Here is a 57,671-nt window from a genome sequence, read left to right as displayed (position 1 = left end):
TAATCGAATCGGCCATCTTGATCAGCTGCTGATGCTCTTGAGGCAGGTTATCTTCCACCAGGTAACGGGAGAAATCCTCCTTCAACTCCTCGGGCAGCATCGCCACCAGCTCCTTCTCGGCGGTACGCTCGATCTCTTTGAACGCTTCGCGAATCTGGCGCGAGTGATACTTCACCGGGGTAATCACGTCCGAGCAGACCGCCTCGACCGAATCGTGATAGATCGCCGCCACCACCACAGCATTGACGTCGACATTGCCGCCGAACACCCGGTTTCGGATCACCGCCAACGCATGGGCGATGGTGGCCACATCCCAGGAGTGCTCCTTGACGTTCTCCGGCACCGTGTTGCGCTTCAACCCCCAGCGGATCACCCAGCGGAGCTTATCGATATAGGCAAAAAAATGGCTGGTCACTGCAAATCTCCTGAACAATAGCCTGCCCCAGGCAGGTCGTTTTCCGTACGGCCTTATGTTCGGCGTGCGTTGAGGTTATCGGCGAACCTGGCTACAGCATAAGCTATTCCGCTTGAGATCTCCGCGCCGGCACGACAAACTGAGCAGCACACACCCAAGGATTCACCATGTTTACCAAGCTGTTTTCTTCAGAATCGTTCGGACTGTTCAGCCCCAAGCCCCTGCTGGAACAGGATTCGGCACTCTGGCTCTGCCAACAGTTTGCCTGGTTGATGCAGCAGTTTGGCACTGATCACCCGCTGCACCAGGCCGAGCTGGTACTGCCCAACAACGACTACTTTCCAGGCAAGGCTGACAGTCATCGGGGAATGGCCCAGTTACTGCTGGAAAGGATCAAGCAATACAGCGGTCTGCAGCACTGGCCAACCGAACTGGTCAATCTGCGTGCCCCGACAGCCAACGCGGTGAGCGATCAGAGCCCGACGGCAGCTCAGCCTTCAGAGTCCGTACCAGCGAGTGCACTACCCGTCGCTTTTGATCCGGCCCAGGTCAACGACCCGCAAGCATTGATCAGCTCGTTGCTGCAAGGTCTGACCCACCCGCTGCTGCTGCAACGCCCAACCCCTGTAGGATTGCAGCAGGGACAGTGGCCGCTGCTGGTGGAGTTGCTGGGGATCTATCTGGGATTTGGAATTCCAATTACCAACAGCGCTTTTGCCTTCGCCGGAGGCTGCGGCAGCTGCGCCAGTCGAGCCGCCCAACGGCAAGCCTACCTGTCGCAGGATGAAGCCCTGTTTGCACTGGTGATTTTCTGTGAGCTGAAAGGGATCGGCTGCGGCCAGGTTACTACCCACCTGAAACCGCACCTGAAGCCATTTTATAAGCGTGCCCGCCAACAACTGTTGGCGATGGATGAGTTTCAGCCACTGCTACAAAAGATCGCCAGCTAACCCTCGAGAAGGAAAGACGGGGTCGGTCAGTAATGTCCAATCAACTGATCCAGGCGCTCAACACAGTCGTGGCCATGACGACTGAGGCTGATCAGCAACTCCGCCAAGGGTTCCGGCCAGGTTTCCTTGGCCACCTCGACGATATCGTCCAACCACTGCTGATCGGCATCCCGTAGCCGTTCCAGCGCGGCCTTCGGCCCACTGAGGCTGCTGAGCCAGCGGTCGGCCAGACTCTCAAAAAACTCCCGATCCGGATTGCCGGCCTTGGGCAAGCCTCCCTCGTCGAGAATCTCCTGCCGCAATTCATCCATCAGTTGCTTACGCTGCTTGGCCACTTCTTTGAGCTCATCCGACACCAGCTCGTCGAGCAGATCGGTGCCGGCCAGATCACAGTAACGCTCGGCCAGCTCGACACCGCGACCGGAAATACTGTAGAGCATCACATCATGTTGTTGATCGAGCACGCGCTCCTCCTGTGGTTCTATCGCGGCTGCCAGGTTCAGTCCGCGAGGGTTTCCCTGCGTGTACGGTAGCACAAGCTGCAACGCCTGTGGCTCGATCCGATAGTTTACCGGTGAGCGCCCGAAACGCTCACCATCGGCCGTCACCTTGAGCCGATGGCGGGTCTGTACCCGGCACTGGCGGATATGTTCGATTCGCAGCAATCGCCGATCCAGAGGTCGACCCAACCGGGCCATCACCCAGGCCAGCAGCACCTTAGGAATCGGCCTGGCTTTTACCGCCACCAGGGTCAAGGCGGCGGTATCAAAGCCGGCGCCATCGATCAGATGTCCCCCTCCGAAGTAGGGACCGTTGGCCACGGCGATCTCCATCCAGCGTCCGTAAAACACCTTGCCGTCGGCTTCTATCCGGGCTCGAAAACGACGCCTTCCAGCGATCAACTGTACCAATCGACGCAGATAGCTCAGCGGCCCCCAACGCTGTTTATGGGGCTGAACCGACAGAGCCACTTCCGCCCCCAGGCCGATATGGGAAACATTGAGAAAGACCCGCTCATTCAGCCGCCCGACGTCAATTCTCACCAGTTGTGCCTGGTTCAGCTGACTACAGAGCTCATCGGGCTGGGAGGGAATCGCCAGTGCACGGGCAAAATCATTCGCGGTACCGGCAGGCAGAATCGCCAGCGGCCAGCCCTGCTCGACGCAGTGGTGAGCCACCGAACTCTGGGTCCCGTCGCCACCCAGCGCCAGTACCCGGTCCCCTTCGACAAACGCTCGCGCCAACTGTCGATGCCAATCTGGCTGGGTCAGGTCATAGACACCCGCCAATACGATCTGATGGCGTGCAAGCGCCTCACGCCAGGGGTCGTAGCGTTCGGGATCAGACAGTAAGCGGTGGTGACCCACCAGATGGTAGCGCACGGGTATCGCCTCAATTTGGGCTGACCCTTTGATCCTACTGGTTGAATGGGAACGGCATCAAGGGTGACGCGACTAAGTGTAAGTGCTGAGGAACCTGCGACCCCGTCTTTGCCACTTCTGTAACTACCTGAAGTACGCAGGCTATGGGCGCAGCAAGAAATGCCTCACAGATTCTCTAACCACCGGATAGCTTGACCTGAAAACCGCGCTGACTCAGCTCCTGCTTGAGCAGCTCCCGCTGGTCGCCCTGAATCTCGATAACCCCCTCCTTGAGGGCACCGCCGGTACCGCAGCGCTGTTTGAGCTGTTTAGCGAGCTGTTTCAACTCCGAGGCCGGCAGCAGTATACCCTTGACCAGCGTAACCCCTTTACCCTTGCGTCCTTTGGTTTCGCGACTGATCCGCACGATGCCATCCCCTTCGGGCACCGCATCCTGGTCGCAGACACACTGATCCACCGGCTGGCTACAGCCGGGGCAGGCCCGTCCGAATTCGGTCGAGTAGACCAGCCCACCGTCTCGATTACGTTTGGCCATGATTTTCCTGATCCTGCTCTTGATTCTTAGTCTTGCCGGACTCTGCCGCGCAACGCCTTGGTCTGACCATGGCGGGTCTTGCGATCCATCCGTTTCTTCTGTGAGTTTCGACTGGGTTTGGTCGGAACCCGCTTCTTCTCGACGTAGCCCTGGCTACGGATCAGCGCCGCCAGCCGTCGCAGCACATCCTCACGGTTCTGTTCCTGGGTTCGATACTGCTGCCCTTTAATGATGATCACGCCTTGCTTGGTGATCCGATTATCGGACAGCGCCAGCAGCCGGGTCTTATAGATCTCCGGCAGCGACGAAGCGCGGATATCGAAGCGGAGGTGGACCGCTGACGAAACCTTATTGACGTTCTGACCACCGGCTCCCTGGGCACGAATGGCACTCAGCTCGATCTCGTCATCCTGGAGCACAACCCGGTTGGATATCTGCAGCATGATTCACTTCCTAACCGACCGGACAGGCGATCAGTCGCTCATCACCGGGCTGATCTCCATCCGCTCACTGGCCGCGATGGAAACCTGCTGACCGTAGATCGTGATAAAGCTGCGCCCTTCGACATCCCCTTTGTAAGCCTGGTACTCGACCACTTCGCCGTTATCGGCGTTGATCACCCTAACCTGCAGCAGTCGCTGGTCATCCCACCAGCGAAAGCCCAGAAAGGCGCCCGAAGCCAGCAACGACACCAGACAGAGCCCCAACGCCAGCATCCGGATCGGTTTCTGGGCTGACTGTTCAGCCGCGGAGTCGCGCTTCGGTCGAGCCGGTGCGGGCAGGGCCTGACCCCGCTTGTAACGGATAAACAGGTAACAGGCAAAAATCACCAGGGCAGTGACAAGTATTTTGGTCAGCATTGTTGTAAATCTTCACAGCGCCCCCATTTATTGAGGACATCGATAATCGTAAGCCGCCTAATAGGCTGGGCGTTTGCGCCCGTAGTGGCGGCATCATACCACGAGCCCGGTTACTACCGGTGCAGCAATCCCACAGCGTGGCAGTCACAAGGAATCACGTGGAGCCGAACCTCAACACAGACAACCCAGCCGCCAGCCCCGAGCAGCGCCGCCAAGCCTTGCTCGAAGGGGCCCAGGCCACCATCCCTCTGATCGTCGGGGCGATTCCGTTTGGGATTCTGTTCGGCACCTTGGCCGAGCCCAGCGGCTTGTCGCTGTGGGCAACCCTGGCGATGTCATGGATCGTGTTTGCCGGCTCGGCCCAGTTTATCGCCCTGGGTTTGTTGGCCGGTGGTGCCGGGGTCGGCGTGATCGTGGCCACCACCTTTGTGGTCAACCTTCGCCACCTGCTGTACTCGGCCGCTCTGGTGGAACAGGTCCGTCATCTGCCGCAGTACTGGCGGGTACCGATGGCGTTCTTCCTCACCGATGAAACCTTCGCCGCGGTCTCGAACCGACTGCTGCAGACCGATAAAGACTCCATGCAAAAGGCCGTGGCCCACTGGTATTACCTCGGCTCGGCTCTGGCAATGTGGGGTAACTGGCAGCTCTGTACCTGGCTTGGCATCGGCCTGGGTGAGGCCTTCCCCGACATGACCAACTGGGGCCTGGATTTCGCCATGTCGGTCACCTTTATCGGCATGGTCGCGCCCTACCTGCGCAGCCAGAAGCAGGGCCGGACGCACTGGCACACCCCGATGCTGATCTGCGTGGTCAGCGCCGGTCTGATGGCCCTGGCCACCTGGTCGCTACCCCATAAGCTTGGCCTGATCGCAGCCGCCGTGACCGGCATCTGCCTGGGCTATTCGGCTCACCTGTGGCAACAGAGTCGCCAGGAGGCAGACGCATGAACGAGCTGCTGTTGATCGCCGGCATGTTTATCGTCACCTTCGGCGTACGCTATATCCTATGGGGCAGCGCCGGACGTTTTCGATTTCCTCCCTGGCTGTCCGACGCACTGGGGTTTGTGCCGGCGGCGGTACTGACGGCGATAATCGTTCCTGCAGTGCTGATGCCCCAAGGCGAGCTTTGGCTCAGTGCCGCCAACCCCTACATGTTGGCGGCCATGGCATCGTTAGTGATTTCGCTGTGGAAAAACAACCTGCTGCTGACCATCGTGTTCGGGATGACGGTGTTTATGCTGCTGCGTGTTCTACTGCCCGGATAATTTTACCCAATCTGTTAAGATCCAGCCTTTCACCTCAGGAGCGCCACCAAGCCCATGTTCAGTCCGCTCAAAGAAGCCGCCTACTTCGCCCGTCACCATGCTAAGCCGCTGTTGGTCATAGCGATCGTTCTGAGCCTACCCGCCTGGTTGGTCGAATACAGCCTGCCAGAACCCAACCCGGAGCAAGGCCCAAACCCACAATTTCTGCTGTCCGGCATCATGATCACCGCCCTGGGCGTGTTGCAGTACGCCGCAGCGATAATCTATATCCATCAGCAGGTACAGCAACAGCCGATCAGCGCGTTTCAATCCATCCTGATGGCAGGCCAACGCTTCCTGCCGCTGTTCGTGCTTAATCTGATGATGGCATTGGTGGTTGGAGCCGGCTTTCTGCTGCTGGTCATCCCCGGCGTGTTTCTAGCCTATAAGCTGATGTTCGGTGAATTTTTCCTTCTGTTTCACGGCCAGAAGCCGCTCCAGGCGCTGAAAAGCAGCTACCGCCACAACACCGAGCTAGGCAGCCGACTGCTTCCGCCGCTACTGGTGTGGATCACGTTGATGGTGCTCACGGCAGTGTTCAACCACCGTTTACAACCCGAAGACACGACCGACTGGCAGGTTCAGGTGCTGTTTGAACTGCTATATCTAGGTCTGAACGTTTATGGCTGGGCGCTGTTGTACCGCCTCTACCAACGCTACCTGTCGATGGAAGAGCCGTTGCAACCCCTATTGCCCAGCCAGGGTAACCAACACCTCAATCATTCAAACAGCGATGACAACGACCCGCATAGCGGAGACAAGCCGGACGACGAGTCTGACGATGAGCCGCCCCGTTCACCACCGCCCGCACAATAGGATTAGCCATGAGCCAGCAAGATTATGACAACGGCCTGAAGGTCCGTACCGAAGTGATGGGCGACGCCTTCGTTCAACGCGCCCTGGACAACCAGACCGAACTGACCGAGCCGTTGCAGCAATGGATCAATGAACATGCCTGGGGGTCGACCTGGCAGCGCGACGGACTGCCGCGCGCTACCCGCTCGCTGGTGACCATCGCGATGTTGGCAGCGCTACGAGCACCGACCGAACTCAAAGGACATGTCCGAGGCGCACTGAACAACGGCTGCAGTGTCGATGAAATTCGCGAAGTACTGTTGCACTCGCTCCCCTACTGCGGCGCGCCGGCGGCGCAGGAAGCATTCCGGGCGGCCCAAGAAGTGATCGAGGCCTGGCAACAGCAACAGGGGTGATCCTTTGCGTTGCGATCAATAGCCCCGTTCGAGATCGACCCGGAACTGCAGCGGCTGACCACGCTGAAACCGCTGCAGATTATCCAGAAAGATCGGCACCACCTGACTCGGATAGCTGGGGGCGGCAGTATGGCTACTGATCAACAGGTTCGGCTGATCCCAGAACGAGTGCTCAGGCGGCAGCGGCTCCTGTCGAAACACATCCAGCACCGCTGCGGCTAAACGCTGCTGCTGCAAGGCTTCGATCAGAGCTTGGTCGTCGATTAGATCCCCCCGTCCGGCGTTGATCAACACCGCACCCGCACGCATCCGAGCCAACATCGCAGCGTCCAGCAGGTTGCGGGTTTCCGGGGTGCTGGGCAGGGTACAGACCAGGTAGTCGATTTCGGTCAGCATCTGTCCGAGTTCGGCGCTCAGGAAGTGCTTGTCGACGGTCCCGGCTTTCGGCGGCGTCCGCGAGCAGCCCAGTACCCGCATGCCGAAGGCACGCGCCACGCCAGCCACATGGCTGCCAATACTTCCCAGCCCGAGCAACCCCAGCGTTTTACCCTGCAAACCAGCACCGGGGCGCGCATCCCAACGGCGCTGTTGCTGCGACTGCCAGCGCTCAAGCAGCCGCCGCTCATGGGCCAACAGGTAAGCGAAAACGTACTCCGTCATCAGCGGACCGAAAATACCGCGAATATTGGTCAGTTGCGGTGCAGCTTCCCGACCCTTGAGCCGCGCGATCAGCGGCGCCACCCCGGCCCAACTGGATTGAATCCAGCGCAGTTGCGGGCCACAGCTATCGAGCAGATCCAGTAGCAGATCGGGGTCACCAAACAGCACCTGCGCCTGGGCAGCCGCCTCTCGCGCCGCCTCGATATCCTCGGCGAAACCATACTCGACCCGAGTCAACGAAGCCTCAGGCTGCTGCAGCAATTGCTGATAACTGCTCAGCTCCTCGCTGACGACCAGTACCCTGAGCGGATCTGTCTGTTGTCGGTGATTCATCCGACCTCCTCGATGCCATTAATTCAGGCTGCCGGCCACCAGATAGCCGCCCAGCAGGATGAGAGCGAAGAAAAGCACTCGCCGGAACATCGCCTCCGCCATCCGTCGACGCAGTCGCTGCCCCAACCACATCCCCCCCAGTGCCGGCACAACGCCGATCAACGACAGTAAGCCCAGTTCAGGGCTGAGCAACTGCTGTCCACCCAAGGCCAGCCCCAGTGCCAGAGTAGAGACGGAGAACAGCAGCCCCATCGCCTGCACCAACTGGTCCCTAGGCAGTCCAATCGCCTGCAGATACAGTACACCGGGGACCACAAAGGAGCCGGTCATCCCTGTCAGTAAGCCATTGATCAACCCCAGTCCGATGCCGCTGGCCCGCTCTCGCTGGGGTGAGATCTGCAGCTTCAACCCCGCCAGGCTGAGCAGCCCATAGCAGACCAATACCAATCCCAACAACGCCGACAGCAGAGTCAGCTCGACACTTACCAGGGCTCTGGCCCCCAGCCCGACCATTGCCACCGCCGCCAGCAGGAACGGCCAAAGCCGGGCCAGCAGAGTTCGAAAAGCCCCGCCACTGAAAGCCTGCTGCAGATTGGTCAACAACGAGGGAACCAGCAGCAGCGCCATGGCACTGGGCAGATCCAATACCAACGTCAGAATCGCCAGGCAGACCGTGGGCAACCCAAGACCGGTCACCCCCTTGACCAGACCGGCCAGGAGAAAAGTCGCCAGGATAATCAACAATAACTGAGGGTCGATACTCAACATCCATTTACCGCCAGGGTCAGGTTCGGAAAAAGCGAAATTAACGATTTGTGTGTCAGTGCTTACTGACTCGGAACAAAAGATACCGTCTCGGGACTGAGCCCATAGCGCCGCACGATCTCCCGATAGCGGCCATTCAGATGCAGCCGCTCCAGGCCTTGGTTAAACGCCTCAATCACTGCGTCGTTATCCGCCCGCTGTCGCGAAACGGCCAGATGAAAGCCATGGGCCGCCACCGCAGGAAAAATAGGAATGATCTTCTCCTGGCCGGGCTGATCGCCACTTTGTAACAGGTGCTTGATCACATGATGATCGGCCAGAACAAGATCGAGTCGCCGTCTGATCAGCAGCCGGATCCCCTGCTCGAAGTCATTCAGGGCGACAGCATCAAAGCCTTCGGACTGCAGGGTCTCCATCTGCACACTGTCGCGCAACGCCCCCAACCTAAGCCCGCGTGCATCTCCGATATCCCGGTAGCTTAATCGGTTGTCCCGATTCTTCCAGAACAGAGTGACCTCATCCCCGACCGGCTCACTGAACCGAGCCCAGCGCTCACGCCCGGCCGTTTTATTGGCCAGATAGAGGCCATCGAGAGCCCCCTCCTCGACCATCCGGACGGCTCGCGGCCAAGGCAGCAGTTGCAGTTTCGGTTGATAGTCGCTGCCTTCGAATGCCGCTTCCAGCACTTCCCATGCCCAACCACCCTCGGCCAATGTCGAACTGACGTAGGGGGCAAACTCGGGCGCCGCAATCAGCAGGTTTCTGGCTGTCGTGTCGGCACCCACCGCAAACGGGTGCACCAGCAACAACAGGAACCACGCAATCGACTTCAACGTCACCTCAACCAGCAGATCTGCGTTAAAATTGCGAACAATTACAAGACCATGCCCGCTCGATCAGGTCTGGTCAATAGCCAATGCCGCCGACCGGTGGCGACAAGCCAAGCTCAAGCTATCGACGGGGTGTTTTTTTTCCTATGCTCAATAACAACCTCAATACCCAAGGAAAAACCCGCGTGCTAACTCCCCACCCCTGCAGCACGGTCGATGATCCGACCAGATTTCTGATTCACGGCAGCATGCCCGAAGAGCAGCAGCTGATCACCGAACAGGTCAACAGCCCCATCGATCAGCCCCGGCTGCTGCTTTGGCGCTACAGCCAGCCCGCCGTCATTATGGGTTGTTCACAACGCCCCGATCCGAAGCAATTGCAACGCGCAGCTCAGCGGAATCTGCCGATCATCAGGCGCGGTTCCGGCGGCGGTGCTGTATTGGCCGGTCCCTGGATGCTGAGCCTGAGCTTCTTCATCCCGATCACCCACCCGCTGGCAGAGCTCGATCTCATTAAGATTTTCGGCTGGTTTGAGCAGGTCTGGTTGCAGGCGCTGCAGCAGTCGGGAATCGACAGCAGAGGTGTCGATAAAGCGTTAATTGATCACTCCAAGCAGGTAGCCAAGGAGCAGCAGGTCGACTGGGCCTGCTATGCCGCGCTGTCCCATGGTGAGATCGTCAGTCCAGACGGACGTAAGCTGGTGGGGCTGGCGCAGATTCGCAAGCGTCACTGCATCGCCCTGGTCAGCGGACTGCACCTGCAGCCCTGCGATTGGAAAATCCTTAGCGAGGTGGTGGTCGATGATCCGACCCGAGGCGCCGTCCTGGAGTCACTGAATGCCGACGCAGAGCAGCTAGGCGCCGCCCCCGCCGCACAGTTTCTGGGGCCGCTACTCAACCACTTCTGCCGTGCCCTACCTACGGAAACCGAACTGTTGCAATAGCCCGTTGCAATAGTCTCGTTGCAACGAGGCTTAGGCCGCCGGACTCTCAGGTCGGCGTCGGATCCTCAGGATCAACAGGCCCGCACGCAGTTCTTGTCTCCTCGCTTGGCCTCATAGAGCCCGGCATCGGCGCGGCTAACGAAGTCGATGACTGAATCACCGGTCTGATAGCTGGTGACCCCAAAACTGCAGGTCAATCGAATCCCCTGAACAAAGTGTGTCTTGGCGATCGAGGCCCGGATCTTCTCGGCCCCTTGCAGGGCCTGATCACGACTGACCTCCGGCAGCAGCACCAAGAACTCTTCCCCTCCCCAGCGCCCAAAGATATCCGCCTCCCGCAAGCTGGAGGCGACCTTGTTGGCTACCTGCTGCAGAATCTGGTCCCCGACCTGGTGGCCATAGTGATCGTTGATCATCTTAAAGTCGTCGATATCGAAGAAGATCAGCGACAGGTTTCGATCATAGCGATTGGCAATTTTGATCTGATCGCCCAGCTTGGTGTCCAGCGAGTAGCGGTTGTTGATACCGGTCAGTTGGTCGACGCTGGCCAATACCTTCAGTTGTCGGTTATAGCCGGATATCACCCGGTTTCGGTACCCCAGAAACAGCAGCACCAAGAGGGCGACTGCCGACAGCTGCCACAGCAGTCGGTAATCGAATTCGGCTTCAAACGGAACCGGCAACCATAGGGTGCGGATCTGTTGATGCTCGGCCACCGACATCGCATCAATCGCCTTGCTTAAGATATCCGCCAACAGACGGTTCTGGTACACCCCCAGACTGAGATCCCAGTTGTCATTGAACGGGCTACTGATCACAAAGCCGTTGCGCGGATTATGCTGCAGTTCAATGTTCAGGTGCGCGGCGGCACTGACATAGCCCACGGCCTTGCCCTGCTCGACCTGAGTCATGCCCTCTTCGGTACTATCCACCGGGATCAGCTGGGCGTCCGGCAATCGACGACGCAGGATCTCTTCAAACGCACTACCGCGCAGGATCGTCAGAGGCTGTTGGAAAAGATCCCGATCATCGATCGCGCCTCGGGTGGCAACCGCCACCGGCATACTGAAATAAGGGCTGGTAAAATCGATGCTCTTGGCGCGCTCCGGGGTCTGCATCGCAGCGGCCACCAGGTCACAGCGCCCCTGTTCCAACGCCTGCAGATGTTGTGCAAAGGTCGGATGGGATCTCAGGCTGAACTCGATCCCCAACAGCGTCGATAGATGGTCGATATAGCCGGAAACAAGCCCCGAATACTGCTCATCGGCGATCCCTTCGTAAGGTAACCAGCTGGTATTGACGCAGAGCTGAAAACGTCGATTCTTAGCCAAATAGAGCTGCTCTTCGGCGTTCAGGTCCAACCCGGCAATCGATTTTGGGGGTTGGTAGATGATGCCGCTGATATCGAAGTCACGCTCCAGCTCTCCGACGATACGATAGATCTGAGCCATCTCCTGAAAGCGCTCCATCGACATGCTGCCAAAGGGGACGCCACCGGCATAGGCCAGCTCTTTTAGCGCCTGACCTTCGAATATCAGCGCCTCAAGACTTCGCCCCTGGGTGTTGTATTTATCAAAGATCAACCGAGCGGTCTCTTCGATATTGGCAAACGCATACTCCCAACCCCGACGAGAGGCCTCGGTGAATGCCAACGTTTTCATCGGGTTCTGCTGCACATACTGTTCGGAGGTGAACAGAATGTCGGAATAGATATCGTAGCCATAATCCCGGGGATGGATCACACCGTAGGGTAGTCCCCGCTGTTGCATCTGAAACGGCTCGTTGGAGATATAGGCGCCGTAGGCATCGGTCTTGCCGTCGATCAGATCCTGCAGATTAAAGCTATGGGGCTGGTGGACAAAATCTTCGGCGGCAATCCCGCTTTTTAACAGCATCGCCAGGATCTCACCCACCTGCTTGGCGTCGGTGGTCACCATGATCCGCTTGCCATCCAGCGCCTTGGCATCGGCGATCTCGGCGGTACCCCGGGTCAACAGCATCAACGGAGATTGCTGAAAAGCCGCCAGCAACGCCACAATCGGAGCCCCATTCGCCTTGTCGATCAGCAACGAAGAGCGCCCGATCACAAAGTCCGACTGGCCGCTCAGGGCATCACCTACCAAGTCGACTTCGTTGTTGAACTCACGAATATCGACCGCCATTCCCTCGGCAGCGTAATAGCCTTTTTCCTTCGCCACGTAGTAGCCGGCAAACTGGAACTGATGCTTCCACAACAGCTGCAACCTAACCGCTTCCATCCCCTCTTCGCCAGCCGCCCACAGAGGAGCAGAGAGCGACAGCAGCAACGACACACAAAGGACTCTAAAGGTACAGCGCATAGAAAGCTCAGCTTATGGAGAGACGCTCAGGTAAAGATAGGATCAATATCGGCCGGCGGCGAACCTATCGCGATCGAATACCACAAAATACCGTGCAAACGAAAAAGCCTGGGTATGAGACCACAACAGCACGAACCCAAAGAGCAGCACTGGTTACAGCCTCGGGAACATCCGCTTTGGCCTAACCAAGATCTGGTTATTGCTCGGGCTCCAGGATATCGATCAGATCGATCACATCCAGAACCGTGCCCTCACCCCGCGCAACTCGGACCACCTTATCCTTCAATTTGATGACATCCGTTCGCACCGTCTCGGAATGCTCCAACACGCGATCCAGTTCCCTGGGAAGGGGTTCAGCCTGATCCAACATCTCAGCAGTCAGATTGTCGCCGGGCTGTAGCTTTCGCTGCCACCCGGGAGGTAGCTCCCCACCCCGTGCCAGCTTTTTCTGCAGTCCTTTGGGTAGCGACTTATCTTGATTCTTGCCCTGCTTACCTTTGCCTCTGTCTTTGCCGTTACCCTTCTGCTGCTTTGACTTGTTCCCGCGCCCCTTGTCTTCCGAAACGGCTTCTGACGAGCGCTGCGTCGAACGATAGTAATCACGGATACTTTCTCGTTCCGCCTTTGAAAAGCCGCCCATCCGCTCAATCGCTGCGGCCATCTCCGATGGCGATTGCTGCTGGGCATAAGAAGGCGCACTAAACAGCAGTGATAAAACGAACGCCGCTGCAGCGCCGATAGGAAGAGATTTCATAACAGCTCCATAGAAGGGGAGAACCGGAATTCGGGTTACAGATAACCCTAGTCGACTAACAGTACTCGGTCGACAAATTTGCGTAACAGGTCATTCGATTCCGGGGTTTCCACTGCGCTATCCAGCACCTGCTGGAGGTGGCCATCGCCATCGGTGTACTTGCTGCGGAACAGGGTCAGCCGATCGACCAGGACCTGACGATCAACCTCCGGGTGGAACTGAGTGGTCCAGAAGGGCGCACCGTCGACTTTGAAAGCGTGGTTGCAGCTGTCGGTATAGGCCAACGCGGTACAGCCTGCAGGAACGCCTAGGGCCCGCTCCCGGTGAACCGCCACGGCCATAAAGCCATCACTGGTATCCCGATAGAGCGGATCATCAGCGGCCGCAGGATGGAGCAGGATCGGCAACGTGCCCATCTCAAAATCCTGCTCGTCGCGCACGATCTCAACCCCCAGCGCCTGAGCCGCCAACTGGTGCCCGAAGCAGGAGGCAAACACCGGCTTCTTGATCTCTATGCAGTAACGCAGCAGGGCTTGAGCCGCGTCGATAAAGGGATAACGCTGCGGCTCCATCACGCTGGCTTCGCTCGAGCCGCCAACATAGACCGCATCGAAATCGTTCACCAGTTGAGGTGAAAAGCTCGGGGTATCGAACAGGTTCAGAATGCTGAATTGCGAAGGCTGCAACCCACTGAAACGGGCAAAACTATCCAGCTCTTCCTGCCGGGTCGCTGCTTCTTCGCGGATCTGCACCAGCAGAATACGCAACTCGTCTCGTTGAGGGGCAGACCGGGATTGCATCGGAAACTCCATGGCTTACAAAGTTGGCATCAGCGATTCGATCGCCGAGGGGTAACGGTGGATTACGGCGACTTCAAGCCGTAACGTTTAAGAGTACGTTCAGTTTCACCGGATTCCGCCATCAGTTTGAGCTGCTGGTTAAACTTGGCCAACCAGTCGGCCTCAACCAGCTCCGGATTAAAACCGATAAAATAATCCAGACGACGATCGGCAACTGCATAGTGCATCTGATCGTAGCCAGCGGCACGGATCAGCGAGTGGCCAACATCTCGATTGGAATAGACTGCGTTCACCCGACCCACGCTCAATAACCGGAAACCGGTCTGGCTATCGTTGACCTCGATGATCTCGAATTTCATCCCCTGATCGCGCAGCCGCTGCAGACTTTTGAGAGTATTGGAGGCCGCCAGCGCGGCGACGTAATAGCCTTCGAGCGACTCGGCCGTGACGCTATGCAGCGGGTCGTCTCCTCGGACAAAAAAGCCGTACTCAGTGCTCAATAACGCGCGGCTGTAGAGCACCCAGCGATCCCGCTCAGGATTGGCACCAATAACATACATGGCATCCTGCCGACCGAGCTGAACCATCTTCTGGGCGCGTTGCCAGGGTAGTAGTTGATGCACACAGGTGACCTGGGTCGCCTCACAGGCACGGTCTATTAAGGCACGGGCAGGGCCGGCTACCTGGCCCTGCTCGATATAGCTGAACGGAGGAAAATGCTGGGTGACAAACCGTACCAAGGTTTCAGCCTGCAGCGGCGATGATAGCAGCGACAGACTTATCAGCAGGGTCAATACAAACGGACTAGCTCGCATCCAGGCTCCAATGACAAGGGTCTTACCAGGTTCGTGTTAAGGCGTAATCGGCAACAGATAAACCTGTAGAGCAGGCACTCCACAGTTTACAGGCTGTTCAGGCGCATTTTAAGTCGATTTATTCAAACCCAGGACGCAAAGCGGTTGCTCGCACAGCGCGGCTAGCAGACCCCTTGCTGTTTCAGATAGGCCGCCAGTTTGGCATCGGTGCCGAGAATATGGTTCTTCAGCCAGTCGGTCAGAAATTCCAGAAACGCCCGCGCTTCGGCTTCATCGCCGGCCAACAGACGCAGGTCGAACTCGAAAAGGTCAGCCGAGGTAACAGTGTGAGTGCCTTTGTGGGACTCATAATCGGGATAGTTGAACTCCCGCATCAGGGCTTCTTCCAGCGAGAAATGCTCCATCGCATAATCAAGCAGATTATTGAGGATATGCAGAAACTCTTCTCTGCTGTCGCCCCGCTCCAGCGCATCCCAGGTGTCATTGATATAGCCGACAAAGCGGCTATGTTGCTGGTCTATTTCAGTGATGCCCAGTTTCAGAGAGTCGTCAAACACCAGATAGGTCATGAGTCGGTTCCTTCAACCCCGGAAAAGATGTTGGAGCGCCATAGTCCTACAAAGACTGCTTTTTGAACAGGGCTTCACGACTAAAGCACGAAGCCCTGCCGTCATCAGCGCCGACGGAGCTGTCACGGATTTCGGTCAGCCGTTTCGTGCCAGCTGTTTGCGCAACGTGGGTGGCAACCCCCGGATGGTCAGGGTATCGGTATCGGCATCGTAGAGCAGCTGGTCTCCCAGCAGTGACTCGGAGAAACTCAAGCTCAGCCCCTTCATCGAACCGCTGTAACGAACAAAGCGCTGCAGTCCGCGTTTGTCGGCGGGGATCTCGGCATTGAGATCCTCCTCCTGCTCGCCGACGTAGTTATAGAACTTGTCCGGGTCGGTGGTATCGATGACACAGGACAGCTCGCGCATCTGCACCCGCTCGCCGGAATCGACCCGTTCCTGGCAGTACTCGTACGCTTTCTGCTTCACTTCCGAGGCCTGCTTGGGCGGCAACTGCTCCTGATCGCAGTAGTCATTGAACACCTTCAGCAGCGTCTGAGTCTGCTGCTTGGCATCCACCTCCTCGGTGGCGCCCAGGGCCTGCCGAAACGCTTCGTTCACCCCCTTGCCGGTGCGCGAACGAACCAACGCCAGGTATTGATTGGCGTCAGCGCTCTGCCACTGCTGCAGATCGATCCGACACCCCAGCTGCACCTTGCCGACATCCAGATGTTGCGAATCGCTCAACTCCAACTGCTCGTCGATCACCAGCGCCGGACTGCTGCTGAGCAGCAGTACCAGCAGTTGGTCCGCACCCAAGACTTCCATACGCGCAAACAGCAGGTAGCCGCTGACCGCCTCCTCGATCGTATCCAGAGACGTTCGGAAACGTTCGGCACTTTGTCGGGTCAGCTGAACAAAATCGATCTCACCCTGGTGATAGCCCGCCAGCCAGCGGCTGAACGGATACTCCTGTGGATCGGACTCAAAGCCCCCGTACAGTTTGCCCGAGCGATTGTTAAACCCGGCACTGAGCTTACTGATCAGCGTCTCCACCGAGTCGCTGACGGTCAATAATGTCTGCCGCGGTGATAACTGAGCCGGGGCGCCTTCGGGTTTATGGATCTGATGAACAATTGCTTCGGAAACCGCCATCTGTTTCTGCTCGCTGCTGACTGTCAATGGGAATAGGTAATGGAATGGGCGCCATTATGCCAGAGAAGCGCCGTGCAAGGGGCGACCAGTGCCGGCGACCCAAGAACCCTTTCAACAAGAACGCCTTTCAACGAGAACACCCTTCACCGAGAGGCTGAATTATCAGCCTTGATCGGGATCCGCTTTTTTCTGGTACAACGGCACCTCACTGCCCGGCGTCACCATCCAGCGATCCAACTCCGCCAGATCTTCTGGGCTCAGGGTGCCGAGCGACTCCTTGAATCTCAACAGATTACGAACATAGTTGTAACGCGCACCCTGATAGTCCCGAATTGCGGTATAGAGGGTACGTTCAGCCTGCAATACATCGACGATGTTTCGAGTACCGACGCTGTATCCGGCCGACGTTGCTTCCAGCGCGGTTTCGGATGAAACGATACTCTGCTTGCGGGCCGCCACCGACTCCACGTCGGTCAACAGATCTCGCAACAGCGAGCGGGTATTCTGCACCACCGAACGCTGGGTATCTTCGCGAGTCTGGATCGCAGCATCCCAGCGCGCGCTGGCTTCGCGCACCTGGGACGAGGTTCGACCGCCCAGGTAAAGCGGCAGATTGAACTGGATCCCGATCGAAGCGCTCTCCTGGGTGCCATTGGTCGGGTGCAGCGAACGAGCACCGCGGTCCGTGCCGTAACCGGCAACCAAATCGACCGTCGGCAGATGACGCGAGCGGGTCGAGCGGCGGCTCTGCTCGGCTGATTGCACATCCAGCTTGGCGGACTGCAGCGCCAGGTTACCGCTCAGCGCCTTATCGACCCATGGCTGGAAGGCGACCGGGGTCATGCTCTGGACCGGATAGTTGTTGCTCAGCTCATCGACTTGGCGCCAGTTCTGCCCGGTTAACCGATCGATCGCTTCGAAACTCTTATCCAGCTGACCATCCGCCAGAATCCGCGAGACCCGGGCACTGTCATAACTGGCCCGCGCCTCTTCCACATCGGTAATCGCGATCAGACCGACATCGAACTGTGCCTGCACCTGATCCAGGCGCCGCTTGACCGCCGCTTCGACCGCCAACGCCGTGGCCTGATCGGTTTGCGCCGCCAACACATCCAGATAGGCCTCCACGGTACGCCGGATCAAAGCCTGCTGCGATTGACTGAAGGTCACCCCGGCTTTCTCGGTCAAGACCTTACCGGCCTGGAAGTTAAACCACTCTTCAGCGCGAAACAGCGGCTGGCTTAAATTCAGGTCATAGCCATGATTGTTTCCCTGATCGATGTTGCTGGGGCTGACGTCGGTATAGGTGACATCGGCACTCAGGGAGAGGCTGGGCAGAAGCGACGAGCGACTCTGCACCTCCGCCTCGCGCTCTGCGTTGAACACGGCACGGGCCGCCTTGAGTTGCGGATCGCTGTCCAGTGCCTGTTGGTATATCTGCTGCAGCGAACCGGCCCATAGGGGCTGACTCAGAGCCAGGGTGAAAGCGGCTATTCCAAAACGAATCGGGGTTTTCAAACGACACTCCTTCTGTTGTCGATTGGACCCTGCGCACGGCCAACGTCGGCCCCAACGCGGTCCTTGTTGAGACGGCCAAATGGTATCCTCAATCGTGATTCGACGGTAGTCAGACCGCGGCTCAGCAATACTGCCGCCCTTCAAGCCGCCAATCCGGCTGAAACCCTCGAAGCCAGCTGCTCTGGAGCCCACGCAAACCGGGCATATCGGGCCTTGAACTGATAAAGCAACACAGCATAGTATCGACAGGACAGAACCCTGCATCTATCAATCTCGAGAATAGGGTTCGTCTATTATCAATGGTAACCGGCTGCTACCGACCGGTCCGATCCTGTTTTCCAACGGACGGCATCGGCAGCAGCAACAGGCAGTCGTTGCCGACAATCGAAAGGGGAAGCCGTTGTCGATGATCGCGACCATTCGTTCGTTTCTACGACTCGAATCTGCCAGTGGAATCGTGCTGGTGCTTGCTGCCGCTGCGGCTTTGATCATGGCCAACAGCCCCCTGTCCCCCTACTACGATCTGTTGCTGGATATCCCGGTCCAGGTCCGGATCGGCAAACTCGATATCGATAAGCCGCTGTTGTTGTGGATCAATGACGGCTTGATGGTGATTTTTTTCTTCTTGATCGGACTCGAGCTCAAGCGCGAAGCGATCGAGGGCGAGCTCTCCGATATCCGCAAGGTCACGCTACCGGCGTTGGGAGCGATCGGCGGTATGGCGGTACCCGGCATCATCTATGTGCTGGTTAATCAGGGCGATCCGCTGGCCCTGCGGGGCTGGGCAATCCCCACCGCCACCGATATCGCCTTCGTGCTGGGTATCCTGGCACTGTTGGGTAACCGGGTACCCATCACCCTGAAGATCTTTCTGGTATCGCTGGCGATCTTCGACGATATCGGCGCCATCGCGATTATCGCGTTGTTCTACACCGAGTCGATCTCCGAATCGGCAATAGGGCTGGCCGGCGCTTGCATGCTGGTCCTACTGGTGCTTAACCGGCGCCGGGTGATGGATTACACCCCTTACATTCTGATCGGGGTGCTGATGTGGATCGCAATCCTGAAATCGGGCATCCACGCCACGTTGGCCGGCGTTATTCTGGCGTTGTTTATTCCGCTCAAGAGCCGCACCAAACCCGGCTACTCGCCCCTCAAGAGTCTCGAGCACGACCTTCATGGCACCGTTGCTTTCGGTATCCTGCCGATCTTCGCGTTCGCCAACTCAGGGGTACCGCTGGCCGGGATCAGTGCTGACTTCATCCTCCACCCGGTCACCCTGGGTATCGCCCTGGGACTATTTCTGGGTAAACAGATCGGTGTCTTCCTGTTCTGCTGGATCGGCATCAAACTGGGGCTGGCCAAGTTACCCGATGGGATCCGTTGGAGCAGCCTATACGGAGCGGCGTTACTCTGCGGGGTCGGTTTCACCATGAGTCTGTTTATCGGTTCGCTGGCGTTTGAAGACGCCGCCCGAGGCCTGTTCGACGAACGCCTAGGCGTTATGTTCGGATCACTGGTATGCGGCATCTGCGGCTTCGTGATGCTACGTATCACCCTGAAGGATCCCGAGCAGCAACAGCAACCACCGAAGTGATTACTCAGCATGAGGCAGGTGCTCTCGACGCTGACCGGCTTGACGACCCGGCCCCCCTTACCGCTACTATCGGGGTAACCTTCCCAGACCCACAGGCGGGACAACCGACTCTCTATGCAAACCAACGACTACCAGCCGCTGGACCGCTATCGTCAACTAGCGGAGAAATCCCCCGACTTTATCTCCCGCCATACCCCAGGGGACTTGGTATTTATCGACGTCAACCCGGCGGTCGAGAAGATTCTCGGCTACCGCAGCGATGAGATCATCGGCCGCTCCGCCAACGAGCTATTCCACCCCAAGGACGTCGGTTCCTGGAAAAACGGCACCAGCAACGTCACCTACAGCGAGGGGGTCTATACCAGTACCTACCGGCTGCGACACAAAAACGGCGACTACATCTGGCTCGAAACCACCAGCCGTACGATCCGCGATCCGCTAACCGGGGAACTCGAAGAGATCATCTGTGTTTCGCGCGATGTCAGCGAACGGATTCAGGCGGACCGGACCCTGGCACGATTGGCCCAGGTGGTCGAGGCGACCTCGGATCTGGTGCTGTTCTGCAACGCCAACTACCAGGTCGAGTATCTGAACGAAGCCGCTATCCGGACCCTCAATATCGACAAGGGACGCTTCCCGACCCTGCACCTGGACGAGCTGTTCTCGCGTGACAACAACAGTCGCCTGCTGCAGGAGATCTTCCCCCAGGCCCTGGAAACCGGTGAGTGGCGCGGCGAACTGCCGCTGGAGCCCGGCTCGATCGAAGACCGGATCGCCTCGGTGCACCAGATCATCGCCCACCGCAACGAGGAGCAGGAGCTGCGCTACTTCTCCATTATCGGCCGCGATATCACCGAGCAGCGTCGGGCCGAGGCGGAAGCGCTCCAATACCAGCTCAACATGGCCCATATCTCGCGCTTGATGTCGCTCGGCGAGATGGCATCCGGGCTGGCCCACGAGATCAACCAGCCGCTGGGCGCCATCCTCAATTACAGCCGCGGTACCCTGCGCCGTATTCAGGAAGGTACGATCAAGGATTTCGACAAGGTCTGCGAATCGCTGCAGCTGATCTCACGCCAGGCAATCCGCGCCGCCGACATCATCAAGCGGCTGCGCGGCTTCGTGAAGAAAACCGAATACCAACGGATGGACTTCTCGATCAACGAGACCTGTCAGGAGATCGCCCAGTTTATGGGCCAGGAAGCCCGCAACGAGGGCATCCGCTTCGAATTTCAGCTCGATCCGACCCAACCGATCATCTACGCCGACAAGGTCCAGATCGAGCAGGTTATTTTGAACCTGCTGCGCAACGCGATCGAGGCCTTCGACGGCAGTCGGGACAACGGCGAAAAAACCATTACAATAACCACCCGGATGGACGCGGAGCAGTTGCTGGTCGAGGTCGAAGACAACGCAAGCGGTATTACCGCCGACCAGATGGCCAACCTGTTCGAGCCCTACTTTACTTCCAAGAGTGCCGGGCTCGGGATGGGGCTGTCGATCTCCCGCACCATCATTGAAGCCCATCGCGGTAAGTTGTGGGCAGAATCCGACGGCCGCAATGGCTCTACCTTTAAGATCAGTCTACCGAAGGAAACCCAGCACCCATGAGTAAGCCCGCCCCGAACGGTGAATTAACCATCTTCGTCGTCGACGACGATGACGCTTTCCGTGATTCACTCTGTTGGCTGCTCGAATCCACCAACCGGCCGATCCAAACGTTCGAGTCCGGCGAGCGCTTCCTGGCCGACTACAAAGGGACTCCCGGCTGTCTGCTGCTCGATATCCGGATGCCGGGACTGAACGGTCTGGCTCTGCAACAGGAGCTCAACACCCGTGGCGTGCGCCTGCCGACCCTGATTCTGACCGGCCACGGCGATATCCCGATGGCTGTTACCGCGATCAAGAACGGCGCGTTGGATTTTGTTGAGAAGCCGTTTGACGATCAGGTGCTACTCGATCATGTCGACAAAGCCCTGTCCCTGGCCGATCAGTGGCACCAGGAACAGCAGCAGCGTCAGCAGCTACTGCAGCGCTGGGATACGCTCAGCAAGCGGGAAAAACAGGTGATGGAGCTGGTCGTCTCCGGCAGCGCCAACAAGGTGATCGCCGAGAGCCTGAAAATCAGCCCCAAGACCGTCGAGGTTCACCGCGCCCGGGTGATGTCCAAGATGGAGGCCGAGAGCCTGGCCGACCTGGTCAACCAGGCCCACCGTATCGACGCCCTCAGCAAACTACTCAGCTGACAGGATTCGGCGAATTACCGACGGCCTCGCCTAACCCTGGTCACTCAGCAATCGGCGAATAAACCCGCCCATCGCCTGCAGGCAGGGTTCGGTCGCTTCGCGATGGGGAATATGGGCCGCGTCCAGCCAGCAAGGCGATGCCAGGGTACCGATCCCTTCGCAGATCCTCTCGACCTGCAGCTCAGAGCCGTACTGATCGTTAACCCCTTGCATAATCAGCGACGGGGCTCGAATCCGACCCAGCCAGGGATGCAGATCCAGCCCTTGAAAGCTATCGCGAAGCCAGGTCTGCCACCAACCCTGGAACAGAGTGTCGGTCTTCTCGCCGTGATAGCGCGACAGACCCGGACGGATCGCCTCGTCGTAGAGATCGCGGGCCTTAATGATTCCGTCACGGGTGATTGGCTCAACAAAGAGATGGGCCGCTTCGGTAATCAACCCTAGCACCCGGTCAGGCACACTGGCGGCGCCAACCAGAGCGATCGAGCCACCGTCACTGTGGCCGACCAGCACCGCCTGCTCGATCTGCAGGCGTTCGAGCAGCTGCGGCAACACCACCTCACCCTCGTAGACCAGATAGTCATCCGGACGCGGCAGCTCGAGCGAGCTGGCCCCGGCGTGACCGATCCGTTCGTAGATCAGCACATCACAACCACAACGCTCGGCCAACTGCTGCGGAAAGTCCCACCACTGGCCGATGCTGCCAAGGGCTTCATGCAGAAACACCAACGTCGCCGGCGAGTTTGGCATCGGCTGACGTCCACGGCGAACGTAGAGACTGGCCTTATCACCAAAACGCGGCGCGGCTATCGGCAGTTCAAACTCATCCCAGACCAACATTCTGGAGCACCTCCTATCGGGATAATGCAGATACAAAAAAGCCCGGCCGAGCCGGGCTTTCCAGGTCGAAGCCGCCTGATCAGCGCTTCAAGATCGCATCTTGCTTACAGCTTGGATTCCAGCTCCGGAACCGCTTCAAACAGGTCAGCAACCAGACCGTAATCGGCGACCGAGAAGATCGGGGCTTCTTCGTCCTTGTTGATCGCAACGATAAACTTGGAGTCCTTCATACCCGCCAGGTGCTGGATCGCACCGGAGATACCGACGGCGATGTAGAGTTCCGGCGCAACGATCTTACCGGTCTGACCCACCTGCATATCGTTGGGAACGAAGCCGGCGTCAACCGCAGCACGGGAGGCACCAACGGCGGCACCCAACTTGTCGGCTACCTTCTCAAGCAGCTCGAAGTTTTCGCCATTACCCATACCGCGACCACCGGAGATGATGACGCTGGCAGCGGTCAGCTCAGGACGGTCGGACTGGGCCAGCTCTTCTTTAACGAAGGCGGACTTGCCGGCATCGCAAGCGGCGGCAACGGTTTCAACGCTGGCACTGCCATCGGTCGCAGCCGCGTCGAAGGCGGTGGAACGAACCGTGATCACCTTGACGGCGTCGCTGGACTGTACAGTCGCGATCGCGTTACCGGCGTAGATCGGGCGTTGGAACGTATCGGCACTCTCGACCGCAATGATGTCGGAGATCTGCGCCACGTCCAGCTTGGCGGCAACCCGCGGCATGAAGTTCTTGCCGGTGGTGGTGGCGGAAGCCAGGATGTGGCTGTAACCGTCGGCCAGCTCCAGTACCAGCAGCGCCAGATTCTCGGCCAACTGATGAGCATAGGCAGCGTTGTCGGCAACCAGTACCTTGCTGACGCCGGCGATCTTGGCAGCTTCTTCGGCTGCGGCGCCACAGTTTTCGCCTGCAACCAGCAGGTCGATGTCACCACCGATCTGTTGGGCAGCGGCGACGGTGTTCAGGGTTGCTCCTTTCAGAGCAGCGTTGTCGTGTTCTGCAATTACCAGGATACCCATGATTAAATCACCTTCGCTTCGTTCTTCAGTTTCTCGACCAGCTCGTCCACGCTGCCGACGATGATGCCTGCCTGACGCTCGGCCGGCGGCTCAACCTTCAGGACCTTCAGACGGGCGGCGGTTTCAACGCCGTAGTCGGCCGGGGTCTTGGTATCCAGCGGCTTACGCTTGGCCTTCATGATGTTGGGCAGCGACGCATAACGCGGTTCGTTCAGACGCAGGTCGGTAGTGACGATCGCCGGCAGATCCAGCGACACGGTCTGCAGACCGCCGTCGATTTCACGGGTCACGGCCACTTTGCCATCAGCCACCGCCACTTCGGAGGCGAAGGTGCCCTGCGGCATCTCGGTCAGCGCGCCCAGCATCTGGCCGGTCTGGTTGTTGTCGGAATCGATCGACTGCTTACCCAGGATAACCAGGCCCGGCTGCTCCTCTTCGACCACTTTGGCCAGCAGTTTGGCAACCGCCAGAGACTCCAGGTCTTCGTCGGTCTCGATCTGAATACCACGGTCGGCACCCAGTGCCAGTGCGGTACGGATCTGCTCCTGGCAGCTCTTCGGGCCGATGGAGACAACTACGATCTCTTCTGCCACACCGGCTTCTTTAAGACGAACCGCCTCTTCCACGGCGATTTCGCAGAACGGGTTCATCGCCATCTTAACGTTGGCCAGGTCGACCCCGGACTGATCACTCTTGACGCGGACCTTGACGTTGTAGTCGATCACGCGCTTCACGGATACTAGAACTTTCATAGAGTTCCTCGTTTTGTTGCCAACCCTTGCTTGAGGGCGCCTGATGAAAGAACGCCTGAGTCTTGCTGCTCAGGCGCTGTCGAATCGTTACTTAGCAAGACTAAGTGATTTCCCTAGGAAAGTACCATTCACATTTGGTCGATGCAAATGGTTCTTGCAAAAAATAGGGGTTTTTACTTAGAATGCATTCCTACTCGAGTGAGACCACCTTCTCAGAACACTCTCACTCACGATAAAACAGAGAACAAATAAGCAGGAGATGGCTGTGGAACGCGAATCGATGGAGTTTGATGTCGTCATTGTAGGCGCAGGACCGGCAGGTCTGTCCGCCGCATGTCGGCTGATGCAGCAGGCTCAGGCCAACGAGCAGGAATTGATGGTCTGTGTGGTTGAAAAAGGCTCCGAAGTCGGCGCCCATATCCTCTCCGGCGCGGTCTTCGAGCCTCGCGCACTGGACGAACTGTTCCCGGACTGGAAGGACCAGGGCCTGACTCTGGGAGAGCCGGTTACCGGTGACGAGATCTACCTGTTCAAAGATGAACAGAAAGCCCAGTTGATGCCCAACAGCTTTGTGCCCAAGACCATGCACAACGAAGGCAACTACGTAATCAGCCTGGGTAATCTATGCCGCTGGCTGGCCGAACAGGCCGAGTCGATGGGCGTGGAGATCTTCCCCGGCTTTGCCGCAGCGGAAGTGCTCTATAACGAAGACGGCTCGGTCAAAGGGGTTGCCACCGGCGACATGGGCGTCGGCGAAGACGGCGAACCCAAAGACAGCTACATGCCCGGCATGGAACTGCACGCCAAGTACACCCTGTTCACCGAGGGTTGCCGTGGCCACCTGGGCAAGGAACTGCTGAGCAAGTTCGAACTGGACAAGGATTCCGATCCGCAGCATTACGGCATCGGCATCAAAGAACTCTGGGACATCGACCCGGCCAAGCACAAGCCAGGTCTGGTTATCCACGGCGCCGGCTGGCCGCTGGGCAAGAATGCCCCAGGCGGCTCATTCCTGTACCACGCCGAAAACAACCAGGTTGTTCTGGGTCTGATCACCGACCTGAGTTACAGCAACCCGCACCTGAGCCCGTTCGACGAGATGCAGCGGATGAAGCACCACCCGGTGTTCAAGCAGTACCTCGAAGGCGGCAAGCGGGTCTCCTACGGCGCCCGCGCCATCGCCAAGGGCGGCTTCAACTCACTGCCGAAGATGACCTTCCCGGGCGGCCTGCTGCTGGGTTGCGACGCCGGCACCCTGAACTTTGCCAAGATCAAGGGCAGTCACACCGCCATGAAGAGCGGCATGATCGCCGCCGACACCCTGTCCGAGGTGTTCAAGGCCGGTAACGAGGGCGGCGATGATCTGAGCAAGTTCACCGACAACCTCAAGGACAGCTGGCTCTATGATGAGCTGTACCGCTCACGCAACTTCGGTCCGGCGATGCACAAGTTCGGCATGACCCTGGGTGGCGCCTTCAACTATATCGATCAAAACTGGTTCGGCGGCAAGATCCCGGTCACCCTGCACGACACCAACCCGGATTACGCCCAGATGAAACCGGCCTCCGAGTGTCCGAAGATCGACTACCCCAAGCCCGATGGCGAGATCAGCTTCGACAAGCTGTCGTCGGTGTTCCTGTCCAACACCAACCATGAGGAAGATCAGCCCTGCCACCTCAAGCTCAAGGATGTCAGCATTCCGCTGGAGCGCAACCTGCCGATGTTCGATGAACCGGCTCAGCGCTACTGCCCGGCAGGCGTCTATGAGGTGGTCGTGGAAGACGATGGCAGCAAGCGCTTCCAGATCAACTCGCAGAACTGCGTCCACTGCAAAACCTGCGACATCAAGGACCCGTCCCAGAACATCACCTGGGTGGTTCCGGAAGGCGCCGGCGGCCCGAATTACCCCAACATGTAAACTACTGGGGCAACCCCCTCCCAAGGCCGGCAATCGCCGGCCTTGTTGTTTTCTGACGTCTCCACACCCAAAAAACATCTAATCTCGCTAGAGTTTTTCCGCTTTGGCCGAATCTCTGCTAAGGTCCAGTTAATTGCATCAACGTGTTACCGGCCGGATCCTGCCAGTGTGTTAAAACACTATCTGAAACTACGCCAGAACAATCTTCTCTCCTATCGATTGCTGGTCTATATCGTGCTTTGCAGTACGTTGCTGGCTATTCTCAGCACGGCGATACAGCTGTTCTGGGATTACCGCAAGGATCTGGGCGATATCGAGCGAGGCCTACAGTCGATCGAAGCCAGCTACCTGGATTCGCTGGCATCCAGCCTGTGGAAGCTCGACAAGGACCAGATCGGGATTCAACTCGACGGCATCATGAAACTGCAGGATATCGGCTACGCCTCGATCACCGAGATCGTGGCCGACAGCGAAGAAGCGATCTTCTTTCGCGGCGATACCGAAGCCCAGATGCCGATTCAACGCCAGTTCGAACTCTATTACCGCGACACCCTGGTCGGCCGCCTCAAGGTGGGCGCCACCCTCGATAACGTCTACCTGCGTCTGATCGAAAAATTCTTCATCATTCTCGGCAGCCAGACCATCAAGACCTTCCTGGTCTCGATCTGTATCCTGCTGGTGGTCCACTATCTGGTGATTACTCACCTGACCTCGCTGGCCCGCTATACCCGCCGCATCGGACTCGACAACCTGGATGAAGAGATCAGCCTGGAATCCAGCCTGCTGCGACGCGGTGGCGAAGACTCACTGGATCAACTGGCTGAAACCCTGAACCAGATGCGGGTCAATATCCGCCGACAGCTGCAGGCCAAAAAGCGCGCGCAGCAGCAACTGGAGCAACTCAACGAGGAGCTGGAGCAGCGGGTCAAATACCGTACCGCTACCCTCAAACATACCAACGACCGCCTCACCGAGGCCCTCGACGAACTGACCCAAACCAAGGACCGATTGGTCGAAAGTGAAAAGATGGCCGCCTTGGGTGAGCTGGTCAGCGGCATCGCCCAGGAGATCGAGCGCCCCCTGAACCAGGGAATGGATCTGTCGGAACAGGTGATCAACCGACTCGACGAGCCGCGTCAAATAGACAACGCCGGCGCCATCAGCCTGTGCAAGCAGGTTGATCAGGTGCACGACCAGCTGGGTAAGATCAGCGAACTGATGAAGGCCTTCCGCCTGATCGCCGTCGATCCGGCCAAGCTGACGCCGCAGCGAGTCAAACTGGCCAAGCTGTTCGCCAACCTGGAAAACCAGCTGGCCGAGCGGCTACTGCGTTACCATGTCCGGGTCGAGATCGACTGCGATGACAACTTGGAGATTATCTCCTACCCCGACAGCCTACGGCAGATCTTCAGCCAACTGATCAGCAACTCACTGCAGCACGGTTTCGGCCCCGAGCATGGCCGCGACGACGCGCTAATCAGCATTCAAGCCAGCCATCACAGCGACGGCGTTAAGATCAGCTACCGAGACAACGGCATCGGCATCCCCGAGCAGGTGTTACCGCGGGTATTCGAGCCCTTCGTGGCCAGCCGTGGCGAACGCGGCGGCAGCGGTCTGGGCACCCATGTGGTCTACCGCCTGGTCACCGGGCTGCTGCAGGGCAAGGTCGACTGCCATAACCGCCGTGGCGAAGGGGTCGAGTTCCTGATCAAGGTCCCGTTACGACCCCATACCCCCGACCCGAACCATGATGACGACGATCTCTGGTAACCTCGACGTACAGGGTTAGTCCCCTTATTCTGAAATCGGCTCCAGATAATCGACCATCAACTGAGGGGATACCCGGCCACGGAACTCATTGATGTCGAGCTTGAACGCAACCCGTGCCCGATTTGACTGACTGGGCCAGACATCCAGATCCACATTGAATGCGATCGCATCGATACAGAACCCACTGGGGCGCCCCTGCTCGATCGGTGCCAGCACCAGTTTCAGATGACGCTCTCCAACGATCCGCTGCTGCACCAGCTCAAACTCACCATCGAACAGCGGCTCCGGAAACAACTGCCCCCAAGGACCGCCGTCGCGCAGCTGACGCGCCATCTCCAGGTTCATCTCGGCCACTGCCATGGCGCCATCGGATTCGATCCGCGCCTGTAGCTGCTCTTCATCGAGCTGGCGCCGCACTTCGGCATCGAATGCCCGGCTGAAGCGCTCGAATTTATCCCGCTCCAGACTCATCCCCGCCGCCATGGCGTGACCACCGTACTTGGCCAGCAGGTCCGGCTCCCGAGCTTCCACGGCGGCCAGCACATCGCGGATATGCAAACCGGGAATCGAGCGGGCCGAGCCTTTGATCATGCCACCTTCGGCTTCGGCGAACGCGATCACCGGGCGGTGCAGCCGCTCTTTGATTCGGGAGGCCAGAATTCCGATCACCCCTTCGTGCCAGTCCGGCTCGAACAAGCATACGCCGTAGGGCAGCTCGGTTTCGTCGTCAAGACTGATCTGATCGAGAATCTTCAACGCCTGACGCTGCATCTGCTGTTCAATCTGTTTACGATCCTGGTTCAGCTCGTCGAGCTGCAACGCCAGCGCACGAGCCTCGGGCTCGGACCGGCTCAGCAGACATTCGATCCCAATCGACATGTCCTCCAACCGTCCGGCCGCATTTAACCGTGGACCGATGGCAAACCCCAGGTCGGTGGCCACCAGTTTGTCGAGCTGGCGTGACGCGATTTCGGCCAGCGCTTTGATACCCGGCCGACAACGACCGGCGCGGATCCGCTTCAGCCCCTGATCGACCAGTATCCGGTTGTTATGGTCCAACGGCACCACATCGGCCACGGTGCCCAACGCCACCAGATCGAGGAAGTCCGCCATATTCGGCACTGGCTGCTGTCGACGTTCAAACCAACCGCGTGTCTGCAATCGCCGGCAAACGGCGGTCATCACGTACCAGATCACCCCGACACCGCAGGTATTCTTGGCGACAAAATCACAGCCATGCTGGTTCGGGTTAACCAACGCATCGGCCTCGGGCAGCTCGTCGCCGGGCAGGTGATGATCGGTGACCACTACCTTGATACCCGCCTCTTTAGCCGCACGGACCCCGGCCACGCTGGAGATGCCATTGTCGACGGTGATCAGCAGATCCGGTTGCTGCTGCTCGGCGACGGCGACAATTTCCGGTGACAGTCCGTAACCATATTCGAACCGGTTCGGAACCAGATAACCGGCCCACTGGGCTCCCAGCGCACGCAGTGCCGACACCGCCAGCGCGCTACTGGTGGCGCCGTCACAATCGAAATCGCCCACCACCAACAAGCGCTGACCGGCCTCGATCGCCTCAGCAATCAATTCGGCCGCCGGTTCGATATCCCGCATCGTATGAAACGGCAACAGCCCCTTCAGCGAATTGTCGAGCTGGTCGGGACGTTCGACCCCGCGACTGCTGTAGATCCGTGCCAAAAGTGGCGACAAGCCGGCCTCCAGCAACGCGGGTTTGGCCTGCTCATCACGCCTGACTATCTGTTTGTGCATGCGCTTTCGGGATTCCTATTCGGTTAACGGTTGCGGCTTCCAGGTTTCAGGATTCGGCAGCCGGGGGCTGAATCGCCAACTGCTCCACCTCCGGTCCGGGGAGAAAACGGTAGGTCTTTCCGGTCAGCCAGTATGCGAGCAAGCCGACCCATTCGCGGGAGGCCATCATCAGGTCCTGCAGGTTGCTGCTCAGATTGAAATAGATCGGATCTTCACCCAGCGGCTGGCCCCGGTAGTCCACCGGATAAGGCAGCACGTCCCAGCCCTGTTGCCGGAATACGCCAACCGAGCGCGGCATATGGAAGGCCGAGGTGACCAGCAGCCAGCGACCTTCGAGCACCGACTCACCCAGCTGCTGGCGGATCAGTGAACGACTCAGGGTACCGTTCTCGTAGGTGTTGCGCGCCTCACGCTCGTACAGAACCCGCCCCTCGAGACCGATCGCATCAAAGTACATCTTGGTGAAGTCGGCCCCGCGGATCTCCGGTTCCGTATGCCAACCCGAGCCGCAGCTGTAGACGATCGGCAGATCGCTGCGTTCCATCGCCAGCTGAGGAACCGCCAGGATCCGATCAGCGGCATCGGTAAATTCAGCCCGTCGATGGTAGCGCATCGAACCCAGCTGCTCGGCCCCACCCAAGACGATGATGCCCGCCAATGGCTGATGTTGCAGCGGTCCGGGAGCCGGGAAGCGCTGCTCCAGCTCGTGCAGCAACACCTGTCCGACCGGCACCAGTGCCACCAACCAGATCATTGCCAGCGACAACCAGGCGAACAGCCGCGCCCGCCGGCGCTGGCTGCTCCAGCCCAGCACCAACACCGCCAAGGTCATGATCAGCAGCAACAGGTGGTCTGGACGGGCGAAAGTCCAGATCGTTTTCGACAGTATGTAAAACAGGTTATCCATTGTTGTCAGTCACTGTCGCTTGTGAACAAGCAGCCTACTTTCAAAGTCCGCAAAGTTCGCAGACAAAAACGCCGGCGGTAAGGCCGGCGTTTGAGGGATGGCTAGGATCACTAGATCAGCCCAGCTGTTCGGCCATATGAGCGTGAACCGCCGCCAGATCGTTGTCCAACACGGTACAGCGCTCTTCACGATCGAACAGATCTTCCAAATGATGCGGCAGCTCCGGTGAATTGAGACCGGCTTTAACCACCGGCTCCGGGAACTTGACCGGATGCGCGGTTGCCAGCGCCACCATCGGCGTCTCGCTGTCACGACGACAGACCTCTGCCGCCTTGACCCCTATCGCGGTGTGCGGATCAAGCAGCTCTTCGCTACGCTCGAACATCTCGGCGATGTAGTCGATACAGCCTTCATCATCGAGGCGGTAGCTGTCGAACAGCTCGCGCGCCTTGGCCAGACGGGCCGGCTCCAGCTCGGCACCCTGCCCACCGTTCATGCGAGCCATCAGCTCACCGGTGGCCTTGCCGTCACGACCGTACAGATCGAACAGCAGCCGTTCGAAGTTGCTCGACACCATGATATCCATGCTCGGCGACAGGGTGTGGACCAGCTCCTGCGGCGAGTAATCGTTGGCGCTGATGCAACGGTGCAGAATATCGTTGACGTTGGTGGCAACCACCAGCTGCTTGACCGGCAGACCCATGCCCTTGGCCAGGTATCCGGCGAAGATATCGCCGAAGTTACCGGTCGGTACCGCGAAGGAAACTTCACGGTGCGGACCACCCAGGCTCAGGGATGCGTGGAAGTAGTAAACGATCTGAGCCATGATCCGGGCCCAATTGATCGAATTGACCGCCACCAGCTTGCGACCACCGAGGAAGCTCTGATCGGCAAAGCTCTGCTTCACCATCTGCTGGCAATCATCGAAGTTACCCTTGATCGCCAGGTTGTGAATGTTGTCACCGATGATGGTGGTCATCTGCTTGCGCTGCACGTCGGAAACGCGCTGATGCGGATGCAGAATGAAGATATCGACGTTGTCGCAACGCTTGCAGCCTTCGATTGCGGCCGAACCGGTATCACCGGAAGTCGCGCCCATGATGACAACGCGTTCGTTACGCTTCTCCAGCACATAGTCGAGCAGTCGACCCAGCAGCTGCAGGGCGAAGTCTTTGAACGCCAGAGTCGGGCCGTGGAACAGTTCCAGCAGCCACAGGTTGCTGTCGAGCTGCTTCAGCGGCGCAACGGCATCGTGGGCAAAAACATTCTTACCTTCTGTCGCCGCTCGCGTGCCGTATGTCTCGTCGATGATCGCATCCAGATCGGCCTGCGGAATGGTATCGGCAACAAACGGGGCGATGACCTTCTTTGCCAAATCGGCGTAGGACAGCCCGGCCCAGGAGGCGATCTCCTCTTTGGAGAACTGCGGCAGTTGCTCCGGAACGTAGAGACCACCATCGGTGGCCAGCCCAGCCAGCAAAACCTCTTCAAAGTTCAGCGCAGGAGCCTGACCACGGGTACTGATATATTTCATGCTTTCTTTCTACCGTTAAAGCTGTCGATTGCTCTCAAAGGGCTCTCAAAGGATTACTGGGCGTCCAGCGCTTCGACCCGGATCCGGGTGACTTCGCCGTGGATCGAATCCAGGGCTTCGATCGCACTGATGGCGCGGTTCATCGCCGCTTCCTTCACCTTGTGAGTCACGATCACAACCGGCACCAGCTCTTCCGTGGTGTCGTGCTGGACAATGGCATCGATGCTGATCGACTGCTCGGCCAGGATCCGGGTGACTTCGGCCAACACGCCCGGATGGTCGATCGCCTGCATCCGCAGGTAGTAAGCGGTTTCGACTTCATCCATCGGCAGCATCGGCAGATCCGACAGGCGTGACGGATGGAAAGCCAGGTGCGGCACACGGTTGGAGCTGTCGGCGGTCATAACCCGGACGGTATCGACCAGATCGGCGATCACCGCGGAAGCGGTCGCTTCGGAACCGGCACCGGCGCCGTAGTACAGGGTCGGGCCGACGGCGTCAGCATCAACCAGCACCGCGTTCATCACACCATCAACGTTGGCGATCAGGCGCTTCTCCGGAATCAGAGTCGGGTGAACCCGCAGCTCGATCCCCTCTTCGGTACGACGAGTCACACCCAGGTGCTTGATCCGATAGCCCAGCTCTTCGGCGTAGTTCACATCATCGGTGGTGACCTTACTGATCCCTTCGGTGTAAGCCTTGCTGAACTGCAGCGGCACACCAAACGCCAGTGAAGACAAAATAGTCAGCTTGTGAGCCGCGTCGATACCTTCAACGTCGAAGGTCGGATCAGCTTCGGCATAACCCAACGCCTGAGCCTCAGCCAGCACGTCTTCGAAAGCACGACCCTTGTCGCGCATCTCGGTCAGGATAAAGTTGCCGGTGCCGTTGATGATGCCGGCGACCCAGTTGATGCTGTTGGCGGCCAGACCTTCACGGATCGCCTTAACGATCGGAATACCACCGGCTACGGAAGCTTCATAGGCAACGATGACGTTGTTGGCCTGCGCCGCTTCGAAGATTTCGTTACCGTGCTCGGCGATCAGCGCCTTGTTGGCGGTGACCACGTGCTTGCCGTTGGCGATCGCTTCCAGCACCAGCTCACGGGCGGTGTCGTAGCCACCGATCAGCTCAACAACAATGTCGATCTCAGGATTACGGGCCACCTCGAAAATATCGTTGGTGGTCGGAATCTCACTGGTATCCGCCGCCGGATTGGGGCGACGGGCACCAATCTGAGCAACCTGAATCACCCGGCCTGCACGGCGGGAGATCTCTTCCTGGTTACGCGCGAGTACATTGAAGGTTCCGCTACCAACGGTACCTAGACCACAGATGCCAACATTGACCGGCTTCAAGCTCATTTTCTGGCCCTTAATCGATGAATCTCGCCTCCACCCGGAGGCCCTACACAAAAAGGCGGCCATTGTAGCAAAAAAACGCCCAAAGGTGGCGGCTTCAAAGCCAATATCGGTGTCAAATATTTGCTACAAAACCACCGGATAAATCACCGTATTTAACAACGGCTCGACGCCTAATCGCGATGATAGGCCGGCAAGGTCCAGCTAAACAGGATCGCACCTCCGCGCAGCACCAGCGCCGCCACAAAGCCACCGATCAATGCGGCGCTCTCCGGCACCGCCAGCCACTCCAGCATCAGGTAGGTACTGGCACCGGCCAGTGAGGCGCTGACATAGAGCTCGCGGGAGCTAAGCACCAGATCGCTACCGCAGAGCACATCACGGATAATGCCCCCAAAGCTGGCGGTCATGACCCCCATACAGGCAGCGATCAACGACGAAGCCCCGCTGCTCAGTGCAATCTGGGCCCCGGTAACACTAAACAGCGCCATTCCAATGGCATCCATCCACAGCAGGCTGCGGGTGCGTGAGGCGATATAGGGCACCACAAAATAGGTCAGCACTGCGGCGCTCAGACTGGTGGCCACATAGATTGGCTCACGGACCCAGTAGACCGGGGTGTTTCCCAGCAGCAGATCCCGCAAGGTGCCGCCGCCAAGTCCGGTGGCGCAGCCGATCAGCATAAAGCCGAGAATATCCATTTTCTGACGTGCTGCATCCAACGCCCCAGATACGGCGAACACCGCTATTCCGCTAAGCCCTAGCACGTTGACCACACTGTATAGATCAATCTCCATCGGCACCTGCAAGGCGACCACTCCCCTATCAAACGTTCCACTTCGACGGTTTCAAACTTTGCACCGACACTCTATGGCTCGGCCCCCAACGGCCACAACCAAAAACGCGGCCCGGAGGCCGCGTTGTTCGATCACCTAAGCGAAAGCTTAGCGATTTACTGGACCTCGACCACCTGAGCTTCGGCAATCTTCTGCTTCCAGGCAGCCGGACCGGTAATGTGGGCCGATTCGCCTTTGCTGTCCACCGCCACGGTAACCGGCATGTCCTTGACCTCAAACTCGTAGATCGCTTCCATCCCCAGCTCAGGGAAAGCGATGGTCTTGGAGCCTTTGATCGCCTTGGAGACCAGGTAAGCCGCACCGCCGACTGCCATCAGGTAGACCGACTTGTTGTCCTTGATCGCTTCGATCGCAACCGGACCCCGCTCGGCTTTACCGATCATGCCCATCAGCCCGGTGCTCTCGAGCACCTGACGGGTGAACTTGTCCATCCGGGTCGCCGTGGTCGGACCCGCCGGGCCCACCACTTCGTCACCAACCGGATCAACCGGGCCTACGTAGTAGATAAAGCGACCTTTCAGGTCCACCGGCAGCTCTTCACCGGCATCCAGCATGCCGCACAGCTTCTTGTGAGCCGCGTCACGACCGGTCAGCATCTTGCCGTTCAGCAGCAGGGTATCGCCGGTCTTCCAGGTTTCGATCTCTTCCTGGGTGATATTGTCCAGATCGACCCGCTTGGTGGTCGGACCTACCTCGAAGGTGACTTCCGGCCAATCGGACAGCGACGGTGGCGTCTGCAGCGCCGGACCATCGCCCTTCAGGGTGAAGTGGGCGTGACGGGTCGCAGCACAGTTCGGAATCATGCACACCGGCAGGGATGCGGCATGGGTCGGGTAGTCCTTGATCTTGATGTCCAGCACGGTGGTCAGACCGCCCAGCCCCTGGGCACCGATACCCAGCTGGTTAACTTTTTCGAACAGCTCCAGACGCAGCTCTTCAACCGCGTTCTGCGGGCCACGCTCTTTCAGCTCGTGGATATCGATCGGATCCATCAGCGACTCTTTCGCCAATACCGCAGCCTTCTCGGCTGTACCACCGATACCCAGCCCCAGCATGCCCGGCGGACACCAGCCGGCACCCATGGTCGGAACGGTCTTCAGGACCCAGTCGACGATGCTGTCGGATGGGTTCAGCATCACCATCTTGGACTTGTTCTCGGAGCCGCCACCCTTGGCCGCCACCTGAACGTCAACCTCGTCACCAGGTACCACCGACATGTGGATTACCGCCGGGGTGTTGTCCTTGGTGTTCTGACGCTTGCCGGCCGGATCGGCCAGCACGGAGGCGCGCAGCACGTTGTCCGGGTGCAGGTAGGCACGACGAACACCCTCGTTGATCATCTCCTCGACGCTCATCTCGGCATCCCAGGTGACGTTCATCCCGATCTTGACGAACACGGTGACGATACCGGTGTCCTGACACAGCGGCCGGTGGCCTTCGGCACTCATACGAGAGTTGATCAGAATCTGCGCCATCGCATCCTTGGCCGCCTGGGACTCCTCTTTCAGGTAGGCCTCATGGACCGCCTGGACAAAGTCTACCGGGTGGTAGTAGGAAATGAATTGCAGCGCATCGGCGACGCTCTCGATCAGGTCGTCTTGACGGATCACAGTCATGTTGTCGTTGTCTCCAGCTTCGCTGACGACCGACGGCCGCCGCGCGGTGGGTTATGAAAGAGGCCTACAAGGGTGGTCATGCCCTGAGAAGCAGCCTCCGATAGAAAACGGTGCCCAATTATACACAAAAGGTGTCGGGCTTAACGTCTCGCTTTGGTCTAAACGAACAGTGGTGATAAGTCGGCCTCAGAACGGCAGCAGACAGCCCAGATAGAGCAGCCCGAAAATCAACAGCAGCCTACCGCTGGCGGGGGTTAATGCACGCCTGGACTGAGGCTCGGCGTCGAGCAGTTTCAGCAGTGCCGGCAGCAGCAACAGGCTCGGCAGCAGTGGCCACAGGCGCAACAATAATTGCTGCTGCCACAGCGCCAACGTCAGCAGGTAGGTACCGGCTAGCAACGCCAGGTAGAGTTTCTGCCCGGGGGCATAGCCCAACCGAACGGTCAGGGTTTTAACCCCGCGCTGATGATCCAGCTCCCAGTCACGTAATTCGTTGCTCAGCAACAACAGCGAGATCAACGCACTGATCGGCAGCGACAGCCATAACTGACTCAGCGTCAACGGGGCGCCCATGGCATGGCTTGCACCCAACACCATCAACACCCCCATCAGCCAGAACACCAACGGCACGCCCAGACCACGGCGTTTGTAGTGGATCGGCTCGACGCTGTAGCCCAGCGCACCGATCGCCCCCAGTATGCAGAGTCCCAACAAGCTGAGACCGACATCTGCAACCAACCAGAATCCGATCAAGCTGCAGAAAACAAAGCAGCCGTAACCGAGCCGGGCATGGCGATGGATCCCTCGCCGACGCTCGGCAAAACGGGCATCTTGCAGCAGCGGTAGATCACCCAAATCGTTGATTAGATTGACCCCGGCCTGGAGCGCTAAACCGGCCAGCAGGATCAGCAGCGCTCGCCAGCCGGAGCCGTACCCCTCCAGCAGAGCCAGCGCCACTCCCAACCCACAGGAGACCAGCGCCACCACCAGCGAGAACGGCCGTAACGATTGAAGCAGGCGCGGGGCGACCAGTTCCGTCTGGTCGCGGGAGATATCCATCGAGTTAGCGGGACGGCGCGTTATTGAGATCGCGCATCAGCAGAGCGTAATCCAGATCGCCCTCCAACGGCACCGGAATACGCATTACATGGCCATTGCCAGGCGCCGCGTCGACCGCCTGCCCCTTGCGGTTGATCATCTCTTCGAGCTTGAAGCGCAGGTTGCCCTGCGGCGTCATTAGCTCCAGGGTATCGCCCAGTTCGAAACGGTTCTTGACGTCGATCTCGATCATACCGTCATGTTGGCCCATCACTTCACCGACAAACTGCTGGTGCACCCCGACCGAATTGCCGGTTTCGTAGTTCTGATACTCGTCGTGAACATGGCGACGGTAAAACCCTTCGGTGTAACCACGGTTGGCCAGGTTTTCCAACACATCCATCAAGCCCTTGTCGAAGGGTTTGCCGGCGGCCGCGTCGTCGATCGCCTGGCGGTAAGCCTGGGCGGTACGAGCGACGTAATAATGCGACTTGGTCCTCCCTTCAATCTTCAACGAGTGAACCCCCATCTCGGTCAGACGCTGCACGTGCTGGATTGCGCGCAGATCTTTGGAGTTCATGATGTAGGTGCCGTGCTCGTCCTCGAACGCCGGCATGTATTCACCCGGACGGGTCTCCTCCTGCAACAGGAAGATCTTGTCGGTGGGCTTACCCTCACCCAGCTGCGGAGCAGCCTGCTCATCACTGGATTGAGCTTCGGCGTTCGGATCGAAACCCTGGACCGGGACAGAGTCTTTAACGGGTATAAAGTCGCCGGATTCGTCCTGCTTGGCCTCGTGGGCATCGTATTTCCAACGGCAGGTGTTGGTGCAGGTGCCCTGGTTAGGATCCCGGTGGTTGATATAACCCGACAACAGGCAACGGCCGGAATAGGCGATGCAGAGCGCGCCGTGGACAAACACCTCCAGCTCCATCTCCGGACACTGCTGGCGGATCTCCTCGATCTCATCCAGAGACAGCTCCCGGGACAGGATCACCCGCTCGATCCCAACACTGTGCCAGAACTTGACCGTGGCCCAGTTCATCGCATTGGCCTGGACCGACAGATGGATCGGCACCTCGGGCCAGCGCTCGCGGACCATCATGATCAATCCCGGGTCGGACATGATCAGCGCGTCGGGCTTCATCGCCACCACCGGCTCCATGTCCGCCATGTAGGTTTTCAACTTGGAGTTATGGGGAGCAATATTGCTGGCCACGTAGAATTTCTTACCCCGGGAATGGGCCAACTCGATGCCCCGTTCAAGGTTTTCCAGCTTAAAGTCGTTGTTACGCACCCGCAGGCTGTAGCGTGGCTGGCCAGCGTAGACCGCATCGGCCCCGTAAGCGAAGGCGTAGCGCATGTTCTTGTAGGTACCGGCCGGGGACAGTAATTCAGGAGTAAACATTCAGAATCTCAATAAACAACAAACAGAAGACCACCAGGTTAGAGCTGTTCGGACAGTTCCACACTGGTGTCATGATGAAGTGGTGCCGTCAGCGGCACCTCAAATAACGGGGTATAGATCGAGCCATGCTCGCCGGGCAGACTCTGAAACAGCACAACCGAGTCCGCCAGTAACGGCATCTCGAACTGAGGCCAACTGGGTGGAGGGTCAAGACTATCCGAGCCTTTGAGCCGAGCCAGGGTGATATGGGGGCGAAAATCCGGCTCGTCGACGAAGAGCCCGACCTGTTCAACCACCTGAGCCATACACTGCTGGAGCGCCAGCAACTGCTCATCGGCCTGCGCCAGCACCGCCAGTACGGTCAACTCAGGATTCACCTGCAGGTAATCACTGCCCTGTAGTTGAACCTGGAAAGAGCCCTGTCCCTGCAAAGCCTCTCTGGCTCGTTGCTCCAACGCAGCCACCTGTTCGAGACTGATATCACCCAGAAAACAGAGCGTCAGATGAAAACTGTCGGAGTCCGACCAACGCAGCAGCCCCTGCCGGTCCGCCTGCAGCCCCAGCGCGCCGAGGCTATCAGCATGGTCGGCCAAGCGACGTACCGATCCCAGTTTGAGCGGTATCGCGAAAAAAGATCGAATCGACATTCAGTGTTCGGCAGACAGGTGTGTATAGAGGACAGGAATCGGCATTGTTTCACCTGTACAAAAAACAATCAAGCATACTAGACCGCTTCCCAAGCGCTTCGCTATTGCTGCGGCGCCTGTGCTCGCTGCAGGCTATCAATCTGCTTACCCAAGCGTACTAACTGCGAGTTCACCTGTTTGCGGAAGCTGTTGATCGCGGCGATGGCTCGCTGCTGGTCCTTCAGTGTTGCTGATACCGATTGCGGTACCTTGGGATTGTTCTGCAGCGTGGCCAGCTGCTGCTCCATGCTGGTCAGCTGGGTATCCTGCAGCGCATCCAGCTCCTGATTGGCCTGATCACGCAATTGTAGTTGAGATTCGAGCCCCCGGATCAGCTGTTGATCCTGCTCTCTTTGCTGCTGCAACTGAGCCAGCTCCTGCTGCATCTCGCTACGGGATTGGTCGATCAATTTCGCCTGCTGCTGCCCCTGCTGGGTCAACACCTTGCTCTGCTTATCCAGCTCCGCGGCTCCTTTATCTAAGCTCTGGATCGACTTTTCCAGTTCGGAACTGGATGCTTGCAGCGCCTTCAGGGTCTTATCCAGTTCGGCAACGGCCTGATCCACCTCGGCGATCTTTGGTTTGTTTCGCTGATAGGACACGGTCCAGAGTTTGGCCAGCTCTGAATCAACATGTTTGATCCGCTTCTCGCCGTCGAACAGGAATTTCTTCATCTGCCCCTGGATCGCCGCGCCGGACTTGCTGGCGTTTTGGTCGGTGGTGTTGATCAATCCTTCCAACTCCGTCAGGCGCTGGTTGGCCAGAATCAACTCTCGCTGCAAACGATTGAAATGCTCCAGTCCCCAGTAACCGCCGGCCCCGATAACCAGAATCAACATCAATACCAGCCAGGACATCAAACGACTATCGCCACGATTGGCAGGCGCGCTAGCCGCTTCAACAGGAGCCTGCTGACGAGAGGAAGAGGCGGTCTTATCCAGCGTCGGTATGGAGGGTTTGTCCAGCGAGTCCCCTGCCGGACCCAATTCGGGAATATCGGAAAAATCTTCTTCGCGGGTCACTTACGGGCTGCTCCAGTACGACCGGTTTTATCGGAGGGAGGTCTAGTCGAGCTCAGTGTTCGACAACAAAGTATCCGGTACGCCGATAGTTGGCGCACCGACTATCGGGTATCTATTCCAGGGTACTTAGCACCCGCATCAAGGATTCGGCTGCCTCATGACCACGGTCGGTCAGATAGCCGCCATCATCCTGGGTAATCATCCCCTTATCGAACAGTCGCTGTGCAGCCCCGATCACATCCACCGGCGCATCATGGTGGATTTTCAGGCCGCTCTGGAGCGAATTAAGGCTAAAACGAGCTAACAGCTCCAGTTCGGCGATGGTTTCAGCGGGAAAACGTGCTGACATGGTGGATAACTCCTAGGCGAAATCAGCGTTCAGGATAAACATCTGCCCCCCAACACTCAACATCTATACTACTCTCTAACCGGCCGGCGTCTGGTATTTTTAGTAATCGAATAAATCCGCACAGACCACAACGTTGTCGAGGATCAACGTTGAGGGGCGATGAAACAGGGAGAATGGCTTAAATTGGAAGATACAGTGTGGGTTTACAGAGTCACCGCGCTTGATCAAATCAATGCCCGAAATTGCGAAGCCAGCATTACCCCGACCTACTGGATTGGCGTTTAGTACTACCTCTGTCTGAGGATTAAGCCCTTGAATTCTGATTACACTCCTTTTGTCTCCATCACCTCAGATGCCTCTATCGCACTCGGTCGGTTGACTCTGGACTTGGTTTCGGCCCACGACGAGAAGGAGATCTATGCCAAGCTGGCGGAAAGCTTACCTAAGATGCTGTCAGCCGATCGTTCGAGCGTTACCCTACTTACCGATAGCCAAGAGGAGTTCGAAATATTCGCCCTTCATGGCGAGAACGGAGCATTACCGCTGGGAAAGTCGATTCCGGTCAACAACACCCTGGCAGGAATCGCCGCCACCAAAGTATCGACTTGCTGGCACGATATCGAGGAGGATGAAACCAGCATTGACGGCCAACAGCTATACCAACAGGGAATTAAAAGCATCATTAACTCCCCACTGATATTTTCGAATAAAGTGATTGGCACGGTAAATATTGGTAGCTACTTACCCCAAGCCTACGATCAAAACAGTGCTGGCTTATTAACCTTAATCGCCTCATTGGTCTCGACCTACCTTGAACGTCAGCGCCTCTTAATTCAAGCACAGCTTGGCGTCGAGCAATACCGACTCTATTCCGAACAGCTCACCGTACTGAATCAGATCGCTGCTAAATTAGCAGCAGCCAATAGTGAGCAGTGTGTATTTAAAATAATCAAAGAGTCTATTTCCAAGGTTATCCCGGCACAGCGAATCAGTTATGTGGTTATCAACCACGATAGCTATCAATGCGAAGTCAAAACTATCTATAACGATAAGCAGATACAGATGCCAACGGTCATTGATATTAATGACAGCGCTCTGATGCCCGTATTGGATAGCGGCCAGGCCCTATTCTTCGATGATACGACCATTACAACCTCTGACAAACACAAGCATCTGGCCAAGCAGGGGATACGTGCGGCCTGGAGTGTTCCGGTTAGGATCAGTGACCGAATTGCCGGCATACTCAATGTGGGTACCTTTGATCCCATCTCTCAGGGAGACCAGCAGCTAAAGCTGCTGAACATGTTCAGCGGAATCATGGGGGTTACCCTGTCTCGGGTCTGTTTACAATCAGAGCTCGAGCGCCAAGCCAGCTACGATAATTTAACCGGGCTACCCAACCGTGCTCTGCTACATCAGAAACTCGCCAGCGTCTTGGCGACCCCTTCCCCAGCCCCTTTCACCCTGCTGTTTATCGACCTGGATCGTTTCAAGCAGGTCAATGATAGTCTCGGGCACAACGTAGGCGACGAGTTGCTTCGACAGGTCACCAGACGCGTCTATCAACAGATTCGCAAGCAGGACTTCATTGCCCGTCTCGGTGGCGATGAGTTCGTTGTGCTGTTGGCCGACTGTGGATCCGAAGAGGTAGCCCATACCACCTCAAAACGTATCATCGAAACCCTCAAGGCCCCTTTTTCGATTGAGCGCCACCACATTTTTATCGGTGCCAGCATTGGTATCAGCAGCTACCCAAAGCATGGGCTGGATCCGGAGGAACTCCTCAAGTATGCCGACATTGCCATGTACCAGGCCAAAAAGCATGCTCATGATAACTTTCATTTTTACTCTGACGCCTTACTGGAAATCATAAACAGCAATCGTCAAATCGAGTCACAGCTGCGCCTTGCATTAAACAACAATCAACTTAATCTCGTATTCCAACCCCTGATAGGAAACGATCAAGTAATAGGCGTAGAATCTTTATTACGCTGGAATCACGCTGAACTTGGGCAGGTTAGTCCCGATAGCTTTATCCCGGTAGCCGAAGAAAGCTTACTAATCTGTGACATTACCAGCTGGGTTTTAGAAAAAAGCCTGCGAACACTGACCGGATTTCGTGAATATTTACCCGAACTTTACGTATCCGTTAATATTTCCGGCAAGGATTGTTTAGATTTAACCAAGCTAAAAACCAGGGTTATAAGAGCACTAGAAAAGCATCAACTACCGGGATCAGCATTAAAGCTAGAATTAACCGAAAGCATATTCCTGCAGAATATTGATGATATAAAAATATTATTTACTGAGCTTAAGCAGCTTGGGGTTCGCTTAGCCATCGACGACTTCGGCACCGGTTTCTCTTCACTGGCTTACCTACTGAATCTGCCACTGGACCAGATCAAGATCGACCGCTCGTTTATTGCCGATATCGATACTGATCCCGCCAAATATGGCGTTGTTAAGGGCATAACGGATATCGCCAAGAGTCTGAAGATAGACTGCTTAGCCGAAGGCGTCGAAACACAAGCTCAGAAAAAAGCCTTGGAGCGCATGGGATGCAACCATTTCCAGGGCTACCTGTTTAGCCGACCACTCCCTACAAACGAGCTAGCAAACCTCCTGAAACTGGATACCCCTAACTGACGACAGCCTCCTGTCTCTACAATAGAGGTTCAGGAGGCCCCCAAAATCACCTAACCGCTATAGCGATCAGTGATTGCATCCCGGTCCATGGACATGGCCATGGGACAGCTCATCCTCGGTCGCTTCGCGAACTTCCATCACCTCAACCGCAAAGGTCAGCGTCTGTCCGGCCAGTGGGTGATTGCCATCAACGGTAACGGTATCGGCATCCACGGCGGTAACAACAACCGATACCGGCCCACCGGCGGTACTGGCTTCAAAACGCATACCGACATCAATGCTATCCACACCGGTAAAGGCATCGCGGGGAACCGTCTGAATCATCTCCTCGACTACGTTGCCGTAGGCATCCTCAGGCTCGACCACGACATCCAGCTTATCCCCCTTGGACTTACCGGCCAGCTCCTTCTCCAGACCGCTAATCAGATTGCCGTGGCCCTGCAGGTAAGTGAGCGGCTCGGCACCATCGGAGCTGTCGATTACCTCTCCGTCCGGGCTGGTCAGGGTGTAGTGGATAGACACCACCTTGTTATCGGAAATCTGCATAGTAATTGAGTCCTGTGAGGAGCTGAAAGAAGTCGACAGGGTAACAGGTTGGTGTAGTGATAACAGCGCTATTTACTCGATCGCAGGCTCTAGCGGCAACCGAATTCGACCGAGCCGTAGGTCGACTCTTCCCAGTTTCTGATCGCGCCTATATGATGTCAGCAACCATCAGAGATCGCTGTATGTCCGAAGTCAGTCCCCACCTGTCCGAAAATCGCCGAAAGATCTATCAACAGCTAGGGTTGCTGGAATACCTGCAACATCGCCAGTTGTTGCAGGTAGGAGAGCTACCACTGCACTGTGAACTGTATCCGGCGCAGCCCAACGATCCCTGGATTCTATTTATCCCCGGCATCGGCACCTACTCCGAGCTCTACTGCGAAATGCTGCACAAACTTTCATTGTGCGGTTTTAACTGCCTCAGTATCGACCTGCCCGGCCACGGTTATTCCGGCGGTTCACGCGGCAACTATCGACTCGAAACCCTGATCCCTCAGCTCAGCCAGCTGCTTGATCAGCTGGAACAAGAGCACTCCGGCCCGATCGGGGTATTCGGCTGCTCGATCGGCTCACGGATTGGCTTGGCGCTGGCCGAGCAGGATCCGAGGGTCCGGGCGTTGATGTGCCATACCCTGTTTGTCAACGAGGTGCCACCGGATATGCTGCACCAATTCGGTTGGCAGGCGCTGTCCTTCAATCGCTGGTTTATGCCCTGGGCCGAAGTGGATTTTCGCAGTTTTATCGACATCGATAACCTGCTCAACCACAACCCCATGGGAGAGTTCGCCCGGGTCGATGAACGCCTGGTATGGCAGTACCCGATCAGCACCCTGGACAGTGTTTACAACGCCCGCAGCCGGATCACCGAAGCCGAGCTGGAGATCCCCAGCGCGATCATCGTCGGCGAACGGGATGAAGTCCTGACACCGAGCTATACCCGTCGTCTGATCCGCAATAGCCGGCAGCCGTTCGACCTGTTCGAGATCGAAGGCGGCTGCCATATGCTGCCGTTCGAACATATCGACACCACCGTAGAAACGGTCGCCGACTGGTTTCAATGTCAGCACGGGTTCGAGCCCGCCAAAGTCTGATACTGGTCGAGCCTGCTACAGTGCTATATGCTTGATCCAAAAAGAATCGGGCAAAAAATGTCCTGTTAGTCCGCGTTTTTCTGGGAGGGAACCGACTGATGTTGCGCGCCGCCTTGCTTTTCCTGTCCGTCCTATTGCTCAGCGGTTGTGGACCTTCCTACGAGGAAGAGTACAAGGCCACCCTGGCCGAGTTGCAGAGCGTCAAAACCCAGTTGGCTGAAGCCCAGCGCAAGCTCAGCGCCGCCGATAATGAGAACCGCAGCAAAATCTATCTGCTGGTACGCCGTGCCCAAAATCATATCGGCGACGAAGACTTCGATCGAGAGGTGATAGTTAAGGTGCAGCAGGAGATGAAATTACTGCTGGAAAGCTACCGCCAGCTCAACAGCAATAGCGATCTGACCGCCATCACTGCCACCTTCTATACCGACAAATTAAATCTTCTGCTACAACTGCGTCGCGATAGCGGTATCGCCTATGATCGTCAGTACAACGCCTGTCTGTCAGACCTGGATAGCCAGGGCAAGAAGACCGAACTGAGCACCATGCTGTGCGAGGTTCAAGCCGATGCCGCGCGTCGCAAGCCCAAGCAGCAGTTACTCGCCAACCTGATGGCCTTTAAGGTGCTGGGAGACCTGTTACAGGACGCTCGTCAAAACGATACGCCGACGACCAGCCTGGAGCTGGAGCAACGCTACAAAGCCGAACTCAACAAACAGCTGGAGAAACTCGCCAGCTAGGGCCTCACTGCTCGCCCTGACATGGACTTTCTTACGTAGTGACCGTCCCTAAACCTCTGCAATTCCTGCAACCCTTATTACTGCCGTTGGTACTGCTGGGTACCAGCTGGTGGTGGCTGCCACAATTACCGCAGCTGCCCTCCCCTTGGGAGCCGCTGCTGCCCTACCTGCCCTACCTGCTGACAGCGCCGATCATCCTGCTCGGCTGGCACTTCAACAGCGGCCGCAGCCTGCTGGCCGTCGGCGGGTTGTTGTTGACCGATTTTGCCTTGCGGCAGCAGCTAGCGGCGCTCTATATCGAGTCGCTGCTAATAGCACTACCGCTGAATCTGGCGCTGATAAGCTGGTACACCGAGCGGGGGATCCTGGGGCGGGTCAACCTGCTGCGCTGGCTGCTGATCCTGCTGCAACTGGGACTGTGCCTGTGGCTGGTTGAATACCACCCCCAGTGGCTGCAGCAAGGGCTGAGCTATGTTCCGACTGGTTTTGCTGCACTTACGAACTGGCTGACAAACCTGACCACGGTGCCGCTCAACTTCGTCAGTGCCCTTTCATTGCTGTTGGGACTGGCGGCAATGCTGATACGCCTGATTCTCCGACCCGACCGCTTCAACGCTTACCTGCTGGTCAGCACGCTGCTGGTTTCGACGCTAATTCTGGAGCCACAGATACAGCGACTGTCGAGCCTGCTGATCAGTCTGATGCTGCTGTTGTGGATGTTTGCGCTGCTCCGCCACGGCCACGGCCTGGCCTACCTCGACGAGCTGACCGGTCTTCCCGGTCGACGGGCACTGAACGAGCACCTCAAGCGCCTCGGGCGTCACTACTGTCTGGCGATGCTGGATGTGGATCACTTCAAGAAATTCAATGACCGCTATGGCCACGATGTCGGCGATCAGGTCCTGCGACTGGTGGCCGCCAAGCTGTCGCGGGTGCGACTGGGTAAAGCCTACCGTTACGGCGGCGAGGAGTTTTGCGTAGTCTTTCCAGGCCGAGAGATAGAACAAACATTAGAGCCGCTGGAAGAGATCCGCCAGACCATCGAACAGGCGCGCTTGAGGTTACGTGAACAGGACCGCCCGAAGAGTAACCGCAAGGGTAGAAAACAGCGCGGCAAAGCTAGCACCGCCGGTAACAGCGTTTCGGTTACGATCAGTATCGGGGTGGCCCAAAACCATACCAAGTCAGACTGCCTAAAAGCCGCTGACAAGGCGCTCTACCGTGCCAAGTCAGCCGGCCGAAATCGCGTCTGTCACTAGGGAGCCTACGAAATAATCCCGGTTCGACAGGCACAAAAAAACCCTCGCGGCGAACCGGGAGGGTTTTTTTACGGTTACTTAAAATTAAGCAACTTTAACCTGAGCAGAAACCTTCTGTACGGCTTCTTCAACTTCAGCAGCAGCCTGCTTGGCAGAAGACTCAACAACTGCAGTGAAAGCGTCCTTGGCTTCGTTCAGAGCAGCCATGTTCTTCTCGGTGGTGTCAGCCATCTTGGCTTCCAGCGCCTTGTAGAACTTAACCTGCAGATCGAAAGCGGCTTTCGGATCTTGGCACTTGGCCAGTTCCTGCATCTGCTCCATGCTGGCGTTAACAACGTCAGTCATCGCTTCCTTCTGAACGTTAGCCATGGTTTCCATGACCTTCTTGTTGGTTTCAGCCAGATCCAGAACGGGCTGCATACGGGTTTTCATCTCTGCGAGCATCTGATCGTACATAGGTTTATCCTCAAAAAGTTAAAACAACGTTTATAAGCTTCTTATACACCTGCGCATCGACTTGTGCAGTGCAACAACATGGTTCCAATATAGCAACTCTGAAACCACTGTCAAACATTTTTTGCGCACTGCACAAAAATTTATTCTAACTGTCATATCGATGCCGCGCGGGCAAAAAAAATCCCCCGTACCTTTCGGTACGGGGGATTTGATGTCAGCGGGTCTGCTTACTTGCCGGTTGCCTGCTGAACGGCAGTTTCGAATTCAGCAGTGGCCTTCTTGGCAGCTTCTTCAACCGCAGAAACGTAAGCTTCCTTGGCTTCGCTGATGGCCGCGATGCTCTTTTCAGCAGATTCGGTCATCTTAGCTTCCAGGTCTTTGTAGAACTTGACCTGCAGGTCCAGAGCAGCTTGCGGCTCCTTGCACTCGGCAACGGCCTTGAACTGTTCCAGGCTGGCGTTGACGACGTCAGTCATGGACTCTTTCTGTACAGAAGCCAGAGTTTCCATGGCCTTCTTGTTAGTTTCAGCCAGATCCAGCACGGGTTGCATGCGGGCCTTCATATCTTCGAGTACTTTTTCGTACATTGCGTTCACCTTAGCTAGAAAATCATGTTGCAGTGCAAAAACGAGAATAAATATAGGCCGCCCCTAAGGGGAAGTCAACAATTTTTTTGTGCAGTGCACAAAAAAGATATTCTCGGTCTACACCGGACTATTTTCTTCCGAGCCTTTCTCGTAGAACAGCTCTACTTCCACCGGTAGGCGCTGACGTAAATCGGCAGCCAACGCATCCATTTCAGCATCGCTCCAGGGACGTGCCTGAGCTTCCGACGGCTGTCGAGCCAGCGTGTAAGCCTGGATCTTGCTGATCTGTGTTCCCTGCTTCAGCAACCGATCCACCAGTTCGACATATCGATCATAGTGGTCAATGTTGAAGCTCTGGTTACACCAGTTAAAGAAGCAGGACTGCAACACCAAGGGATACTGATTGCCGAACTGGCTAATCTTATTCACCAGTCGATCAAAGGGTGCCCGGGTACGGTTCAGTTGCTCAAGCGACTCGGCATCCCAGAAGTCCAACTTGCACCAGACTTCACCACGGGCCTGATAAAAACCATCCCATACTGGTTGAAGGTCCTTACGGTCGATCTTGGTGGCGTTGGTGAACAGTACCAGTTTGACCTCATCCGCCAGCGCGTACTCCTGCTTCAGATCGATCAACAGCTGCAGCACCTGGGGTAGAATGCGCACCGTGGTCGGCTCACCATCGCCGGCCAGACCGATATCGCGCAGCGGGTAGCCGCGGTAACCCTGGTCAGAGATCTGTTCCAACCAGTCCCGTAGTTCGCGTTCAATCTGCTCCAGAGTCGGCTCGAACTCCGGCGCCTGTTCGGTGCGTTCAACCTGGCAGTAAACGCAGTCAAAGTTACAGCGTTTGTCCGGATTCAGGTTGATACCCAACGACAGGCCACCCGAACGGCGAGAGACCACCGGGTAGACCAGGCGCTCGTACTGGCTCAGTCGGTCATGACTGTCATAGGCCAGCGTAATGCGATCGTCCAGCTCACTCATGAGTTCGACTCAGCCCCGGACTCGATCCCGGCTTTGACCAAAATTGCCTTGTAGGCACTGACGGCATCGCCCAACCCCATCATCAGGGCATCGGCTACCAGCGCGTGACCGATCGAGACCTCTTCCAGGTTGGGAATACTGGCCATCAGCGCCAGGTTATCCAGATTCAGATCGTGACCGGCATTAACCCCAAGACCGGCGGCCTGGGCTCGCTCGGCAGCATTGAGGAAGGTTTCGAAAACCGCCTGCTGCTGCTCAGAGCCATAGGCATCGGCGTAAGACTCGGTATAGAGCTCGATCCGATCGGCCCCCAGTGCGGCAGCCAGCTCGATATCGTCGGAATCGGCATCCATAAACAGGCTGACCCGGATCCCCCGGGCCTTGAGCTCATCGATAATCGGCTTGAGCTGCTGACCGTGCTGCTGCAGGTCCCAGCCATGATCGGAGGTCAGCTGATCCTGCGCATCGGGAACCAATGTGCACTGGGCTGGGCGTACCTTACGCACCAGCTCCAGAAATCCCGGATACTCGCCCATCGCCCCTTCGAACGGGTTGCCCTCGATATTGAATTCCACCTGCAGCATCGCCGCCAGCTCGTAGACATCGCTGGGGCGGATATGGCGTAGGTCCGGTCGCGGATGGACGGTGATGCCATCGGCGCCATTGGCGATCGCGACCCGGGCCGCTTCGGTGACACTGGGAATACCGGACAAACGAGAATTTCGCATCAGGGCGATCTTGTTCAGGTTGACGCTAAGCGCAGTAGCGATCGGCATGTAAAGCACCTTTTATTGGTTGTAAATCGGCAGCGAACGCAGGCCTTCAGCCTCCGTCCAACTCAACGATTGAGTGTTTAAACGATGAGATCCCGACAGCTCCAAGCGGATGTTCGGCGTCGGCTCTGGATAGTTTCCATTGTAGGGGGAATTATGCCGCGCTTCACCCGCCGCTAGAGCAAAGTTGGTGATTATTTTTCCACCAACCATACGGTGGCGTATTGACATAAATCTGGTAGTTGCCTAGGATGCGTTCTATCCAGCCTCGATCCGCTCCCGCCGTCCCGGACCGTGATCGAACCGGCAACCCACAAATAATTCCAACGAGGGATCAGCATCATGATTTCCAGCTACAAAGGTTTTAACTTCGATCTGGGCGAAACCGTCGACATGCTGCGCGAGCAGGTCAATGCATTTGCCGCCGCCGAGATCGCCCCCAACGCCGAGAAGATCGACCAGGAAAACGCCTTCCCCAACGAGCTGTGGAAGAAATTCGGTGAGATGGGTCTGCTGGGTATCACCGTACCGGAGCAGTACGGCGGGGTAGAGATGGGTTACCTGGCCCACGTAGTCGCAATGCAGGAGATCAGCCGAGCCTCAGCCTCCGTCGGTCTGTCCTACGGCGCCCACTCCAACCTGTGCGTTAACCAGATCAACCGCAACGGTAATGAAGAGCAGAAGCAGAAGTACCTGCCCAAACTGATCAGCGGCGAACATATCGGCGCCCTGGCGATGTCCGAGCCCAATGCCGGCTCCGACGTGGTCAGCATGAAATTGACCGCCCGCGATAACGGCGATCACTTCCTGCTCAACGGCAACAAAATGTGGATCACCAACGGTCCGGACGCCAATGTCTACGTGATCTACGCCAAGACCGACACCTCCGCAGGCCCGCACGGCATCACCGCCTTTATCGTCGAGCGCGACGCACCGGGCTTCTCTCGGGCGCAGAAGCTGGACAAGCTGGGCATGCGCGGCTCCAACACCTGCGAGCTGGTATTCGAAGATTGCGTGGTTCCGAAGGAGAACATCCTGGGTGAGCTGAACAAGGGCGTGAAGGTACTGATGAGCGGCCTCGACTACGAGCGTGCGGTACTGTCAGCCGGCCCGCTGGGGATCATGGACTCCTGCATGGACCTGGCCGTTCCCTACATCCGCGACCGCAAGCAGTTCGGTCAGTCAATCGGTGAGTTCCAGCTGGTACAGGGCAAGATCGCCGATATGTACACCGGCATGAACGCCGCCAAGTCCTACGTCTACGCGGTTGCCAAGGCCTGTGATCGTAAGGAAACTACCCGTAAGGATGCCGCTGGCGCGATCCTCTATAGCGCCGAGCTGGCCACCAAGATGGCTCTGGACACCATCCAGCTGCTGGGCGGTAACGGTTACATCAACGAATTCGCCAGCGGTCGCCTGCTACGTGACGCCAAACTGTACGAGATCGGCGCCGGTACGTCCGAGATTCGCCGGATGCTGATCGGTCGCGAACTGTTCGTCGGTAACTAATCAGTAGAATTTCGCGTGATACAAAACGGCCCCTGTCGGTAACTATCGACAGGGGCCGTTTTTATTTAGAACTCTCTGGACTCAGGTCTCTAGGATTTCAGCCTCAATTGACCAGTAGCGCGCCACAACGTTGGCGTAGCTCGGCGTCATCAACGACCTCACTGGCGCTGGTATTCACCAGACTGCTGCCAAATACGTAGCTGTAGAACAGGAATGCCTTGGCGTAGGCTTCGGCTTCCGAATCGGTCAGCTGTCGATAGAGACCGGCCACCGACTCGAGTCGCTGACGGTCAACCAGAGCCACCGCTCCCGCCGCCGCTTCATCGCTACGGGCCCAGTCGCGTACCGCCAGCTCGATCGCATTACCCCGCGGATTGGCACGATCCAGATAGAGCTGCAGCAACTCGTCGAGAATTTGACCGGCGGGACGATCGCCCTCCACCTGCTCACGGATGGTGCGGATTCGCCCTTCACGCCAACTCTCCAACATCTTCTCAAGCAGCTGGGGCCGATTCTTGAAGTGCCAATAGAAGCTGCCCTTGGTGACCTTCAAACGCTTTGCCAGCACCTCGACCTTCACAGCAGCCACACCACCCTCGGCCAGGGCGGAGAAGGCCTCCTGGATCCAGGCATCCTGTTTTAACTTTTCGTTCATTGGCGTCCTATCGGGCCGACCGGTGCGGCAGCAGCTAAAGTTTTACTGATCATACTGGCTAGACCGCACAGCCACCAGTCACCCTTCGACTAGACTTATAAACAAACCAAATAAATCGATTAAATAACTACATTTAACAAATATAAGAACAACATGAATAATCCTTCTACAACAACAGAATAATTCCTCAGGACTCGACCATGACCGAACCTCTCTGGCACCCCAGCCCACAACGTATCGCAGCCTCCAATCTATCCACACTGATGCAGCAGGTCGGCAACGAACAGAATCGCCCGATGAACGGCTACGACGACCTCTACCGCTGGAGTGTCGAACAACCGGAACAGTTCTGGTCCAAGATGTGGCAATACGGCGGTGTGATCGGCCAACCCGGCCAACAGGTACTGGTCGATGGCGACAAGATGCCGGGAGCTCGCTGGTTTCCTGAGGCGCGACTCAACTTTGCTGAAAACCTGCTGCGTCGCCGCGATGACAAGACCGCGTTGATCTTCCGCACCGAAACCGACCGCCGGATAAGCCTCAGCTACGCCGAGCTGTACCAGCGCACCGCCCGACTGGCTTCGGCCCTGCGCCAGCACGGTATCCAACCGGGCGACCGGATCGCCGGCTTTATGCCCAACATCATCGATACCGTGGTGGCGATGCTGGCCACCAGCAGTATCGGCGCGGTCTGGAGCTCCTGCTCACCGGATTTCGGTATCAACGGTGTGGTCGATCGCTTCGGCCAGATCCGGCCGCGGATTCTGTTCACCACCGACGGCTATCTGTACAACGGCAAGTCCCTCAACTCGCTGGAGCGTATTCAGGGCATCGCCGACCGGCTCGACTCAGTCGAGAAGATCATCGTGATCCCCTTCATGACGGACACGCCTGATCTGAGCGGCCTGGACAACGCCGTGCTGCTGCCCGAATTTGAAGACACCGAGGCCTGCGAGATCGAATTCGAGCAGCTGCCGTTCGATCATCCGCTCTACGTGATGTACTCCTCCGGCACCACCGGGGTGCCCAAGTGCATCGTCCACAGCGCCGGCGGCACCCTGATCCAACACCTCAAAGAGCACCTGCTGCACACCGACCTGAAGCCTGACGACACCCTTTTCTACTACACCACCTGCGGCTGGATGATGTGGAACTGGCTGGTCAGCGGCCTGGCCTGCGAAGCCACTGTTCTGCTATATGACGGTTCACCGTTCGCCCCCGGTCCCGGTGTGCTCTGGAAAATCGCCGAGGAAGAGCAGGTCAGCATCTTCGGCACCAGCGCCAAATATATCTCGGCACTGGAAAAGGCCGGTTATCTGCCCGCCCATCAGCACGATCTCAGTTCTCTGAAAGCGGTGCTGTCGACCGGCTCACCACTGGCCCACGAAAGCTTCGATTACGTCTACCGTGACATCAAGCAGGACCTGCTGCTGGCGTCGATCTCCGGCGGCACCGATATCATCTCCTGCTTCGCGCTGGGCTGCCCGATCAAGCCGGTGTATCGCGGCGAGCTTCAATGCCTGGGTCTGGGGATGGCGGTCAACATCTATGACGACGACGGTCGTCCGGTCCGACAGCAGAAAGGTGAACTGGTCTGCACCCAACCCTTCCCGTCGATGCCGATCTATTTCTGGGATGACGAAGGCGACCACAAATTCCGCGGCGCCTACTTCGAGCAGTTCGACAATATCTGGGCCCACGGCGACTACGGCGAGATCACCGAACACGATGGCCTGATCATCCACGGCCGCTCCGACGCCGTGCTGAATCCGGGCGGGGTACGAATCGGCACTGCCGAAATCTACCGTCAGGTGGAGAAGGTTGAGCAGGTGAAGGAAAGCATCGCTGTCGGCCAGCGCTGGCAGGATGATCTACGGGTGGTGCTGTTCGTGGTCCTGCAGCCGGGCTACCAACTGGATGACGAGCTGATCAAAACGATCAAAACCACCATCCGCGCCAACACCACCCCCCGCCATGTACCGGCCAAGGTGATTCAGGTGGCGGATATTCCGCGCACCATCAGTGGCAAGATTGTTGAGGTCGCCGTGACCAAGGTGATCCATAACGAAGCGGTGAAAAACACCGATGCCCTGGCCAACCCGGAGGCGCTGGAGTTTTATCGTGATCTGCCCGAGTTACAGAGCTGATCGGGGATATCCATGGATCTGAAGGCCTGCCATGCTGCGGGCCTTTTTTTTAAACGACTGCAATGTCTGAACGACTCGGTAGCACGGAGAAAAATTTTCCGCGTCTGAGTTCAGCCATTGTTTCGCTTATCAGCGCCTTAAGGATATGCGCCGCCATATCCTTAAGAATCCTAGGCGGCCCCTGAGAAAACGCCCTGCGGGTACGCGCCTTCGGCGCTATAAACCCCTGTCTGAGGCGGGCCGAAGGGGTGGAGGTGCAAGCCTGCACTTCTGTTGTTTAGTCGAAGACCTGTCATTGCTGCCGGTGAGCACGGAAGCGGAATTCGGATCAGGCCCTCTTTTTCAAAGAGGGGCGAGGCAGGACGCCGAGCCGCAGCATCGGGGCAGGAAGCCCCCGTTGCTGTGCCCCGGATTACGCTTGCGCGCGCAATGAACCCGTTAGGACGGAAGCAGGCGGCTGGCACCGAAAAGCGCTTTTGCTTCGTTTTGTTGCGATTGACAAAATGAAGGCGCCCTAGGGGGCGCAACCGGTGCTTTAACGAAAGACTCGATAATCGATTACAGACACTGTCTCTGAAACTTCAGAGCGACAATACCCGTCCTGCATTCTCCGGAATCGCCAAACTCTGGTGCTGCCGCGCCATCGCCTGCAGTCTTTCCAGCGTCGCTTCCGGGAACGGACAGCTCTTGCCGGTTTCCAGATCCACATGGACCATGATCAACTCGTTAGTGGCGGCCAGAAAGCCCTCATCGTCCTGAAACATCTGATGAAACAGGCGCACCTTCTTGGCGTCGAATTCGAGCAGCTGGGTGGTACAACTGATCCGCGCGCCCTCTTTGAGTTCGCGGCGGTAGGTGACGTTCATATCGACAACGAACAGGGATTTGCGGGTCCTGGCGACATACTCGGGACCAAGATCCAGGTTGGAGTTGAACGCATCGGTAGCCTGATCAAAGGCCAATACATAGTAGGCCACGTTCATATGGCCGTTATAGTCGATCCAGTCCGGCTGAACGCAGGACTGGTAAGCGCAGAAGGGTACGCGCGCATCCATTAGCTTCACCATCTTATTGTTATTTTTTCTCGCTACTGCGCCGAGAATTATGCCAACAGGCTGGAAAAAAGTCGCCCATCGGTGGATGAATCTTACTAATAGCCACCCACTCAAACCAGTGCTTCGGGACGATCAGAGCTCCTGCAGCCGCCCCAACTCGGTGCGTAATACCGCGGCCATCTCCAGCACGCGGGCGGCGTTGACCGGGCCGATTCGCAGCATCTGCTTATGGACCGCACTGAGCTGTTCAAGCTTGGGATCGGCATAGACAAACATCACCGACGGCTGTGCCAGCGCCAACGCCCTGGGCTTGACCGGTGCCGATAACAGGTGGTCCAGCGCCATCAGTACCCGATCATGAAAACGTTGACGCGGGTAACCCAGCTCGGCATAAGCCTGCTGCATCAAGGGGTAGTAGCGCCGATAGATCTCAACCCAGGACCGGCTGTCGATCTTCTCCAACAACGTCAGATAGGAGCTGTAGCGACCGAAGTTATACCCATCCAGCCAGATCTGCTCACCCTTGACCGACGGGCGGAATTTATCCGACATCGGCTTCAACGGGCTGTGTTTGCGGGGGATCTTGCCCTGCGCCATGTTATCGATGGTAACCACCAGTTTACGGATCAGCTCCTTATCGATCAGCCAATCCAGCAACAACCGACTCGGCTCCAGCGCGGCCAGGTCTTGCCTAAAAGTGCGGTCGCTGTTGTCGAGCGATGGTAACGAGGGATCATCCAGTTTCAGAGCCGGGGCAGGCGCAAACGCGGCCACCGGTTCCGGCCGCAATGACTGCGGGGCTTGCTCGGTGTCGGCAGCCGTCACCACGCTGTCGACACGCTGATTCTCGGGTTGTGCGGGTTGCACCACCGGCTCCAGTGTCTGCGGCTGCACCGGGGTTGTAATCACCTCAGTAGAGGGGCGTTGGGTTGTGCCGCTGACCAGCGGAGCATCGGGCGGTTGCTTCAACATCAGGTAACCGACCCCAACGGCCAGCAGCAGGGTGACCAACAGCAGCAGAACCTGGACCAGAGCCAGCCCCCGCTGAGAATGTTGCCGAATGTTCACAGACGTCGCCTTCCTTCGGTTTTGTTCGAATCTAACACGGCCCCGCTCCCGGAAGCCAACCGGTTGGTCCTGTTTTTCAATCGCTTGCGTCTCATCTGGGCGTCATTGTTGCGACGCTGGTGCCGTTGAAAGCGGGCGGCCTTAAGCCTCCTATTGAATAAGTTAGACAATAATACTGCCGATAATTTATAAATATTGTTTATGAATATATCGATCAAGCAGCTGCGGGCCTTTATTGCGGTCGCGCAAACCGGCAGTTTTACCGAAGCCAGTGACCGGGTGCACCTGTCGCAACCGGCCCTGAGTATCGCCATCCGTAATCTGGAACAAGCGGTGGGCGGCACCCTGCTGGTTCGCTCGACCCGAGTGCTGGCGCTGACCCCCGAGGGGGAACAGTTCCTGCCGGTAGCGCTGCGGTTGCTGCAGGACTGGGACGGCGCGCTGGATGATCTGCATAACCTGTTCGCCCTTAAACGCGGTCTGCTGACCGTGGCGGCGATGCCTTCCTTTGCCGGTCACCAGCTGCCCAGTGCGCTGGCTGAGTACCGCCAATCCTATCCGGCGGTAAGAATCCGGGTACAGGATGTGGTTGCCGAAGAAGCGGTGGCGATGGTGGCCAGCGGCCAGGTGGAGATGGCGGTCGCCTTCGAGCTGGATTGCAGCGACGACCTCGCCTTCGAACCACTCTACACCGACAACTTCGTTGCGGTTCTGCCGCCGGAACATCCACTGCTGGACCATTCGACGCTGAACTGGCCGCAGCTCGCCGACTCGCCGTTTTTAACCCTGCAGGCTCCGTCGATGATCCGTCAGATGGTGCTGGATATCGTCGCCGAGCATCAGCTGGCGCTGAATATCGAGTTCGAGTCCCATCAGCTGGTGACCATTATTCGAATGGTGGTCTGCGGCCTGGGGGTCAGTGTAGTGCCGTCGCTCTGTATTCCGCAGATCGAACAGCAGGGAGCCGAATGGCGACCGATCCAGCAGCCGCAGGTGGCCCGCCAAGTCGGGATCTACACCCGTAAACGCTATCCGCTCTCAAGCGCCGCCAGCGCGATGATTCCGGTGCTGCACCAGATAGCCGGCAGGCCGCCGGCATAACGTCGCCGTTTGCGATTGCCGTTGAGGGGGATCGGAAACGCCTAGGCCGATTCGGCTTGAGTCGATTCGAGATGATCGGCTTCAACCGGGGCGGTCTGATCCAGCAGCTGCTTCGGATTGCGGGGGTAGTAGCGCTCCGGTAACCGGTCGATATGGTCGAAAAAGCGGGTGTCCTTATAGGGCATTTTCATAAAACCGGCCACGCCGAGACCACGGATCAGGGGCA

The 57,671-nt window shown here is 57.6% G+C and carries 56 protein-coding genes (2 of these 56 running past the window's edge); 18 read left to right on the top strand and 38 right to left on the bottom strand.

Annotated features, from left to right (window positions below; genetic code table 11):
* Window positions 1-415, bottom strand: partial view of a 5'-deoxynucleotidase gene (gene yfbR / locus DV711_RS08150; RefSeq protein WP_114695185.1) — the 5' portion only. The gene continues 209 nt to the left of window position 1, outside the view; the window shows 415 of its 624 coding nt (coding positions 1-415); the start codon lies at window positions 413-415; its stop codon lies beyond the left edge, outside the window.
* Between the two features lie 167 nt (window positions 416-582).
* On the opposite strand from yfbR, the gene DV711_RS08145 reads away from it, so the two are divergent.
* Complete coding sequence (locus tag DV711_RS08145) at window positions 583-1,365, top strand: hypothetical protein (RefSeq protein WP_114695184.1); 783 nt, start codon at window positions 583-585, stop codon at window positions 1,363-1,365.
* A gap of 26 nt (window positions 1,366-1,391) precedes the next feature.
* On the opposite strand, the gene DV711_RS08140 is transcribed toward DV711_RS08145, so the two are convergent.
* The 4 genes from DV711_RS08140 to DV711_RS08125 all read right to left on the bottom strand — a co-directional run bounded on the left by DV711_RS08140 (window position 1,392) and on the right by DV711_RS08125 (window position 4,142).
* Window positions 1,392-2,747 carry a diacylglycerol/lipid kinase family protein gene (locus DV711_RS08140; protein ID WP_165840043.1) on the bottom strand — a complete coding sequence of 452 codons (1,356 nt, stop codon included), beginning with the start codon at window positions 2,745-2,747 and terminating at the stop codon, window positions 1,392-1,394.
* A gap of 175 nt (window positions 2,748-2,922) precedes the next feature.
* Window positions 2,923-3,282, bottom strand: coding sequence for a translation initiation factor Sui1 (locus DV711_RS08135; RefSeq protein WP_207802579.1), 360 nt, complete (start codon window positions 3,280-3,282; stop codon window positions 2,923-2,925).
* Window positions 3,283-3,308: 26 nt separating this feature from the next.
* Window positions 3,309-3,725 carry an alternative ribosome rescue aminoacyl-tRNA hydrolase ArfB gene (arfB, locus tag DV711_RS08130; RefSeq protein ID WP_114695181.1) on the bottom strand — a complete coding sequence of 139 codons (417 nt, stop codon included), beginning with the start codon at window positions 3,723-3,725 and terminating at the stop codon, window positions 3,309-3,311.
* Between the two features lie 30 nt (window positions 3,726-3,755).
* Window positions 3,756-4,142, bottom strand: coding sequence for a hypothetical protein (locus tag DV711_RS08125; protein WP_114695180.1), 387 nt, complete (start codon window positions 4,140-4,142; stop codon window positions 3,756-3,758).
* A gap of 158 nt (window positions 4,143-4,300) precedes the next feature.
* On the opposite strand from DV711_RS08125, the gene DV711_RS08120 reads away from it, so the two are divergent.
* The 4 genes from DV711_RS08120 to DV711_RS08105 are packed head-to-tail and all read left to right on the top strand — an operon-like array spanning window position 4,301 to window position 6,659.
* Window positions 4,301-5,092, top strand: coding sequence for an AzlC family ABC transporter permease (locus DV711_RS08120; RefSeq protein ID WP_207802578.1), 792 nt, complete (start codon window positions 4,301-4,303; stop codon window positions 5,090-5,092).
* Window positions 5,089-5,409, top strand: coding sequence for an AzlD domain-containing protein (locus DV711_RS08115; protein ID WP_114695179.1), 321 nt, complete (start codon window positions 5,089-5,091; stop codon window positions 5,407-5,409). Before DV711_RS08120 ends, DV711_RS08115 begins: the two co-directional genes overlap by 4 nt.
* A gap of 54 nt (window positions 5,410-5,463) precedes the next feature.
* A complete protein-coding gene (locus tag DV711_RS08110; RefSeq protein ID WP_114695178.1) occupies window positions 5,464-6,264 on the top strand; it encodes a YciC family protein in 801 nt (266 codons plus the stop codon).
* Between the two features lie 8 nt (window positions 6,265-6,272).
* On the top strand, window positions 6,273-6,659 hold the full coding sequence (locus tag DV711_RS08105) for a carboxymuconolactone decarboxylase family protein (protein ID WP_114695177.1): 387 nt from the start codon (window positions 6,273-6,275) through the stop codon (window positions 6,657-6,659).
* A 15-nt stretch (window positions 6,660-6,674) separates the two neighbouring features.
* Here DV711_RS08105 and DV711_RS08100 read toward each other — a convergent pair whose 3' ends face one another.
* From DV711_RS08100 to DV711_RS08090, 3 genes are read right to left on the bottom strand one after another with little or no spacing between them, the layout of a single operon-like run.
* The gene (locus DV711_RS08100; protein ID WP_114695176.1) at window positions 6,675-7,652 is read right to left on the bottom strand and encodes a D-2-hydroxyacid dehydrogenase; all 978 of its coding nucleotides are present in this window, start codon (window positions 7,650-7,652) and stop codon (window positions 6,675-6,677) included.
* A gap of 18 nt (window positions 7,653-7,670) precedes the next feature.
* Window positions 7,671-8,420: a sulfite exporter TauE/SafE family protein gene (locus DV711_RS08095; RefSeq protein ID WP_114695175.1), complete on the bottom strand. Its 750-nt coding sequence runs from the start codon at window positions 8,418-8,420 to the stop codon at window positions 7,671-7,673.
* 59 nt (window positions 8,421-8,479) lie between these two features.
* Complete coding sequence (locus DV711_RS08090; protein WP_165840042.1) at window positions 8,480-9,250, bottom strand: substrate-binding periplasmic protein; 771 nt, start codon at window positions 9,248-9,250, stop codon at window positions 8,480-8,482.
* A gap of 182 nt (window positions 9,251-9,432) precedes the next feature.
* Here DV711_RS08090 and DV711_RS08085 point away from each other — a divergent pair, with 182 nt between their 5' ends.
* A complete protein-coding gene (locus DV711_RS08085) occupies window positions 9,433-10,191 on the top strand; it encodes a lipoate--protein ligase family protein (protein WP_133297418.1) in 759 nt (252 codons plus the stop codon).
* A gap of 71 nt (window positions 10,192-10,262) precedes the next feature.
* Here the strand turns inward: DV711_RS08085 and DV711_RS08080 are convergent, their stop codons facing one another.
* The 7 genes from DV711_RS08080 to DV711_RS08050 all read right to left on the bottom strand — a co-directional run bounded on the left by DV711_RS08080 (window position 10,263) and on the right by DV711_RS08050 (window position 18,120).
* Window positions 10,263-12,503, bottom strand: a complete 2,241-nt coding sequence (locus DV711_RS08080; RefSeq protein ID WP_165840041.1) for a diguanylate cyclase — start codon at window positions 12,501-12,503, stop codon at window positions 10,263-10,265.
* A gap of 223 nt (window positions 12,504-12,726) precedes the next feature.
* A complete protein-coding gene (locus tag DV711_RS08075; protein ID WP_114695171.1) occupies window positions 12,727-13,284 on the bottom strand; it encodes a hypothetical protein in 558 nt (185 codons plus the stop codon).
* 47 nt (window positions 13,285-13,331) lie between these two features.
* The gene (locus tag DV711_RS08070; protein WP_114695170.1) at window positions 13,332-14,084 is read right to left on the bottom strand and encodes a type 1 glutamine amidotransferase; all 753 of its coding nucleotides are present in this window, start codon (window positions 14,082-14,084) and stop codon (window positions 13,332-13,334) included.
* 62 nt (window positions 14,085-14,146) lie between these two features.
* Complete coding sequence (locus DV711_RS08065; protein WP_114695169.1) at window positions 14,147-14,899, bottom strand: substrate-binding periplasmic protein; 753 nt, start codon at window positions 14,897-14,899, stop codon at window positions 14,147-14,149.
* 161 nt (window positions 14,900-15,060) lie between these two features.
* Complete coding sequence (locus DV711_RS08060) at window positions 15,061-15,468, bottom strand: bacteriohemerythrin (RefSeq protein WP_114695168.1); 408 nt, start codon at window positions 15,466-15,468, stop codon at window positions 15,061-15,063.
* A 135-nt stretch (window positions 15,469-15,603) separates the two neighbouring features.
* Complete coding sequence (locus tag DV711_RS08055) at window positions 15,604-16,602, bottom strand: nucleoid-associated protein (protein ID WP_114695167.1); 999 nt, start codon at window positions 16,600-16,602, stop codon at window positions 15,604-15,606.
* Between the two features lie 162 nt (window positions 16,603-16,764).
* Window positions 16,765-18,120, bottom strand: coding sequence for a TolC family outer membrane protein (locus tag DV711_RS08050; RefSeq protein WP_243633767.1), 1,356 nt, complete (start codon window positions 18,118-18,120; stop codon window positions 16,765-16,767).
* A 406-nt stretch (window positions 18,121-18,526) separates the two neighbouring features.
* Here DV711_RS08050 and nhaA point away from each other — a divergent pair, with 406 nt between their 5' ends.
* The 3 genes from nhaA (at window position 18,527) to DV711_RS08035 (ending at window position 21,963) form a co-directional block, all read left to right on the top strand.
* Window positions 18,527-19,717 (top strand): Na+/H+ antiporter NhaA, encoded by a 1,191-nt coding sequence (nhaA, locus tag DV711_RS08045; RefSeq protein ID WP_114695165.1) that lies wholly within the window; start codon window positions 18,527-18,529, stop codon window positions 19,715-19,717.
* Between the two features lie 114 nt (window positions 19,718-19,831).
* Window positions 19,832-21,328: a PAS domain-containing sensor histidine kinase gene (locus DV711_RS08040; RefSeq protein WP_114695164.1), complete on the top strand. Its 1,497-nt coding sequence runs from the start codon at window positions 19,832-19,834 to the stop codon at window positions 21,326-21,328.
* Window positions 21,325-21,963, top strand: coding sequence for a response regulator transcription factor (locus tag DV711_RS08035; RefSeq protein ID WP_114695163.1), 639 nt, complete (start codon window positions 21,325-21,327; stop codon window positions 21,961-21,963). Before DV711_RS08040 ends, DV711_RS08035 begins: the two co-directional genes overlap by 4 nt.
* Before the next feature lie 30 nt (window positions 21,964-21,993).
* Here the strand turns inward: DV711_RS08035 and DV711_RS08030 are convergent, their stop codons facing one another.
* The 3 genes from DV711_RS08030 to DV711_RS08020 form a co-directional block, all read right to left on the bottom strand.
* Window positions 21,994-22,803: an alpha/beta fold hydrolase gene (locus tag DV711_RS08030; RefSeq protein ID WP_114695162.1), complete on the bottom strand. Its 810-nt coding sequence runs from the start codon at window positions 22,801-22,803 to the stop codon at window positions 21,994-21,996.
* Window positions 22,804-22,907: 104 nt separating this feature from the next.
* Window positions 22,908-23,834 carry an electron transfer flavoprotein subunit alpha/FixB family protein gene (locus tag DV711_RS08025; protein ID WP_114695161.1) on the bottom strand — a complete coding sequence of 309 codons (927 nt, stop codon included), beginning with the start codon at window positions 23,832-23,834 and terminating at the stop codon, window positions 22,908-22,910.
* Window positions 23,835-23,836: 2 nt separating this feature from the next.
* Window positions 23,837-24,586 (bottom strand): electron transfer flavoprotein subunit beta/FixA family protein, encoded by a 750-nt coding sequence (locus DV711_RS08020; RefSeq protein WP_114695160.1) that lies wholly within the window; start codon window positions 24,584-24,586, stop codon window positions 23,837-23,839.
* A 280-nt stretch (window positions 24,587-24,866) separates the two neighbouring features.
* On the opposite strand from DV711_RS08020, the gene DV711_RS08015 reads away from it, so the two are divergent.
* Window positions 24,867-26,504 (top strand): electron transfer flavoprotein-ubiquinone oxidoreductase, encoded by a 1,638-nt coding sequence (locus DV711_RS08015; RefSeq protein WP_243633790.1) that lies wholly within the window; start codon window positions 24,867-24,869, stop codon window positions 26,502-26,504.
* A 168-nt stretch (window positions 26,505-26,672) separates the two neighbouring features.
* The gene (locus DV711_RS08010) at window positions 26,673-28,274 is read left to right on the top strand and encodes a sensor histidine kinase (RefSeq protein WP_165840040.1); all 1,602 of its coding nucleotides are present in this window, start codon (window positions 26,673-26,675) and stop codon (window positions 28,272-28,274) included.
* A 24-nt stretch (window positions 28,275-28,298) separates the two neighbouring features.
* Here the strand turns inward: DV711_RS08010 and recJ are convergent, their stop codons facing one another.
* From recJ to DV711_RS07955, 11 genes are all read right to left on the bottom strand, one after another.
* A complete protein-coding gene (recJ, locus tag DV711_RS08005; RefSeq protein WP_114695157.1) occupies window positions 28,299-30,047 on the bottom strand; it encodes a single-stranded-DNA-specific exonuclease RecJ in 1,749 nt (582 codons plus the stop codon).
* 46 nt (window positions 30,048-30,093) lie between these two features.
* Window positions 30,094-30,954, bottom strand: a complete 861-nt coding sequence (locus DV711_RS08000; protein WP_114695156.1) for a YdcF family protein — start codon at window positions 30,952-30,954, stop codon at window positions 30,094-30,096.
* A gap of 115 nt (window positions 30,955-31,069) precedes the next feature.
* On the bottom strand, window positions 31,070-32,488 hold the full coding sequence (gene thrC / locus DV711_RS07995; protein ID WP_114695155.1) for a threonine synthase: 1,419 nt from the start codon (window positions 32,486-32,488) through the stop codon (window positions 31,070-31,072).
* 53 nt (window positions 32,489-32,541) lie between these two features.
* Window positions 32,542-33,846 carry a homoserine dehydrogenase gene (locus tag DV711_RS07990; protein WP_114695668.1) on the bottom strand — a complete coding sequence of 435 codons (1,305 nt, stop codon included), beginning with the start codon at window positions 33,844-33,846 and terminating at the stop codon, window positions 32,542-32,544.
* A gap of 176 nt (window positions 33,847-34,022) precedes the next feature.
* Window positions 34,023-34,646, bottom strand: a complete 624-nt coding sequence (locus DV711_RS07985; RefSeq protein WP_114695667.1) for a trimeric intracellular cation channel family protein — start codon at window positions 34,644-34,646, stop codon at window positions 34,023-34,025.
* Between the two features lie 155 nt (window positions 34,647-34,801).
* Window positions 34,802-36,322: a fumarate hydratase gene (locus DV711_RS07980; RefSeq protein ID WP_114695154.1), complete on the bottom strand. Its 1,521-nt coding sequence runs from the start codon at window positions 36,320-36,322 to the stop codon at window positions 34,802-34,804.
* A gap of 186 nt (window positions 36,323-36,508) precedes the next feature.
* On the bottom strand, window positions 36,509-37,381 hold the full coding sequence (locus DV711_RS07975; protein WP_114695153.1) for a prenyltransferase: 873 nt from the start codon (window positions 37,379-37,381) through the stop codon (window positions 36,509-36,511).
* A 4-nt stretch (window positions 37,382-37,385) separates the two neighbouring features.
* Window positions 37,386-38,768 carry a prephenate-dependent tRNA uridine(34) hydroxylase TrhP gene (gene trhP / locus DV711_RS07970; RefSeq protein ID WP_114695152.1) on the bottom strand — a complete coding sequence of 461 codons (1,383 nt, stop codon included), beginning with the start codon at window positions 38,766-38,768 and terminating at the stop codon, window positions 37,386-37,388.
* Between the two features lie 38 nt (window positions 38,769-38,806).
* Complete coding sequence (gene thpR / locus DV711_RS07965; RefSeq protein ID WP_114695151.1) at window positions 38,807-39,415, bottom strand: RNA 2',3'-cyclic phosphodiesterase; 609 nt, start codon at window positions 39,413-39,415, stop codon at window positions 38,807-38,809.
* Between the two features lie 101 nt (window positions 39,416-39,516).
* Window positions 39,517-40,476 carry a coiled-coil domain-containing protein gene (locus DV711_RS07960; protein ID WP_114695150.1) on the bottom strand — a complete coding sequence of 320 codons (960 nt, stop codon included), beginning with the start codon at window positions 40,474-40,476 and terminating at the stop codon, window positions 39,517-39,519.
* Window positions 40,477-40,588: 112 nt separating this feature from the next.
* Window positions 40,589-40,825 (bottom strand): TIGR02647 family protein, encoded by a 237-nt coding sequence (locus DV711_RS07955; RefSeq protein ID WP_114695149.1) that lies wholly within the window; start codon window positions 40,823-40,825, stop codon window positions 40,589-40,591.
* A 312-nt stretch (window positions 40,826-41,137) separates the two neighbouring features.
* On the opposite strand from DV711_RS07955, the gene DV711_RS07950 reads away from it, so the two are divergent.
* Window positions 41,138-43,471, top strand: coding sequence for a sensor domain-containing phosphodiesterase (locus DV711_RS07950; RefSeq protein ID WP_114695148.1), 2,334 nt, complete (start codon window positions 41,138-41,140; stop codon window positions 43,469-43,471).
* Between the two features lie 66 nt (window positions 43,472-43,537).
* On the opposite strand, the gene slyD is transcribed toward DV711_RS07950, so the two are convergent.
* Complete coding sequence (gene slyD / locus DV711_RS07945; protein ID WP_114695147.1) at window positions 43,538-44,017, bottom strand: peptidylprolyl isomerase; 480 nt, start codon at window positions 44,015-44,017, stop codon at window positions 43,538-43,540.
* 182 nt (window positions 44,018-44,199) lie between these two features.
* On the opposite strand from slyD, the gene DV711_RS07940 reads away from it, so the two are divergent.
* The 3 genes from DV711_RS07940 to DV711_RS19560 all read left to right on the top strand — a co-directional run bounded on the left by DV711_RS07940 (window position 44,200) and on the right by DV711_RS19560 (window position 47,107).
* Entirely contained in the window at window positions 44,200-45,108 is a 909-nt protein-coding gene (locus tag DV711_RS07940) for an alpha/beta fold hydrolase (RefSeq protein WP_165840039.1), read from the top strand.
* 98 nt (window positions 45,109-45,206) lie between these two features.
* A complete protein-coding gene (locus DV711_RS07935) occupies window positions 45,207-45,848 on the top strand; it encodes a hypothetical protein (protein WP_114695145.1) in 642 nt (213 codons plus the stop codon).
* 38 nt (window positions 45,849-45,886) lie between these two features.
* Window positions 45,887-47,107, top strand: coding sequence for a GGDEF domain-containing protein (locus tag DV711_RS19560; protein WP_207802577.1), 1,221 nt, complete (start codon window positions 45,887-45,889; stop codon window positions 47,105-47,107).
* Between the two features lie 84 nt (window positions 47,108-47,191).
* Here the strand turns inward: DV711_RS19560 and DV711_RS07925 are convergent, their stop codons facing one another.
* From DV711_RS07925 to DV711_RS07910, 4 genes are all read right to left on the bottom strand, one after another.
* Window positions 47,192-47,563 carry a phasin family protein gene (locus DV711_RS07925; protein WP_114695144.1) on the bottom strand — a complete coding sequence of 124 codons (372 nt, stop codon included), beginning with the start codon at window positions 47,561-47,563 and terminating at the stop codon, window positions 47,192-47,194.
* Between the two features lie 227 nt (window positions 47,564-47,790).
* Window positions 47,791-48,150: a phasin family protein gene (locus DV711_RS07920; protein WP_114695143.1), complete on the bottom strand. Its 360-nt coding sequence runs from the start codon at window positions 48,148-48,150 to the stop codon at window positions 47,791-47,793.
* Between the two features lie 117 nt (window positions 48,151-48,267).
* Window positions 48,268-49,137 carry a radical SAM protein gene (locus tag DV711_RS07915; RefSeq protein ID WP_114695142.1) on the bottom strand — a complete coding sequence of 290 codons (870 nt, stop codon included), beginning with the start codon at window positions 49,135-49,137 and terminating at the stop codon, window positions 48,268-48,270.
* Entirely contained in the window at window positions 49,134-49,913 is a 780-nt protein-coding gene (locus DV711_RS07910; RefSeq protein WP_114695141.1) for a pyridoxine 5'-phosphate synthase, read from the bottom strand. Before DV711_RS07910 ends, DV711_RS07915 begins: the two co-directional genes overlap by 4 nt.
* A 339-nt stretch (window positions 49,914-50,252) precedes the next feature.
* On the opposite strand from DV711_RS07910, the gene DV711_RS07905 reads away from it, so the two are divergent.
* Window positions 50,253-51,419 (top strand): isovaleryl-CoA dehydrogenase, encoded by a 1,167-nt coding sequence (locus tag DV711_RS07905; protein ID WP_114695140.1) that lies wholly within the window; start codon window positions 50,253-50,255, stop codon window positions 51,417-51,419.
* A 103-nt stretch (window positions 51,420-51,522) separates the two neighbouring features.
* Here the strand turns inward: DV711_RS07905 and DV711_RS07900 are convergent, their stop codons facing one another.
* A complete protein-coding gene (locus tag DV711_RS07900; protein WP_114695139.1) occupies window positions 51,523-52,074 on the bottom strand; it encodes a TetR/AcrR family transcriptional regulator in 552 nt (183 codons plus the stop codon).
* Between the two features lie 200 nt (window positions 52,075-52,274).
* On the opposite strand from DV711_RS07900, the gene DV711_RS07895 reads away from it, so the two are divergent.
* Window positions 52,275-54,221, top strand: a complete 1,947-nt coding sequence (locus DV711_RS07895) for an acetoacetate--CoA ligase (RefSeq protein ID WP_114695138.1) — start codon at window positions 52,275-52,277, stop codon at window positions 54,219-54,221.
* A gap of 581 nt (window positions 54,222-54,802) precedes the next feature.
* Here the strand turns inward: DV711_RS07895 and DV711_RS07890 are convergent.
* Both DV711_RS07890 and DV711_RS07885 read right to left on the bottom strand, forming a co-directional pair.
* Window positions 54,803-55,276, bottom strand: a complete 474-nt coding sequence (locus DV711_RS07890; RefSeq protein ID WP_165840038.1) for a thioesterase family protein — start codon at window positions 55,274-55,276, stop codon at window positions 54,803-54,805.
* Between the two features lie 132 nt (window positions 55,277-55,408).
* Entirely contained in the window at window positions 55,409-56,344 is a 936-nt protein-coding gene (locus DV711_RS07885) for a DUF3014 domain-containing protein (RefSeq protein WP_114695136.1), read from the bottom strand.
* 201 nt (window positions 56,345-56,545) lie between these two features.
* Here DV711_RS07885 and DV711_RS07880 point away from each other — a divergent pair, with 201 nt between their 5' ends.
* Window positions 56,546-57,445: a LysR family transcriptional regulator gene (locus DV711_RS07880; protein ID WP_243633766.1), complete on the top strand. Its 900-nt coding sequence runs from the start codon at window positions 56,546-56,548 to the stop codon at window positions 57,443-57,445.
* 41 nt (window positions 57,446-57,486) lie between these two features.
* On the opposite strand, the gene DV711_RS07875 is transcribed toward DV711_RS07880, so the two are convergent.
* Window positions 57,487-57,671: the final stretch of a protein kinase domain-containing protein gene (locus tag DV711_RS07875; RefSeq protein ID WP_114695135.1), read on the bottom strand. Its footprint extends 1,693 nt past the window's final position; only the last 185 of its 1,878 coding nucleotides appear in the window; its start codon lies off the right edge, out of view; it ends in the stop codon at window positions 57,487-57,489.

This window comes from Motiliproteus coralliicola (assembly GCF_003345655.1).
Lineage (GTDB): Bacteria > Pseudomonadota > Gammaproteobacteria > Pseudomonadales > Balneatricaceae > Motiliproteus > Motiliproteus coralliicola.
Note: the sequence above shows the minus strand (reverse complement) of the source record. Positions and strands in the feature narration are given on the sequence as shown.

Coding starts and splice junctions, on each gene's coding strand:
- DV711_RS07955 (WP_114695149.1), bottom strand. CDS start 40,825: ATGTCAGCACGTTTTCCCGCTGAAACCATCGCCGAACTGGAGCTGTTA.
- DV711_RS07915 (WP_114695142.1), bottom strand. CDS start 49,137: ATGAGTGAGCTGGACGATCGCATTACGCTGGCCTATGACAGTCATGAC.
- DV711_RS08110 (WP_114695178.1), top strand. CDS start 5,464: ATGTTCAGTCCGCTCAAAGAAGCCGCCTACTTCGCCCGTCACCATGCT.
- DV711_RS07980 (WP_114695154.1), bottom strand. CDS start 36,322: ATGACTGTGATCCGTCAAGACGACCTGATCGAGAGCGTCGCCGATGCG.
- DV711_RS08015 (WP_243633790.1), top strand. CDS start 24,867: ATGGAGTTTGATGTCGTCATTGTAGGCGCAGGACCGGCAGGTCTGTCC.
- DV711_RS08075 (WP_114695171.1), bottom strand. CDS start 13,284: ATGAAATCTCTTCCTATCGGCGCTGCAGCGGCGTTCGTTTTATCACTG.
- trhP (WP_114695152.1), bottom strand. CDS start 38,768: ATGTTTACTCCTGAATTACTGTCCCCGGCCGGTACCTACAAGAACATG.
- DV711_RS08145 (WP_114695184.1), top strand. CDS start 583: ATGTTTACCAAGCTGTTTTCTTCAGAATCGTTCGGACTGTTCAGCCCC.
- DV711_RS08030 (WP_114695162.1), bottom strand. CDS start 22,803: ATGTTGGTCTGGGATGAGTTTGAACTGCCGATAGCCGCGCCGCGTTTT.
- slyD (WP_114695147.1), bottom strand. CDS start 44,017: ATGCAGATTTCCGATAACAAGGTGGTGTCTATCCACTACACCCTGACC.
- DV711_RS08025 (WP_114695161.1), bottom strand. CDS start 23,834: ATGGGTATCCTGGTAATTGCAGAACACGACAACGCTGCTCTGAAAGGA.
- DV711_RS07940 (WP_165840039.1), top strand. CDS start 44,200: ATGTCCGAAGTCAGTCCCCACCTGTCCGAAAATCGCCGAAAGATCTAT.
- DV711_RS07975 (WP_114695153.1), bottom strand. CDS start 37,381: ATGGATATCTCCCGCGACCAGACGGAACTGGTCGCCCCGCGCCTGCTT.
- DV711_RS08055 (WP_114695167.1), bottom strand. CDS start 16,602: ATGGCGGTTTCCGAAGCAATTGTTCATCAGATCCATAAACCCGAAGGC.
- DV711_RS08135 (WP_207802579.1), bottom strand. CDS start 3,282: ATGGCCAAACGTAATCGAGACGGTGGGCTGGTCTACTCGACCGAATTC.
- arfB (WP_114695181.1), bottom strand. CDS start 3,725: ATGCTGCAGATATCCAACCGGGTTGTGCTCCAGGATGACGAGATCGAG.
- DV711_RS07880 (WP_243633766.1), top strand. CDS start 56,546: ATGAATATATCGATCAAGCAGCTGCGGGCCTTTATTGCGGTCGCGCAA.
- DV711_RS08060 (WP_114695168.1), bottom strand. CDS start 15,468: ATGACCTATCTGGTGTTTGACGACTCTCTGAAACTGGGCATCACTGAA.
- DV711_RS07935 (WP_114695145.1), top strand. CDS start 45,207: ATGTTGCGCGCCGCCTTGCTTTTCCTGTCCGTCCTATTGCTCAGCGGT.
- DV711_RS08125 (WP_114695180.1), bottom strand. CDS start 4,142: ATGCTGACCAAAATACTTGTCACTGCCCTGGTGATTTTTGCCTGTTAC.
- DV711_RS08065 (WP_114695169.1), bottom strand. CDS start 14,899: ATGCGAGCTAGTCCGTTTGTATTGACCCTGCTGATAAGTCTGTCGCTG.
- DV711_RS08000 (WP_114695156.1), bottom strand. CDS start 30,954: ATGGATAACCTGTTTTACATACTGTCGAAAACGATCTGGACTTTCGCC.
- recJ (WP_114695157.1), bottom strand. CDS start 30,047: ATGCACAAACAGATAGTCAGGCGTGATGAGCAGGCCAAACCCGCGTTG.
- DV711_RS07910 (WP_114695141.1), bottom strand. CDS start 49,913: ATGCCGATCGCTACTGCGCTTAGCGTCAACCTGAACAAGATCGCCCTG.
- DV711_RS08020 (WP_114695160.1), bottom strand. CDS start 24,586: ATGAAAGTTCTAGTATCCGTGAAGCGCGTGATCGACTACAACGTCAAG.
- DV711_RS07925 (WP_114695144.1), bottom strand. CDS start 47,563: ATGTACGATCAGATGCTCGCAGAGATGAAAACCCGTATGCAGCCCGTT.
- DV711_RS08115 (WP_114695179.1), top strand. CDS start 5,089: ATGAACGAGCTGCTGTTGATCGCCGGCATGTTTATCGTCACCTTCGGC.
- DV711_RS07920 (WP_114695143.1), bottom strand. CDS start 48,150: ATGTACGAAAAAGTACTCGAAGATATGAAGGCCCGCATGCAACCCGTG.
- DV711_RS07900 (WP_114695139.1), bottom strand. CDS start 52,074: ATGAACGAAAAGTTAAAACAGGATGCCTGGATCCAGGAGGCCTTCTCC.
- DV711_RS08035 (WP_114695163.1), top strand. CDS start 21,325: ATGAGTAAGCCCGCCCCGAACGGTGAATTAACCATCTTCGTCGTCGAC.
- thrC (WP_114695155.1), bottom strand. CDS start 32,488: ATGAAATATATCAGTACCCGTGGTCAGGCTCCTGCGCTGAACTTTGAA.
- DV711_RS08105 (WP_114695177.1), top strand. CDS start 6,273: ATGAGCCAGCAAGATTATGACAACGGCCTGAAGGTCCGTACCGAAGTG.
- DV711_RS07895 (WP_114695138.1), top strand. CDS start 52,275: ATGACCGAACCTCTCTGGCACCCCAGCCCACAACGTATCGCAGCCTCC.
- DV711_RS08070 (WP_114695170.1), bottom strand. CDS start 14,084: ATGCAATCCCGGTCTGCCCCTCAACGAGACGAGTTGCGTATTCTGCTG.
- DV711_RS07890 (WP_165840038.1), bottom strand. CDS start 55,276: ATGGATGCGCGCGTACCCTTCTGCGCTTACCAGTCCTGCGTTCAGCCG.
- DV711_RS08095 (WP_114695175.1), bottom strand. CDS start 8,420: ATGTTGAGTATCGACCCTCAGTTATTGTTGATTATCCTGGCGACTTTT.
- DV711_RS07905 (WP_114695140.1), top strand. CDS start 50,253: ATGATTTCCAGCTACAAAGGTTTTAACTTCGATCTGGGCGAAACCGTC.
- DV711_RS08100 (WP_114695176.1), bottom strand. CDS start 7,652: ATGAATCACCGACAACAGACAGATCCGCTCAGGGTACTGGTCGTCAGC.
- DV711_RS08040 (WP_114695164.1), top strand. CDS start 19,832: ATGCAAACCAACGACTACCAGCCGCTGGACCGCTATCGTCAACTAGCG.
- nhaA (WP_114695165.1), top strand. CDS start 18,527: ATGATCGCGACCATTCGTTCGTTTCTACGACTCGAATCTGCCAGTGGA.
- DV711_RS07985 (WP_114695667.1), bottom strand. CDS start 34,646: ATGGAGATTGATCTATACAGTGTGGTCAACGTGCTAGGGCTTAGCGGA.
- thpR (WP_114695151.1), bottom strand. CDS start 39,415: ATGTCGATTCGATCTTTTTTCGCGATACCGCTCAAACTGGGATCGGTA.